Genomic DNA, 57671 nt, shown 5'->3' with positions numbered 1-57671 from the left:
GCGAAGCTGATCAAGAACATCGAGGTCGCGGCGCGGACCGGTGGCGCCGACCCGGACGGCAACCCGACCCTGTTCGACGCCATCCAGAAGGCGAAGAAGAGCTCGGTTCCGAACAAGAACATCGACAGCGCGGTCAAGCGCGGCGCCGGTCTTGAGGCCGGTGGCGCCGACTACCAGACGATCATGTACGAGGGCTACGGCCCCAACGGCGTCGCGGTCCTCATCGAGTGCCTGACCGACAACCGCAACCGCGCCGCGTCCGACGTGCGGGTGGCCATGACCCGCAACGGCGGCTCGATGGCCGATCCGGGCTCGGTGTCGTACCTGTTCAACCGCAAGGGCGTGGTGATCGTCCCCAAGGCTGAGCTGGGCGAGGACGACGTGCTGGACGCGGTGCTCGACGCGGGCGCCGAGGAGGTCAACGACCTCGGTGAGTCCTTCGAGGTGATCAGCGAGGCCACCGACCTGGTGCCGGTCCGCAAGGCGCTCCAGGAGGCCGGGATCGACTACGACTCGGCCGACGCCAACTTCCTGCCCACCATGCAGGTGGAGCTGGACGAGGACGGCGCGCGCAAGATCTTCAAGCTCATCGACGCGCTGGAGGACAGCGACGACGTGCAGAACGTCTTCGCCAACTTCGACGTCTCCGACGAGGTCATGGAGAAGGTCGACGCCTGAGCCGCGCTCAGGCGGTGACACGGGGGCCGCGCGAGCGGGCCCTGACGGACGGTCAGCACGTGGGGGCCGACGGGACACACCCCGTCGGCCCCTCCGCTGTTTGTCGGCCCCAACCGATAACCTGCACGAACAGGTTGGCGAAGACGGCGGCTGACGGGCGCGGAAGGGGGCGGCATGCGAGTGCTCGGCGTGGACCCGGGTCTGACCCGGTGCGGCATCGGAGTGGTGGACGGCGTCCCCGGACGCCCGCTGACGATGGTCGGCGTCGGCGTCGTACGCACCCCGGCCGACGCGGAGATCGGCGACCGGCTGGTCCTGATCGAGCGCGGCATCGAGGAGTGGCTCGACGAACACCGCCCGGAGGCGGTCGCCGTGGAACGGGTCTTCAGCCAGCACAATGTGCGCACCGTGATGGGCACCGCCCAGGCGAGCGCGGTCGCCATGCTGTGCGCGGCCCGACGCGGTCTGCCCGTCCATCTGCACACTCCCAGCGAGGTCAAGGCCGCCGTCACCGGCAGCGGCCGGGCCGACAAGGCGCAGGTCGGCGCGATGGTGACCCGGCTGCTGCGGCTCGACGCCCCGCCGAAACCGGCAGACGCCGCCGACGCGCTGGCGCTGGCCATCTGTCACATCTGGCGCGGCGCCGCCACCAACCGCCTCCAGCAGGCCATCGCCGCCCACCGCCCCGTACGACCCCAGGAGTCCGCCAAGTGATCGCCTTCGTCAGCGGCCAGGTCGCCGCGCTCGCCCCCGACACCGCGGTCATCGAGGTCGGCGGCGTGGGCATGGCCGTCCAGTGCGCCCCGAACACCCTGGCCGCGCTGCGGATCGGCCAGCCCGCCAAGCTCGCCACCTCCCTGGTGGTCCGCGAGGACTCGCTCACCCTCTACGGCTTCGCGGACGAGGACGAGCGGCAGGTCTTCGAACTGCTCCAGACCGTCAGCGGAGTCGGCCCCAGGCTCGCCCAGACCATGCTCGCCGTGCACACCCCGGACGCGCTGCGCTCCGCGGTCGCGGTCGGCGACGAGAAGGCGCTGACCGCGGTGCCCGGCATCGGCAAGAAGGGCGCGCAGCGGCTGCTCCTCGAACTGAAGGACCGGCTCGGCGAACCGGTCGGCTCCGGCGCGGACCGGGGGATCGGCAGCCCGGTCGGCACCTCCTGGCGCGAGCAGCTGCACGCCGCGCTGCTCGGCCTCGGCTACGCCACCCGCGAGGCCGACGAGGCGGTCGCCGCCGTCACCCCGCGGGCCGAGGCCGAGCAGGAGCCGAACGTCGGCGCGCTGCTGCGCGCGGCCCTCCAGACCCTCAACCGCACCCGCTGACCGCCCTGTTGACGCCGTCGGCCGCACCCGTAACCGTGACGCAGGCCCGTACCGCCGACCCCACACCGACCCGAGAGACCAACCATGAACTGGGACGACGCCACCGACGAGCGGCCGGAGCGACTGGTCGGCACCGCCGCCGACCATGAGGACCAGGCGGTCGAGGCGGCGCTGCGTCCCAAGGACCTGGGGGAGTTCATCGGGCAGGAGCGCGTACGGCAGCAGCTCGACCTCGTGCTCAGGGCCGCCCGGCAGCGCCAGGGCACCGCGGACCACGTCCTGCTCTCCGGCGCCCCCGGCCTCGGCAAGACGACGCTGTCGATGATCATCGCGGCCGAGATGGGCGCGCCCATCCGGATCACCTCGGGACCGGCCATCCAGCACGCGGGCGACCTCGCCGCGATCCTGTCCTCGCTCCAGGAGGGCGAGGTGCTCTTCCTCGACGAGATCCACCGGATGTCACGGCCCGCCGAGGAAATGCTCTACATGGCGATGGAGGACTACCGGGTCGACGTGATCGTCGGCAAGGGCCCCGGCGCGACCGCGATCCCGCTGGAGCTGCCGCCCTTCACCCTGGTCGGCGCCACCACCAGGGCCGGACTGCTTCCGCCCCCGCTGCGGGACCGCTTCGGCTTCACCGGCCACATGGAGTTCTACGCCCCCGCCGAGCTGGAGAAGGTCATCCGCCGCTCGTCGGGGCTGCTGGACGTCGAGGTCGCCGACGACGGCGCCGCCGAGATCGCCGGACGCTCCCGCGGCACCCCCCGGATCGCCAACCGGCTGCTGCGCCGGGTCCGCGACTACGCCCAGGTCAGGGCGGACGGGGTGATCACCCGGGAGATCGCCGCCAAGGCGCTGGAGGTCTACGAGGTGGACGAGCGCGGTCTCGACCGGCTGGACCGGGCCGTGCTCCAGGCGCTGCTCAAGCTCTTCGGCGGCGGCCCCGTCGGCCTGTCCACGCTCGCCGTGGCGGTCGGCGAGGAGCGCGAGACCGTCGAGGAGGTCGCCGAGCCGTTCCTCGTCAGGGAGGGGCTGCTGGCCCGGACGCCGCGCGGCCGGGTGGCCACTCCCGCGGCCTGGACGCACCTCGGTCTGGTGCCGCCGCAGAATCATGCCGGACCCGGACAGAGCGGGTTGTTCGGACCGTGACCGTCGGTAGACTCGCCCCTTCAGGAACCCCAGTGCCATGCTTGGCGTTGTTCAGGCGGCGAGCCAGCGCTTAGACTCCGCCGACGCCCTTCCTCCGGATCGGCATCCACATCCCGAAACCCAGGCCAGCCCCACGTTGGCCGTGCGAAGGAACGTCCAGACCGTGAGTATCGTCACTCTCCTCCCCTTGGTCCTGATCGTTGGCGTCATGTTCATGATGACGCGCTCGGCCAAGAACAAGCAGCGCCAGGCCGCGTCCATGCGGAACCAGATGGAGCCCGGCTCGGGCGTCCGCACGATCGGTGGCATGTACGCCGTGGTCAAGGAAGTGAACGAGGAGACGGTCCTCCTTGAGCTGACGGACGGGGTGCACGCACACTTCGCGAAGAACGCCATCGGCTCGGTACTGGCCGAAGAGGAGTTCAACCGGATCGTGCACGGCATCGAGCCGGAGGAGATCGAGGACGACGACACCGAGGACACCGACGGTGACGTCACCGCCGACGCGGCTTCCGGGGATGCCGCTGCGACGGTCGACATCAAGAAGGACGCCAAGGACTCGGGCGAGCACAGCATCGATCTGAGCAAGACCGAGGACGCGCCGGGGCAGGACGGCCCCGACTCCACGTCCAAGTAAGGGTCCGGCTCTCACAACTTCGTGGCCACCCCATGAGCGTGCAGGCTCAGGGGCCGGTAGGACAGGGAGAATCAAGAAGGTGGCAGCAGCCAACAAGGGCCGCAGGCCGTCCCCGGGGAGTCAGGGATACCCCGGGCGCGCTCTGGCCGTGATCGTGATCGCCCTGGTGGCGCTGACCGGAGGAATGTTCCTCTCCGGCAACACCACTCCCCGACTGGGCATCGACCTGGCCGGCGGTGTCAGCATCACGCTGTCCGCCAAGGCGGACCAGGGGAACGCGGTCACCAAGTCCAACATGAACACGGCGGTCGGCATCATCAACCGCCGTGTCAACGGACTCGGTGTCTCCGAGGCGGAGGTGCAGACCCAGGGATCGAACAACATCATCGTCAACATCCCCAAGGGCACCAACGCCGCCCAGGCCGAGCAGCAGGTGGGCACCACCGCCCAGCTCGCCTTCCGCCAGGTGCTGACCGCCGCGGACGGCAACCCGGCGACGGCCGCGCCCAATCCCTCGGCCAGCCCCTCGGCCTCCGGCGGTACGACGCCGAAGCCGAGCGGCACGCCCAGCGCGACGGGCACGCCGAAGGCCACCGGGAGCACCACGTCCAGCCCGCAGGGCCGCGCCGTCACCGACGCGCTGAAGTCGAATGTGAACAAGGCGCCGACACCGACGCCCACCGCGACACCCAGCAACCCGGCGACCACCCCCGGCGCCGGCGCCGCCGACCTGTCGATCCCCGCCGACCTCCAGGCGAAGCTCGACAAGCTCGACTGCACCGACCCCACGCAGCGCACTGCGGCCAGCAAGGGCACCAAGCCCGGTGACAAGGTCGTCGCCTGCGGTCAGCAGGGCGACCAGTGGATCAAGTACGCGCTCGGCCCGACGCTGATCGACGGCAAGCGCGTCTCCGGCGCCAGCGCGAACTTCGACTCGCAGCAGGGCAACGGCTGGGTCGTCAACCTGACGTTCGACTCCAAGGGCGCCAGCCAGTTCACCAAGGTCACCGGCGACCTCGCCTCCCAGGCCCAGCCGAACAACCAGTTCGCGATCGACCTGGACGGCAACGTCGTCTCGGCCCCGTCGGTCTCCCAGGCCCTGCCCGGCGGCAGCGCCCAGATCTCCGGCAGCTTCACCCAGAAGTCCGCCGAGGACCTGGCGAACGTGCTGAAGTACGGCTCGCTGCCCCTGGCGTTCTCCATCCAGGACACGACCACGGTCTCTCCCGCGCTCGGTGGCGAGCAGCTCCGCGGCGGTCTGATCGCCGGCGCCGTCGGCCTCGTCCTGGTCGTGCTCTACATGTTCGCCTACTACCGCGGACTGAGCCTCGTGGCGCTCGCGAGCCTCGTGGTCTCGGGCGCGCTCACCTACACGATCATGTGTCTGCTCGGTGAGGCGATCGGCTTCGCACTGAACCTGCCCGCGGTCTGTGGCGCCATCGTCGCCATCGGTATCACCGCCGACTCGTTCATCGTCTTCTTCGAACGGATCAGGGACGAGCTCCGCGAGGGCCGCTCGCTGCAACCCGCGGTCGCCCGCGGCTGGCCGCGCGCCCGGCGCACCATCCTGGTGTCGGACTTCGTGTCCTTCCTCGCCGCCGCCGTGCTGTTCACCGTGACGGTCGGCAAGGTCCAGGGCTTCGCGTTCACGCTCGGTCTCACCACCGTGCTCGACGTCGTCGTGGTGTTCCTGTTCACCAAGCCGCTGATGACGATCCTCGCCCGCCGCCCGTTCTTCGCTCAGGGCCACAAGTGGTCCGGTCTCGACCCCAAGGCGCTCGGCGTGCAGGCGCCGCTGCGCCGGAGCGTCCGCCACAACCGGCCCACCGAGACGAAGGAAGCCTGATGTCCAAGCTCAGCAATCTCGGTCACCGGCTGCACCGCGGCGAGATCGCGTACGACTTCGTCGGCCACCGCAAGATCTGGTACGGCGTATCGATCCTGATCACGGTCGTCGCCGCGGTCGGCCTGCTGGTGAACGGCCTCAAGCTCGGCATCGAGTTCTCCGGCGGCGCGGACTTCACCACGGCCAAGACCTCCATCTCGGTCGCGGACGCGCAGAGCAAGATCGAGGGCCACACCGCCGGTCACGACGCGACGATCCAGAAGCTGGGCAGCGGAAAGCTCCGCATCCAGGTCAGCGACATCTCCACCGAGGCGTCCAAGACCGTCCAGCAGAACATCTCCAAGGAACTGGGCATCCCGCTCAAGGACATCGACGCGCAGATCGTCGGTCCGAGCTGGGGCAAGGAGATCTCCCACAAGGCCCTTCAGGGTCTGATCATCTTCCTGGTGCTGGTGGTCGCCTATCTGGCCATCGCCTTCGAGTGGCGCAAGGCCGTCGCGGCACTGATCGCCCTGCTCCACGACCTCACGATCACGATCGGTGTCTACGCCATCGTGGGCTTCGAGGTCACACCCGGCACGGTGATCGGTCTGCTCACCATCCTCGGTTACTCCCTCTACGACACCGTCGTCGTCTTCGACGGTCTGAAGGAGTCCACCAAGGACATCACCAAGCAGAACAGGTACACCTACAGCGAGATCGCCAACCGCAGCCTCAACGGCACCCTGGTGCGGTCGATCAACACCACGGTCGTCGCCCTGCTGCCGGTCGGCGCGCTGCTCTTCATCGGCGGCGGCATCCTCGGCGCGGGCATGCTCAACGACATCGCGCTCGCGCTGTTCGTCGGCCTCACCGCCGGTGCGTACTCCTCGATCTTCATCGCGACCCCGATCGTCGCGGACCTCAAGGAGCGCGACCCGGCGATGAAGCAGGTCCGCAAGCGGGTGCTCGCCCGCCGGGCCTCCGACGCCACGAAGGCCGCCGAGGCGGCCGCCCGTGGCGAGGAGCCCGCCGACCCCGAGGACGGGGACGGCGACGACCAGGCGGAAGCCGCGGCGGCCGGTGCCGGTGTGGTGGGCCCGCGGGCCCAGGGCTCCGCCCCGGGCAGCCGTTCCGGCGGCACCCGCGGCGCGTCCGCCAACCGCGGCACCCGCGGTGGCCGCAACCGCCCCTCGGGCAAGCGGCGCTGACCGTGAATCGCCGCCGCCCGGTCGACACCGACCGGGCGGCGGCGATTTTCCGTTTCCCGACCCTCATCGACCGACCCTCATCGACCGACGCGACATGAACCGACGCGACATGAACCGACGAAAGTAGCGCGATGACCACCACGGACGCAGTCTCCGCCGAGCTCAGGGAACTGCTGCTCGGCCGCATCCGCGATGTACCGGACTACCCGCGGCCCGGCGTGATCTTCAAGGACATCACCCCGCTGCTGGCCGACCCCGTCGCCTTCAGCGCCCTGGTGGACGCGCTCGCCGCCCTGTGCGCGCGGCACGGCGCCACCAAGGTCGTCGGCCTCGAAGCCCGCGGCTTCATCCTGGCCGCCCCGGCCGCCGCCCGCGCGGGCCTCGGCTTCGTCCCGGTCCGCAAGGCGGGCAAACTGCCCGGAAAGACCCTGGCGCAGTCGTACGACCTGGAGTACGGCACCGCCGAGATCGAGGTGCAGGTCGACGCCTTCGCCGAGGGCGACCGGGTCCTGGTGATCGACGACGTCCTGGCCACCGGCGGCACCGCGGAAGCCTCGCTGGAGCTGATCCGGCGGACCGGCGCGACCGTCGCGGGCGTGGCCGTCCTGCTGGAGCTGGGCTTCCTCGGCGGCCGGGCGCGGCTCGCCCCGGTCCTGGGAGACGCCCCGCTGGACACCCTCGTCGCGATCTGACGCGCTGCGGACGGCGTAACGGCGTACGGCGCCCGCGTACGCCATTCGGGTCCGCGGGGCCCGGCGCGGGCCTCCTGCCAGCGTCGTGCGGCCCCGTACGACCCCGCGCACGGCCCCGAGGCGGGCGCCCGGCAGGCTCGGGCGCCCGCCTCTCGCCGCAGGTCGATACCATGGAACCTCTATCCCGCGTGAGGAGTGCTCTTGCCAGACCAGGCCCAGCCACTCGACGCCGCGGGCGGGAAGGAACCGGCCACGGGTGGCACGGGGACGTCCGCCGACAGCCGGACCGCCGCGGCCACGCCCGCTCCCGAGCCCGCCAAGCCCGACGCGCCCGAAGAGACCGCGCCCGCCGTACGCCCGGTGCGTACGCCCGGCAGCGTCGCGCCGACGCGTCCAGGGGCCTCCTCCAGCCGCGTCCGCGCCCGCCTCGCCCGGCTCGGTGTGCAGCGCTCCAGCCCGTACAACCCGGTGCTCGAACCGCTGCTGCGCGTGGTGCGGGGCAACGACCCCAAGGGCGACAGCGCGCAGCTCCGGCAGATCGAGGCGGCCTACCAGGTCGCTGAGCGCTGGCACCGCGGCCAGAAGCGCAAGAGCGGCGACCCGTACATCACCCACCCGCTGGCGGTCACCACGATCCTCGCCGAGCTGGGCATGGACCCCGCCACGTTGATGGCCGGGCTGCTGCACGACACCGTCGAGGACACCGAGTACGGCCTGGACGCGCTGCGCCGCGACTTCGGCGACCAGGTGGCGCTGCTGGTCGACGGCGTCACCAAGCTCGACAAGGTCAAATTCGGCGAGGCCGCGCAGGCCGAGACCGTGCGCAAGATGGTCGTCGCGATGGCCAAGGACCCCCGCGTCCTGGTGATCAAGCTCGCCGACCGGCTGCACAATATGCGCACGATGCGCTATCTCAAGCGCGAGAAGCAGGAGAAGAAGGCCCGCGAGACGCTGGAGATCTACGCCCCGCTGGCGCACCGGCTGGGCATGAACACCATCAAGTGGGAGCTGGAGGACCTCGCCTTCGCGATCCTCTACCCCAAGATGTACGACGAGATCGTCCGGCTGGTCGCCGAGCGCGCCCCCAAGCGCGACGAGTACCTCGCCGTGGTCACCGACCAGGTGCAGCAGGACCTGCGCGCCGCCCGGATCAAGGCCACCGTCACCGGCCGCCCGAAGCACTACTACAGCGTCTACCAGAAGATGATCGTCCGCGGCCGGGACTTCGCGGAGATCTACGACCTGGTGGGCATCCGCGTCCTGGTCGACACCGTCCGCGACTGCTACGCGGCGCTCGGCACCATCCACGCGCGATGGAATCCGGTCCCCGGCCGGTTCAAGGACTACATCGCGATGCCCAAGTTCAACATGTACCAGTCGCTGCACACGACGGTCATCGGGCCCAGCGGCAAGCCCGTCGAGCTCCAGATCCGTACCTTCGACATGCACCGCCGCGCCGAGTACGGCATCGCCGCGCACTGGAAGTACAAGCAGGAGGCGGTGGCGGGCGCCTCCAAGGTGCGCACCGACAGCCCGCGGTCCGACAAGAAGGACGACGCGGTCAACGACATGGCGTGGCTGCGCCAGCTCCTGGACTGGCAGAAGGAGACCGAGGACCCCGGCGAGTTCCTGGAGTCGCTGCGCTTCGACCTCTCGCAGAGCGAGGTCTTCGTCTTCACGCCCAAGGGCGACGTGATAGCGCTGCCCGCGGGCGCCACCCCGGTGGACTTCGCGTACGCCGTGCACACCGAGGTCGGCCACCGGACCATAGGCGCCCGCGTCAACGGCCGCCTCGTACCGCTGGAGTCGACGCTCGACAACGGCGACACCGTCGAGGTCTTCACCTCCAAGGCCGCGGGAGCCGGGCCGTCCCGCGACTGGCTGGGCTTCGTCAAGTCGCCGCGGGCGCGCAACAAGATCCGCGCCTGGTTCTCCAAGGAGCGCCGCGAGGAAGCGGTCGAGCAGGGCAAGGAAGCCATCGCCCGCGCGATGCGCAAGCAGAATCTGCCGATCCAGCGGGTGCTCACCGGCGACTCGCTGGTCACCCTCGCGCACGAGATGCGCTATCCCGACATCTCCGCGCTCTACGCGGCGATCGGCGAGGGGCACATCACCGCGCAGTCCGTCGTGCAGAAGCTGGTCGACGCGCTCGGCGGCGAAGAGGGCGCCACCGAGGACATCGCGGAGATCACCACCCCCACGCAGGGGCGTACCAAGCGGCGGGCCAACGCCGACCCCGGTGTCATCGTCAAGGGCGCCAGCGACGTCTGGGTCAAGCTCTCCCGCTGCTGCACCCCGGTGCCGGGCGATCCGATCATCGGCTTCGTCACCCGCGGCAACGGCGTTTCGGTGCACCGCGCCGACTGCGTCAACGTGGACTCGCTCTCGCAGCAGCCCGAGCGGATGATCGAGGTGGAGTGGGCGCCCACCCAGTCGTCGGTCTTCCTGGTCGCCATCCAGGTCGAGGCCCTCGACCGGTCCCGGCTGCTCTCGGACGTCACCCGGGTGCTGTCCGACCAGCACGTCAACATCCTGTCCGCGGCCGTCCAGACCTCCCGCGACCGCGTCGCCACCTCCCGCTTCACCTTCGAGATGGGCGACCCGAAGCACCTGGGTCACGTCCTGAAGGCCGTACGCGGCGTGGAGGGCGTCTACGACGTCTACCGGGTGACCTCGGGCCGCCAGCGCTGAAAAAGGGTTCCCCGCGCCCTTTCACAGGACGCGGGGAACCGTTCCGCTGTCGATCAGCCACCCACCGGCTCAGCCGCCGAACTCGCCCATGCCCTTCAGGGCCGCGTCCAGCAGGGCCTGACGCCCGTCGAGCTCCGACTGGAGCTTGTCCGCCTTCGCGGTGTTCCCCGCGGAGCGCGCCGCGTCGATCTGCTTCTGGAGCTTCTCGACCGCCGCCTGGAGCTGACCGGTCAGACCGGCCGCCCGCGCCCGGACCTCGGGGTTGGTGCGCCGCCACTCGGCTTCCTCGGACTCGGCCAGCGCCCGCTCCACCGCGTGCATACGGGCCTCGATCCGCGGACGCGCGTCCCGCGGCACGTGCCCGATGGCCTCCCAGCGCTCGTTGAGCGAGCGGAAGGCGGCACGCGCCGACTTCAGCTCGGTCACCGGGAGCAGCTTCTCGGCCTCGACGACCAGCTCCTCCTTGAGCGCGAGGTTGTCGCGCTGCTCGGTGTCCCGCTCGGCGAACACCTCGGAGCGAGCCGCGAAGAAGACGTCCTGGGCGCCGCGGAAGCGGTTCCACAGATCGTCCTCGGCCTCGCGCTGCGCACGCCCGGCGGCCTTCCACTCCGTCATCAGCTCGCGGTAGCGGGCCGCGGTGGGCCCCCAGTCCGTCGAATTCGACAGCGACTGCGCCTCGGTGACCAGCTTCTCCTTCGTCCGCCTGGCCTCCTCGCGCTGCGCGTCGAGCGACGCGAAGTGCGCCTTGCGGCGCTTGGAGAACACCGAACGGGCGTGGCTGAAGCGGTGCCACAGCTCGTCGTCCGCCTTGCGGTCAAGACGCGGCAGGCCCTTCCAGGTGTCGACCAGGGCGCGCAGCCGCTCGCCCGCGGTCCGCCACTGCTCGCTCTCGGCGAGCTGCTCGGCCTCCGCGACAAGCTGCTCCTTGGCGACCTTCGCCTCTTCGCTCTGCTTCGCCCTGGCCGCCTTGCGCTCCTCGCGCCGGGAGTCCACCAGCGCGACCAGCGCGTCCAGCCGTTCGCCCAGCGCCGCCAGATCGCCCACCGCGTGCGCCTCGGTCACCGAGACGCGCAGGTGCTCGATCGCGGCCAGCGCGTCCTTGGGCGCGAGATCGGTGGTCCGCACCCGTCGTTCGAGGAGGCCGATCTCCACGACGAGTCCTTCGTACTTGCGCTCGAAGTAGGCGAGTGCCTCCTCAGGAGAACCCGCCTGCCACGAACCGACCTCCTTCTCCCCGTCGGCCGTACGCACGTACACGGTCCCCGTCTCATCGACGCGGCCCCACGGGTCGCTGCTCACAGCGCCTCCTCCACGTGATGCCCGGCCGGCTCACGGCCGGACATCTTCCACAGAATTTCACCGGTTGGGCCGCACGCCCTGACCGGTCCAACGCCAACATAGGCGACCAGCACCCCGGCTGTCCGCATCCGATGCGGGCCCAATCAGGATTTGCTGACGGTCGCCTTGTTGATCACCACGGTCGCGTTCGGGGCGGTGTTGCCCGTCGTCTGGTCGGCGGGCTGGGCGCCCGCGGCGGCGATTTTGTCGAGCACCTTCATACCGGCGGCGTCGATCGTGCCGAACGGCGTGTAGCTCGGCGCCAGCGGGCTGTCCTTGTAGACCAGGAAGAACTGGCTGCCGCCGGTGTGCGCCTGGCCGGTGTTGGCCATGGCCACGGTGCCCGCCGGGTACGTCACGGTCTTCTGCGCGTCGGCCTTGCCGAACGCCGTCAGATTCTCGTCCGGGATCGTGTAGCCGGGGCCGCCGTTGCCCTGCCCGGTCGGGTCGCCGCACTGGAGGACGAAGATGCCCTCGGCGGTCAGCCGGTGGCACTTGGTGTGGTCGAAGAAGCCCTTGTCCGCGAGGAATTTGAAGGAGTTCGCGGTGTCGGGGGCCTTCGCCGCGTCCAGCGCGATCGGGATCGAGCCGCAGGTCGTCTGGAGCGTGAAGGTGTACTTCGCGCTCTTGTCGATCGCCATCTTCGGCTCGGTCTTCCACTGCTCCGTGCCCGGCGCGCCCGCGTCCGCCTTGCCGCACGGGTCCGGCGCCTTCGAGGGGGTCGCCGACGGCGACGTGCTGGCGTTGGCCGCCGCGTCGTCCGTGGTCTTCTTCTTGCCTCCGCTGTCGAAGGCGCCCAGGCCCCAGGCGGAGCCGCCGCCGATGACGACCACGGCGAGCACGGCGGCGATCACCGAGGTGCGCGTCCGCGACTTGCGGCGCATCTGCACCCGCCGCTGCTGCTGCCGCTCGAACTTCTCCCGGGCGAGCTGCCGCCGCCGCTGATCCTTGGTGACCACTTCGCCGTCTCCCGGTCGTGTCTCGTGAGTGCTGTGCGATGACTGTGTTTCCGCTGTCCACGACCTGTCCGTAGGCCGTGTGCCGCGGTGTGCTCGAACGCGAATACGCGTGCCGCAGATCTTCGCGGCATGCGCGTCCCCCGTCCAGTCCGCACGCGGTCCGATGAGGGCACAATACGAGTTCGCTGCGGCGGTACGGCGGCCGGTAGGCTCGTGAACGGCCGATATCACCCGCGGCCGACACCGCGGACGACAGAAGGACGAACGTGCTCATTGCCGGGTTCCCCGCCGGGGCCTGGGGCACCAATTGTTATGTGGTCGCCCCCGCCGCGGGTGAGGAGTGCGTGATCGTCGACCCGGGCCACCTCGCGGCCCAGGGTGTCGAGGACATGCTCGCCAAGCACCGACTGAAGCCCGTCGCCGTCATCCTCAGCCACGGCCACATCGACCATGTCGCCTCCGTCGTACCGGTCTGCGGCGCGCACGACGTGCCCGCCTGGATCCACCCCGAGGACCGGTACATGCTCAGCGACCCCGAGAAGGCGCTCGGCCGCGCCATCGGGCAGCCGCTGATGGGGGAGCTGACCATCGGCGAGCCCGACGACGTCAAGGAACTGGCCGACGGCGCCGCGCTGACGCTGGCGGGCCTGGAGTTCTCCGTCGCGCACGCGCCCGGCCATACCAGGGGGTCGGTGACGTTCAGGCTGCCCGAGACCACGGACATCCCGTCGGTGCTGTTCTCCGGTGACCTGCTCTTCGCCGGCTCCGTCGGACGCACCGACCTGCCCGGCGGCTCCATGGCCGAGCTGTACGAGTCGCTGGCCCGTGTGTGCCTGCCGCTCGACGACTCGACCGTGGTGCTCTCAGGACACGGCCCCCAGACGACCATCGGCCGCGAGCGCGCCGCCAACCCCTACCTGGGCGAGGCGGCCCGCGGCCCAGGAGCCGCAGACCCGGCTCCGCGACGAGGATTGTGACGGATTCAGTGAGTTCCGCCGTACGCGCGTTCCAGGCCCCCAAGGGCACCTACGACCTGCTGCCGCCCGACTCCGCGGTGTTCCTCGCGGTGCGCGAGGCCATCGCCGCGCCCGCCCGCCGGGCCGGTTACGGCTATGTCGAGACCCCCGGTTTCGAGAACGTCGAGCTGTTCTCCCGCGGTGTCGGCGAGTCCACCGACATCGTGACCAAGGAGATGTTCACCCTCACCACCAAGGGCGGCAGCGAACTGGCGCTGCGCCCCGAGGGCACCGCCTCCGTCCTGCGCGCGGCCCTCCAGGCCAATCTGCACAAGACGGGGAATCTGCCGGTCAAGCTCTGGTACTCCGGCTCGTACTACCGCTACGAGCGCCCGCAGGCGGGCCGCTACCGGCACTTCTCGCAGGTCGGCGCCGAGGCGATCGGCGCCGAGGACCCGCTGCTCGACGCGGAGCTGATCATCCTGGCGGTGGACGCGTACACCGACCTCGGGCTGCGGAATTTCCGGCTGCTGCTCAACTCACTCGGCGACCGCGAGTGCCGTCCGGTCTACCGGGCCGCCCTCCAGGACTTCCTGCGCGGCCTGGACCTGGACGAGGAGACCCGCGCCCGGATCGAGATCAATCCGCTGCGGGTGCTCGACGACAAGCGCGACTCCGTACAGAAGCAGCTCGCCGACGCGCCGCTGATCCGCGACCACCTGTGCGAGGCGTGCAAGGCGTACCACGAGGAGGTGCGCGCGCTGCTGACCGAGGCGGGCGTGGCCTTCGAGGACGACCCCCGGCTGGTGCGCGGCCTGGACTACTACACCCGCACCACCTTCGAATTCGTCCACGACGGGCTCGGCTCGCAGTCCGCGGTCGGCGGCGGCGGGCGCTACGACGGGCTGTCCGAGATGATCGGCGGCCCGGCGCTGCCGTCGGTCGGCTGGGCGCTGGGCGTGGACCGTACGGTGCTCGCGCTGCGCTCCGAGGGCGTGGAACTGGCCCTTCCCGCGGTCACCGACGTCTACGCCGTACCGCTCGGCGACGAGGCGCGCCGGGCGCTGTTCGGCACGGTCACCGCGCTGCGCAGGGCCGGGGTCGCCGCGGACTTCGCCTTCGGCGGCAAGGGCATGAAGAACGCGATGAAGTCCGCGAACCGCTCCGGCGCCAGATTCGCGCTGGTCGCGGGGGAGCGGGACCTCGCCGAGGGCGTCGTCCAGCTCAAGGACCTGGGCAGCGGCGAGCAGACGGCGGTTCCGCTCGCCGAGGTGGTCGCGAGCGTCAAGGCGCGGCTCGTTTGACCCTCTTCCGTGTACCAGGGCGTGCAGGTCTTATCCAGTCCTGACCGCCCTGGTGCACAATGTTGGGTGCCCGCTCCCCACGACCTAAGAGATCGGCGATCATGACGACTTCCGCGTTGGACGAGACGCGTACGGACGGCGGCAGCGACGACCGGCAGCCCGTCGAAGGCATCGGAGCGGGGCGCGGTTTCACCTGGCTGCTGCTGATCTGCGGAATCCTCGGCACCGTCGCGTCGTTCGTGATCACCGATGACAAGTTCAAGCTGCTGGAAGACCCGAACTACACGCCCGCGTGCAGCCTGAACCCGATCATCTCCTGCGGCAACATCATGAAGAGCGACCAGGCCCACGCGTTCGGCTTCCCGAACCCGATGATCGGCATGATCGCCTACCCCGTGATGATCTGCGTCGCGATGGGCATCCTGGCCGGTGCCCGCTACCGCCCCTGGTTCTGGCTCGGCCTCCAGGCGGGCACCCTGTTCGGTGTCGGCTTCGTCACCTGGCTCCAGTACCAGTCGCTGTACAGCATCGGCTCGCTCTGCCTGTGGTGCAGCCTCGCCTGGGTCGCGACCATCGCCGCGTTCTGGTACACGGCGGTGCACAACGTCAAGCACCGGATCATCAAGGTGCCGGAAGGCGCGCGCACCGCCGTGCTGGAGTTCCACTGGGTCGTGCCGGTGCTCTGGTACGGGGTGCTCATCCTGCTGATCCTGACCCGCTGGTGGTCGTACTGGAAGACGCTGGTCTGAGCGGACCCGCCGAGCGGCCCGCCCGCTACAGCGGCGTGACGTAGGCGCCGGAGATGCCGCCGTCCACCAGGAACTCGGCGGCGGTGATGAATCCGGCGTCGTCGCTGGCCAGGAACGCCACGGCGGCGGCGATCTCCTCGGCCGCCGCGAACCGCCCCAGCGGAATGTGCACCAGCCGCCGCGCCGCCCGCTCCGGGTCCTTCGCGAACAGCTCGCGCAGCAGCGGGGTGTCGACGGGTCCGGGGCACAGCGCGTTCACCCGGATTCCCTCGCGGGCGAACTGCACGCCCAGCTCCCGCGTCATCGCCAGCACCCCGCCCTTGGACGCGGTGTACGAGATCTGCGAGGTCGCCGCGCCCATCACCGCCACGAACGACGCGGTGTTGATGATCGCCCCCTTGCCCTGCCGCCGCATGTACGGCAGCGCGGCCTTGCAGCACAGGTAGACCGACGTCAGATTGACCTCCTGCACCCGGCGCCACGCGTCCAGGCCGGTGGTGAGGATCGAGTCGTCGTCGGGCGGTGAGATCCCCGCGTTGTTGAAGGCGATGTCGACCGAGCCGTAGGTGTCGTGGGCGGCCGTGAACAGCGCCTCGACCTGCTCCGGGTCGGTCACGTCGGTGGCGACGAAGAGCCCGCCGGTCTCCTCGGCCGCCGCCCGCCCGCTGTCCCGGTCGATGTCGGCGACCACGACCCTGGCCCCCTCCGCGGCGAACCGCCGCGCCGTGGCCAGGCCGATGCCGCTGCCGCCGCCGGTGATGACGGCGGTACGGCCGACGAGGCGGCGGCAGACCGGCGCGCCCTCCTCGGGGACCGTGGTGGTGCCTGTGGTGTCGGACATGGGCTGCTACTCCTCGGTGCCGATGAAGACGTTCTTGGTCTCGGTGAACGCGGCGAGCGCGTCGGGTCCCAGCTCGCGGCCGAGCCCCGACTGCTTGAAGCCGCCGAAGGGCGTCCAATAGCGCACACTGCTGTGCGAGTTGACGGACAGATTCCCCGCCGCGACACCGCGCGCGAGCCGCAGCGCGCGGCCGAGGTCGCGGGTCCACAGCGAGCCGGACAGGCCGTACGGCGTCGCGTTCGCCAGCCGCAGCGCGTGCGCCTCGTCGTCGAAGGGCAGCACGACCGCCACCGGGCCGAAGATCTCCTCGGTGGCCGCCGGCACGCCGGGGCCGTCCGGGGCGAGCACCGTCGGCGGGTACCAGAAGCCGGGGCCCTCGGGCGCGGAACCCCGTGCCACGACCGGGAGTTCGGGCGTGACATAGCCGCGGACCCGCTCGCGCTGGACCGCCGAGATCAGCGGGCCCATCGCGGTCGCCGGGTCCGCCGGGTCGCCGACCCGCACCGCCCGCACGCCGGAGGCCAGCAGGTCGAGGAAGCGGTCGTAGACCTCGCGCTGCACCAGCAGCCGGGTGCGGGCGCAGCAGTCCTGGCCCGCGTTGTCCAGGAACGCCATCGGGTCCGCGGCGCGTTCCAGATCGGCGTCCGCGAAGACGATGTTGGGGCTCTTGCCGCCCAACTCCAGCGTGAGCCGCTTCACTTGGGCCGCGCACCGCTCCATGATCCGCTTGCCGACCGCGGTGGAACCGGTGAAGACGATCTTCCGTACGTCGGGGTGGTCGACCAGCCGCGCCCCGGCGACGGGACCCGCGCCGGGCACCACCTGGAACAGGCCCTCGGGCAGCCCGGCGGCCAGGCCGAGTTCGGCCAGCCGCAGGGCGGTCAGCGGGGTGGTCTCCGCGGGCTTGAGCACGACGGCGTTGCCCGCGGCCAGCGCGGGGGCGAAGCCCCAGGCGGCGATCGGCATCGGGAAGTTCCACGGCACGATGACGCCGACCACGCCGAGCGGTTCGTGGAAGGTCAGGTCGAGGCCGCCCGCCACCGGGATCTGACGGCCAGTCAGGCGCTCGACACCGCCCGCCGCGTACTCCAGCAGGTCCCGGACGTTGCCCGCCTCCCAGCGGGCGTTGCCCACGGTGTGGCCCGCCTCCCGCACCTCCAGCGCGGCCAGTTCCTCCAGGTGCGCGTCGACCTCGGCGGCGAATCGCCGCAGCAGCCGGGCGCGTTCACCCGGCGCGAGCGCGGCCCAGCCCCGCTGGGCCCGCACCGCGGCGGCGACCGCCGCGTCCACGCCCTCCGGGGAGGTCGCCGCGACCGTCGCGACGACCTCCTCGGTGGCGGGGTTGAGTACGTCGTGGCTCTCCCGCATCCCGTCCGCCCCTACATCCGCTCGAAGGAGCGGAACCGCTCCCAGTCCGTGACCGCGGTGTCGAACTGCCGCTGCTCGATCCGCGCCATGTTCGCGTAGTGCGCGACGACCTCGGGGCCGAACACCTCGCGGGCCAGGTCGCTGCCCGACCACAGCTCGGCGGCCTCCCGCAGCGATCCGGGCACCTGCTCGTACGACTCCGTGTAGGCGTTGCCCGTACACGGCTCCGGCAGTTCCAACTCCCGCTCGACGCCGTGCAGTCCGGCGGCGACCATCGCGGCGACCGCCAGATACGGGTTCACGTCGCCGCCGGGCACCCGGTTCTCCAGCCGCAGCGAGGGGCCGTGGCCGACCACGCGCAGCGCGCAGGTGCGGTTGTCCCGGCCCCAGGCGACCGCGGTGGGCGCGAAGGAGCCGGGGCGGAAGCGCTTGTAGGAGTTGATGTTCGGCGCGAAGAACAGCGAGAACTCCCGCAGGGCGGCGAGCTGTCCGGCCAGGAAGTGCCGCATCAGCGGGGACATCGCGGTGGGGGAGTGGTCCTCGGGGTCGGCCATCGCAGGGGCGCCGTCCGCGTCCCGCAGCGACAGGTGGATATGGCAGGAGTTGCCCTCGCGCTCGTTGAACTTCGCCATGAAGGTGACCGCCATGCCCTCCTGCGAGGCGATCTCCTTGGCGCCGGTCTTGTAGACGCTGTGCTGGTCGCAGGTGGTCAGCGCCTCGTCGTAGCGGAACACCACCTCGTGCTGGCCGAGGTTGCACTCGCCCTTCGCGGACTCCGGGACCAGCCCGGCGCCCGCCATCTCATTGCGGATGCGGCGCAGCAGCGGTTCGACCCGGGCGGTGGCCAGCACCGAGTAGTCGGCGTTGTACTGGTTGGCCGGGGTCAGCCCGCGGTAGCCGCTGTCCCACGCCCGTTCGTAGGTGTCGCGGAAGACCAGGAACTCCAGCTCGGTGCCCGCGTGCGCGGTCAGGCCGTGTCCTGCGAGCCGGTCGAGCTGCTGCCGCAGGATCTGCCGCGGCGAGGCGCTGACCGGGCTGCCGTCCTCCCACGTCAGATCGGCCAGCAGCAGCGCGGTGCCGTCCTGCCAGGGAATGCGGCGCAGCGTCGTGGGGTCGGGGCGCATCGCGAAGTCGCCGTAGCCCCGCTCCCAGGACGACATCGCGTAGCCGTCCACCGTATTGAGGTCGACGTCGACGGCGAGCAGGTAATTGCAGCCCTCCGAGCCGTGCGGCAGCACCTCCTCCAGGAAGAACGGAGCCGCGAACCGCTTGCCCTGGAGCCGCCCCTGCATGTCGGTGAAAGCCAGGACGACGGTGTGGATCTCGCCCGCCGCCACCAGCGAGCGGAGCGCGCCGACGGACAGGGCTGGAGTGTGTTCTGCCACAGCGGAACCTCTCGGATCGGTCGGAAGACTTAAGGTATGGGTGTGAACCATTGAAGGGAAGGGGGCCTCGCCATGACGGAGCGGATGACGGACCCGATGGCCGAGGCGATGGCAGATCCGATGGGCGAGCCGACGGCCCAGGCGACGGCCGGGCGGCCGGCGGAGCCTCCGGCGCGGGCCGCCGACCCACTCGACACGGTGCTTCGGCCGGTGCGCGGCGGCAACGGCTTCGAGGAAGCCGTGGAGCGGCTGCTCCAAGTGGTCCGCCTCGGCCTGGTCCCCGCGGGCGGCCGGCTGCCCCCGGAGCGGGAACTCGCCGGGCGGCTGGCGATCAGCCGGGTCACCCTGCGCGAGGCGCTGCGCGTGCTGCACGAGGAGGGCCTGGTCGAGAGCCGCCGCGGTCGCCAGGGCGGCACCTTCGTCCGGCCGAGGCCGCCCGGCGCGGACGCCCTGCCCCTGGACGCGGCGGGCCTGGGCGCGGCGGGTCTGGACGCGGCGGGTCTGGACGACGTGCTCCGCTTCCGCGAGGTCCTGGAGGTGGGCGCCGCCGGGCTCTGCGCCCGCGCGCGCCTCACCGGTGCGGACGCCGACCTGCTGCGGGCCCGGCTGCGCGCCACCGGGGACGCCCCCATCGAGGACTACCGGCGCGCCGACACGCTCCTCCACCTCGCGATAGCCGAGCTGTCCGGCTCCCCCTCGCTGGCCCGCCAGTACGCCGCCGTCCGGGCCCGGGTCAACCAACTCCTGGACGGCATCCCCATGCTGGTCCGCAACATCGAGCACTCCCAGGGTCAGCACGCCGCCCTGGTCGCCGCCGTCCTGGCCGCCGACGAAGCGCGGGCGCGGCAGACGATGCGGCAGCACCTCGCGGGCACGGCCTCGCTGTTGCGGGGCTTTCTGTGCTGAGCGCGGGGCGGACGAATCGCGCCGGTTAAGGTACGGGTCCGGACCATTGGCCGACGCGGGAGGACGGGGACGGTGCCGAGGACGCTGCTGGTGGGGGTCACCACCTATCTGGAGCGGGCGCGCTGGGGGCTGTGGGACACCTCCGCCGTCCTGCTGCCCGCCACCTATCCGCGCCTGGTGCAGGCCGCGGGCGCCGTCGCCGTCCTGCTGCCGCCCGACGCGGCCGGGCGCGCACCGGCGGCCGTCGCGCGGATGGACGCGGTGATCGTGGCGGGCGGCCCGGACATCGCACCCGAGCGCTACGGCGAACCGCGCCACCCGCGCACCGGGCCGCCCGCACCGGAGCGCGACGGCTGGGAGTCGGCCGTCCTGCGCGCCGCCCTGGACGCGGCCACCCCCGTCCTCGGGATCTGCCGCGGCATGCAGCTCATGAACGCGCTGTACGGCGGCACGCTCGTCCAGCACCTGCCGGACCGCGTCGGCCACGACGCCCACGCCCCCGAGCCCGGCGTCTTCGGCGAGCACCGCGTCACGCCCGTGCCCGGCACCCTGCTGGCCCGCGTACTGCCGGGCCCCCAGGACGTGCCCACCTACCACCACCAGGCCGTCGACCGTCTCGGCGACGGCCTCACCGCCGCCGCGCACGCCGACGACGGCACCGTGGAGGCCGTCGAGGCACCAGGCGAGCGCTTCGTCCTCGGCGTCCAGTGGCACCCCGAGAACGGCACCGACCCGCGCCTGGTCCACGCCCTGCTCGCCGCCGCCGCGGACCGGGCTGTCACACCCAGCACATAGGCTGCCGGAGTGGAGCCAGATCTGTTCACCGCAGCCGCAGAGGACCGTCACGAGCGGGATCCGGGCAGCAGCCCGCTCGCCGTACGGATGCGGCCCCGTACCCTCGACGAGGTCGTCGGCCAGCAGCACCTGCTGCGCCCCGGCTCCCCGCTGCGCCGCCTGGTGGCCGACGGCGGGGGACCGGCGGGCGCGTCCTCGGTGATCCTGTGGGGTCCGCCGGGGACCGGGAAGACCACGCTGGCGTACGTGGTCAGCAAGGCCACAGACAAGCGCTTCGTCGAACTCTCGGCGATCACCGCGGGCGTCAAGGAGGTCCGCGCGGTCATCGAGAGCGCCAAGCGCCAGGCGGGCGGCTACCAGCGCGAGACCGTGCTGTTCCTGGACGAGATCCACCGCTTCAGCAAGGCCCAGCAGGACTCGCTGCTGCCCGCCGTCGAGAACCGCTGGGTCACCCTGATCGCGGCCACCACGGAGAACCCGTACTTCTCGATCATCTCGCCGCTGCTGTCCCGCTCCCTGCTGCTCACCCTCGAACCGCTCACCGACGACGACCTGCGCGGTGTGCTGCGCCGCGCGGTGACCGACGAGCGCGGTCTCGGCGGCGCCGTGACCCTGCCGCAGGACGCGGAGGAGCACCTGCTGCGGATCGCCGGCGGCGACGCGCGGCGCGCCCTGACAGCCCTGGAGGCGGGCGCGGGCTCCGCCCTGGACAAGGGCGAGGACGCGCTCACCCTGGCCACCCTCGAAGAGTCCGTCGACCGGGCCGCCGTGCGCTACGACCGCGACGGCGACCAGCACTACGACGTGGCCAGCGCCCTCATCAAGTCCATTCGCGGCTCCGACGTGGACGCCGCCCTGCACTACCTCGCCCGCATGATCGACGCGGGCGAGGACCCGCGCTTCATCGCGCGGCGCCTGATGATCTCCGCCAGCGAGGACATCGGCCTCGCCGACCCCACCGCCCTGCCCACCGCCGTCGCCGCCGCCCAGGCCGTCGCCATGATCGGCTTCCCCGAGGCCGCGCTGACCCTCAGCCACGCCACCATCGCGCTGGCGCTCGCGCCAAAGTCCAACGCGGCCACCACCGCGATCGGCGCGGCGCTGGCGGACGTACGCGCGGGCAAGGCGGGACCCGTGCCCGCGCACCTGCGCGACGGCCACTACAAGGGCGCCGCCAAGCTCGGCCACGCCCAGGGGTACGTCTACCCGCACGACGTGCCCGGCGGCATCGCCGCGCAGCAGTACGCGCCGGACGAGCTGCGCGACCGCCGCTACTACGAGCCGACCCGGCACGGCACGGAGGCCCGTTACGCGGACGTCCTGGACCGGGTCCGCGCCCGGCTCGCGGGCGAGGCCCCGGCCTCGGACTGACACACCCCCGGGGTCAGGAGTCGCGGGCCGCGTCGAAGAGCGCGTGCATCGAGCGGCGCAGTCCGTCGCGGTCGCAGACGGGCTCGGGGAAGTCGAAGCGGGCGTCGAAGACGCTGTTGTCGCCGGTGAAGCGCACCCGCAGCCCGAAGCGGTCGAGCGCCAGCGGCACGGCGCTCAGCGGCGGGCGCGAGCCCGCGGAGACGCCGTCGCAGGACGCCTCGTGGCGGCCGACGAGGGCGCACAGGAGACCCACCTGGGCGCTGTGCGCCGCGGCGAGGTGCTGGAGCAGTTCGCTCTCGTACTCGGCGAGCGGGTCGGCGGCGGCGTCGGCGAACTCGTCGGGCTCGACCAGGGCGGCGCCCCACAGGTCGTCGAGCGAGATCTCGCCGGTCTCCAGGCGGAGCAGCGTCGTACCGGACTCCATCGCGCCGCCCGGGACGGGTGTCAGCCAGCCCGCGACCCAGGCCCTGCCGCGAATCCGGTGCGGCACCGCGACCGGTGCCACATCCGTGATCTCCAGCACAGCCTCGATCTCCTCGCCGCCCGCGGCCCGCACCACGCGCACGGCGGGGGATTCGTCGGGGAGCAGCAGGAACACGTCGCCTGTGGGCCCCACGGAGCGGCGCACCGGGGCCATGACGTCGGATCCGGCCGTGGCCAGGCCGGGAATCGTCACGACGGCGGACGAGTTATTCTCGACGAGAGTTCGCGCGCGTTCGGCTGCCGAGGGCAGCCGGGGCGCTTCTTCCACTTCGGGACGCGGCTGACCATGTGCTGGTACGCCAGGCATGGGGTTCCCGGGTCGAAACATGCGTTCTCCTCAGCTAAGGTAAGCCTTACCTAATTTACACGGAGGTTCAACGCACGTGAATCAGTCGCGTCCCAAGGTCAAGAAGTCCCGGGCGCTGGGCATCGCGCTCACCCCCAAGGCGGTCAAGTACTTCGAGGCCCGCCCCTACCCGCCCGGTGAGCACGGTCGCGGTCGCAAGCAGAACAGCGACTACAAGACCCGGCTGCTGGAGAAGCAGCGGCTGCGCGCGCAGTACGACATCAGCGAGCGGCAGATGCAGCGCGCGTACGACCGCGCCAAGAAGGTCTCCGGCAAGCGGACCGGCGAGGCCCTGATCATCGAGCTGGAGCGGCGCCTGGACGCCCTCGTGCTCCGCGCCGGTCTGGCCCGGACGATCTACCAGTCCCGCCAGATGGTCGTGCACGGCCACATCGAGGTCAACGGCCGCAAGGTCGACAAGCCGTCCTTCCGGGTCAGCCCGGACGACGTCGTGACCGTCCGCGAGCGCTCCCGCGAGAAGACGCCGTTCATCGTCGCCCGCGAAGGCGGCTGGGCCGGTGAGGGCGAAGCTCCCCGCTACCTCCAGACCAACCTCCAGGCCCTCGCCTTCCGCCTGGACCGGGACCCCAACCGCAACGAGATCCCCGTCATCTGCGACGAGCAGCTCGTCGTCGAGTACTACGCCCGCTGACCCCCTCCGGGGAGGTCGCTGGGCGGGGCGCCGCGCCCCGCCCCGGGAGGCGGTCGCCCCCAGGGGCGCGGTCAGCCGGCCGGTGGCCGGGGAACGACGGGAAATGGCCCCCGGGGCCGGCTGTGACGCCGCCGTCGTGGTCGGTCGCGTCGTGCGTTCCCCGGCCACCGTTGGGAAGTGCCCCGATACCCCTTACTCGGGGGCGGCCACCTCCGCGGGGGCCGCGCTCCTGGCGGGCGCCTTCCGGGCGGGGCGCTCGCAGGCGGCGGCGGCCGACGGGCGGTGCAGGGCGCGGTGGACCGCCGCGTCCAGACCGAACCGCTCACCTTCGCGCAGGGCGGCGGCGTAGGCGTCGTCACCCAGCGCCGCGCGCACGCGCCCCTCGCACAGCACGTGCGGGGCGTTGAAGAAACGGGAGCCGAACAGGCGCAGGCCGACCGAGGCCCACAGGCGCCCCGCGGCGCCCTGGAGGACCGCGGCCTCGTGCGGGGCGCCCTCGTCCTCGGTGATGAGGGCCAGCAGTTCGAGGGCGAGCACCGCGCCGACCAGGTCGCGGAAGGCGTGGTCGATCGCCAGCGCCTCCTCGGCCAGCCGCCGCGCCCGCGCCCGGTCGCCGCCGAGCCAGGCGGCGTAAGCGAGGACGTAGAGCGCGTAGGCCAGCGTCCAGCGCTCGCCGTGGTCGTGGCAGATGTCGCGGGCCTCCTCGGCGAGGGTCACCGCTTGGTCGACGTCGCCCTGGAAGGCCACCGCCATCGCCAACTCGACCTGTGCCATGAGGACGTTGCTGTTGAGTTCGCCGATCCTGCGGTAGCGCAGCAGCGCGTCACCGATGAACCGCTCGGCCCGCGGCATGTCGTCGGAGACCAGGGCGAGGCAGCCCAGCCGGTGGACCGCGTACGCCATCGCCGTACCGTTGTCGGTCGCCTCGGCCTCACTGCGGCACTGCTGGAGCACGTCGAGCGCGGTGACCGAGTCGCCCTGGAGCAGCGTCACATAGCCGTACACCCACATCGCCTTGGCGCGCGCCTCCGAGCGCCCCGCGGCGAGGTCGAGGGCCCGCTCCAGCCAGTGCCTGCCCTCCGCGAGCCGCCCGCAGCCGACCCAGCAGAACCACATGGTGCCCGCCAGATACTGGCCCACGGCCGGGTCCTCCGGCGGCCGGTCCGCGGCGCCGTCCAGACTGAACTCCAACGCCAGCCGGAGATTGGGCAGTTCGGCCTCGACCCGCGCGGCCACCTCCGACTGCCGGGGGCTGAACCAGTCCAGCTCGCACCAGGTGGCCAGGCCCAGGTACCAGTCGCGGTGCCGCCGCCGCATCCGTACGTCGTCGCCGAGCGCGGCCAGCCAGCCCGCGCCGTACTCGCGGACCGTGTCCAGCATCCGGTAGCGCACCAGGCCGTCGGCGCCCTCCTCGCGGCTGAGCACCGACTGGTCGACCAGCGCGGACACCGTCTCCACGATGTCCTCCTCGGCCAGATCGGGACCCGTGCACACGTACTCCACCGCGTCCAGGTCGAACCGTCCGGCGAAGACCGACAGCCGCGCCCACAGCAGCCGCTGGCCCGGCGTGCACAATTCGTGGCTCCAGCCGATTGCCGTACGCAGCGCGCGGTGCCGGGCGGGCGCGGTGGGGTCGCCGCCGGTCAGCAGCCGGAAGCGGTCGTCGAGCCGTTCGAGCACCTGCTCCACCGACAGCGCCCGCAGCCGGACCGCAGCGAGTTCGAGGGCGAGCGGAAGCCCGTCGAGACGGGCGCACAGCTCCAGGACGGGACCGCTGTTGGCCGCCGTCACGGTGAAGCCCGGCAGCACGGCCGCGGCGCGCTCGGCGAACAGCCGTACGGCGTCGCTGTGGGCGTCCGGCGCGGGCAGCGGCGCCAGCGGCAGCAGCCGCTCCCCGGTGATGCCCAGCGGCCTGCGGCCCGCCGCCAGCACCCGCAGCCCCGGCGCGCGGCGCAGCAACTCCGCCGCGAGGGAGGCCACTTCGGCGTGCACCCGGTCATAGCCGTCGAAGACCAGCAGCAGCTCGCGGTCGGCCAGCCGCTCGGTGAGCACCGAACGCGTCGGGCGGGTGGTGTGGTCCGCCAGCCGCAGCGCCTCCGCGACCGCGTGGTCCAGCAGCGACGCGTCGCCGAGCCCGGACAGGTCGACCAGCCAGACACCGCCGAGGAAACGGTCCTGCGCGCGCCTGGCGGCCCGCAGCGCCAGCCGCGTCTTGCCCACCCCGCCGACTCCGGTCACGGTGCTCAGCCGGGACTCCGCCACTGGCGACAACAGTGCGTCGAGCGCCGCGAGTTCGGACGTCCTGCCGACGAAGCCGGTCAGCTCGGCGGGGAGGTTACCCACAGTCTCCATGGTGCACGGAGCGTACTTGAATGTGTGCGGACCGTACAATCCCGACGCCGAGTAGTGGTATAACGCCCGCGCTTGCCCGGTTGTGGGACAGGCCCGGCGCGCGCGTAATGCGGTACGGACGCGCAGGCCCGGCGCGATAGGGTCGGAGGCCGATGTCGTGGTGAAGAACAGCCGCGGGAAGCGGCCGTGAGAAGCGGCCGAGACAGCGCGGCGACGTGTCCGTGAGAAGCCGACGGTGAGGGAGCGGAGCAACGTGTCCGGTGCAGAGGTAGCTGGCCTCATCGTGGCGGTCTTCTGGGCGATCCTGGTCTCGTTCCTGGCCGTCGCGCTGGTCAGACTCGCCCAGACGCTCAAGCGGACCAGCGAACTCGTGGCAGGCATCACCGAGCAGGCCGTACCGCTGCTCGGCGACGCCTCCGACGCGCTGCGCACCGCCCACAGCCAGCTCGACCGGGTCGACACCATCACCGCGGAGGTCGCCGAGGTGACGGCCAACGCCTCCGCGCTCTCCTCCACCGTCGCGTCGGCCTTCGGCGGACCCCTGGTGAAGGTCGCCGCCTTCAGCTACGGCGTACGGCGCGCGGTCGGCCTGCGGACCTCCGGCGCGGCGGGCGCGGGCGCGGCGGCCAACGGCGCGTCGGCCAAAGGCGCGTCGGCCAAAGGCGCGGCGGGCAAAGGCGCGGCGGGCACCGACCGCTCCCGTGCCAGGACCGTCAAGGCAGGCAAGGTGCTTCCCGCCGCCCGGCGCGGCGGCCGTCGCAACCGCTCGAAGGACTGAGGCCACATGTTCCGCCGTATGTTCTGGTTCGTCACCGGCGCCGCCACCGGCGTCTGGGCCACCACCAAGGTCAACCGGGCGCTGCGCCGCCTCACGCCGGAGAGCCTCGCGGCGACCGCGGCCGACCGGGCGCTGGAGACCGGCGCGCGGCTGCGGGTGTTCGCCCAGGACGTACGGGCGGGCATGACGCAGCGCGAGAGCGAACTCCAGGACGCGCTCGGCCTCACCGGCAGCGCCCCGCAATCCGAAATCCCGTCCGAACTCCCGGCACCGCGCCGGAGCATCGCGTACAACCGGAAGGACGAACACTGATGGAGTCGGCAGAAATCCGTCGCCGCTGGCTGCGCTTCTTCGAGGAGCGCGGGCACACCGTTGTCCCTTCGGCGTCGCTCATCGCGGACGACCCGACTCTGCTGCTGGTCCCGGCGGGCATGGTCCCGTTCAAGCCGTACTTCCTCGGTGAGGTCAAGCCGCCCTTCGACCGCGCCACCAGCGTGCAGAAGTGCGTCCGCACCCCGGACATCGAAGAGGTCGGCAAGACCACCAGGCACGGCACGTTCTTCCAGATGTGCGGCAACTTCTCCTTCGGCGACTACTTCAAGGAAGGCGCCATCACGTACGCCTGGGAGCTGCTCACCGGCTCCCTGGCCGACGGCGGCTTCGGCCTGGAGGCCGACCGGCTCTGGATCACCGTCTACCAGGAGGACGACGAGGCCGAGCAGATCTGGCGTGACGTCATCGGCGTCCCCGCCGAGCGCATCCAGCGCCTCGGCATGGGCCCCAACTTCTGGTCCATGGGCGTCCCCGGCCCCTGCGGCCCCTGCTCCGAGATCAACTACGACCGAGGCCCCGAGTTCGGCGTCGAGGGCGGCCCCGCCGTCAACGACGAGCGGTACGTGGAGATCTGGAACCTGGTCTTCATGCAGTACGTGCGCGGCGCCGGTGAGGGCAAGGAGAGCTTCCCGATCCTCGGCGACCTGCCCAGCAAGAACATCGACACCGGCCTCGGCCTCGAACGCCTCGCGATGATCCTTCAGGGCGTACAGAACATGTACGAGACCGACACCCTGCGCGTCGTCATGGACCGCGCCACCGAACTGACCGGTGTCCGCTACGGCCGGGCCCACGACACCGACGTCTCGCTGCGCGTGGTCGCCGACCACATCCGCACCTCCGTGATGCTGATCGGCGACGGCGTCACCCCCGGCAACGAGGGCCGCGGTTACGTCCTGCGCCGCATCATGCGCCGCGCCATCCGCAATATGCGGCTGATGGGCGCCACCGCACCGGTCGTCGCCGAACTGGCCGACGTCGTCATCAAGACGATGGGCGAGCAGTACCCGGAGCTGATCTCGGACCGCAAGCGGATCGAGACGGTCGCCATCGCCGAGGAGACCGCCTTCCTCAAGGCCCTCAGCGGCGGCACCAACATCCTCGACACCGCCATCACCGAGACCAAGTCGGCCGGCGGCGCCGTGCTCCCCGGCGACAAGGCGTTCCTGCTCCACGACACCTGGGGCTTCCCGATCGACCTCACCCTCGAAATGGCCTCGGAACAGGGCCTGTCGGTGGACGAGGAGGGCTTCCGCCGCCTGATGAAGGAGCAGCGGGACCGCGCCAAGGCCGACGCCCGTGCCAAGAAGACCGGTCACGCCGACCTGTCCGCCTACCGCGAGGTCGCCGACCGCTCCGGCAGCACCGAGTTCACCGGCTACACCCAGAACCACAACGAGGCCACGGTCGTCGGCCTGCTGGTCGACGGCGTCCCCTCGCCCGCAGCCACCGAGGGCGACGAGGTCGAAGTGGTGCTCGACCGCACCCCGTTCTACGCCGAGGGCGGCGGCCAGCTCGCCGACACCGGCCGGATCCGCGCCGACAACGGCGCCGTGATCGAGATCCGCGACGTCCAGCAGCCGGTGCCCGGCGTCAGCGTCCACAAGGGCGTCGTCCAGGTCGGCGAGGTCACCCTCGGCGCCGGTGTGCTGGCCCGGATCGACCTCGTACGCCGCCGCGCCATCGCCCGCGCCCACAGCGCCACCCACCTGACCCACCAGGCGCTGCGCGACGCCCTCGGCCCGACGGCCGCCCAGGCCGGTTCCGAGAACGCCCCCGGCCGCTTCCGCTTCGACTTCGGCTCCCCGGCCGCGGTCCCCGGCGCCGTCCTCACCGACGTCGAGCAGAAGATCAACGAGGTGCTGGCCCGCGAACTGGACGTCACCGCCGAGGTCCTGCCGATCGCCGAGGCCAAGAAGCAGGGCGCTATCGCCGAATTCGGCGAGAAGTACGGCGAGCGGGTCCGGGTCGTCACCATCGGCGACTTCTCCAAGGAGCTGTGCGGCGGCACCCATGTGCACAACACCGCGCAGCTCGGCCTGGTGAAGCTGCTCGGCGAGTCCTCGATCGGCTCCGGCGTGCGCCGCGTCGAAGCCCTCGTCGGCGTGGACGCCTACCACTTCCTCGCCCGCGAGCACACGGTCGTCGCCCAGCTCACCGAGCTGGTCAAGGGCCGCCCCGAGGAGCTGCCCGACAAGATCTCCGGGATGCTCGCCAAGCTCAAGGACGCCGAGAAGGAGATCGAGCGCTTCCGTGCGGAGAAGGTCCTCCGGGCCGCCGCCGGGCTCGCCGAGAGCGCCGCCGACATCAAGGGCGTCGCCCTGGTCGCCGGTACGGTCCCCGAGGGCACCGGTGCCGACGACCTGCGCAAGCTCGTCCTCGACGTGCGCCAGCGGATCGGCGGCGGGCGCCCCGGCGTCGTCGCCCTCTTCACCGTCGCCAACGGCCGCCCGCTGACCGTCATCGCCACCAACGAGGCCGCCCGCGAGCGCGGCATCAAGGCCGGCGAGCTGGTCCGCACCGCTGCCAAGACGCTCGGCGGCGGAGGCGGCGGCAAGGACGACGTCGCCCAAGGCGGCGGCCAGAATCCGGCCGCGGTCCAGGACGCCGTCGAGGCCGTCCAGCGCCTGGTGGGCGAGAAGGCGTGACACCGGACGTGTCCGAGGAAGCGCCGGGACAGGACGAGGGTCCTCGGATGCGGCGCGGCCGGAGAATCGCGGTGGATGTCGGGGACGCCCGCATCGGGGTCGCCTCGTGCGACCCCGACGGGATCCTCGCCACGCCGGTCGAGACGGTGCCCGGCCGGGACGTGCCCGCGGCGCTGCGGCGGCTCGCCGCGATCGTGGCGGAGTACGAGCCGATCGAGGTCGTCATCGGGCTGCCGCGCTCCCTCAACGGGGGCGAGGGCCCGGCGGCGGCCAAGGTCCGCGGCTTCGCCCAGCATGTGGCGAAAGTCATCTCGCCGCTTCCGGTGCGCCTGGTGGACGAGCGCATGAGCACGGTCACGGCCACGCAAGGGCTCCGCGCCTCCGGAGTGAAGGCGAAAAAGGGACGCTCCGTAGTGGATCAGGCTGCCGCGGTCATTATTCTGCAAAGTGCGCTGGAGACCGAACGGGTGTCGGGTAAAGCTCCGGGCGAGAGCGTCGAAGTGGTCATCTGATCGCGATACGGTAACGTCTCGCGCGACACGGCGGCGCCCTTCGGGCGCCGCCCGTTTCGCAGGGTCGGCAAGCCGGTTGCAGACCGCGTACCAAGGGGACCGATGACTGACTATGGCCGGGGCTCCGGCTCCGAACCGTGGCATCCCGAGGACCCGCTCTTCGGTGACGGCTACGACCAGGCGCAGCAGCCCTACCCGCCGCAGCAGCAGGTGCAGTACCCGCAGGCGGAGTACGACCCCTACGCCACCGGTCAGCACCAGCAGCAGTACCCGCAGCAGCAGGGCGGCCAGCAGTACCCCCAGACCCCGCAGCAGCAGGGCGGCCAGCAGTACCCCCAGACCCCGCAGCAGTACCAGCAGCAGGGGTACCCGCAGCAGCAGCCGCAGCACCCACAGGGGCAGTACCAGCCCCAGCAGAACCCGCAGCAGAACCCCCAGCACCACTCCCAGCAGAACCCTCAACAACAGCAGTACCCGCAGGCGCAGTACGACGGCTACGACACCGGCTCCCACTCGGTCGGCGGATACGGCCACCAGGACCCGTATGGCGGTCACCAGCCGCAGGACCCGTACGCGGGCGGCCCGCAGCCCGACTTCTACGGGCAGAACGGCTACCCGCCGCCGCAGCAGCCCCAGTACCGGCAGCAGCCGCAGGCGCCGTTCCAGGGCCAGCCACAAGGCCAGGGCCAGCCGCAGGCGCCGCTGCACGGCCAGGGTCAGCCGCAGGGCCAAGGCCAGGGCCAGGGCCAGCCGCAGGGCCAGGGTCCGGCGCAGGGCGCGCAAGGGGTCCAGGGCGCGCAGGGCGTGCAGGGCGGTCACCCGCAGGAGCCGGGCGCGCGCCCGCTGCGGACCGCACCGGGCAACACCGGCGACTGGGACGCGGGGGAGGACGACGACCCGCGCGAGCACGCCTTCTTCTCCGGCCGCGATGACGAGGACGATGACGACGCCCCCGCGACCACCACCACCAGCGGCGGCGGTCGGCGCGCGGGCAGGTCGGCCCCCGCCAAGGGCGGCAAGAAGCGCCGCAGCGGCTGCGCCTGCCTGCTCGTCCTGGTCGTCCTGGGGGGTGGCCTCGGCGGCGTCGGCTACTTCGGCTACAACTTCTACCAGGACCGCTTCGGCCCGGCCCCCGACTACGCGGGCGACGGCGCGGGCGAGGTCCAGGTCGAGATCCCCAAGGGCTCGACGATCACCACCATGGGCAACATCCTCAAGTCCGACGGTGTGGTCAAGAGCGTCGACGCCTTCACCGCCGCGGCCCGCAAGAACCCCAAGGGCCAGTTCATCCAGGCCGGCGTCTACGTCCTCAACAAGCAGATGTCGGCGTCCTCGGCCGTCACGATGATGCTCGACCCCAAGTCGCAGAACGCGATGATCATCGCCGAGGGCATGCGCGACGCGCAGATCTACGACGCCATCGACAAGCGTCTCGGCCTGTCCGCGGGCAGCACGAAGAAGGTCGCGCACGACCAGGCCAAGAATCTCGGACTGCCGGACTGGGCGGACACCGGCTCCAAGGTCAAGGACCCGCTGGAAGGTTTCCTCTTCCCGTCCCGCTACGGCGTTGCCAAGGGCATGAAACCCGAAGTGCTGCTGCGCGAGATGATCGGCGAGGCGAAGAAGCAGTACGCCCAGTTCGACATGGTCGCCGAGGCGAAGAAGCAGAATCTCCGCTCGCCGCTGCAACTGCTCACCGTCGCCAGCCTGGTGCAGGCCGAGGGCAAGACCGACGACGACTTCCGCAAGATGGCCAAGGTCGTCTACAACCGGATGGTCACCACCAACAAGGAGACCTTCGGACTGCTCCAGTTCGACTCGACGTACAACTACATCAAGAACACCAGCGCCACGAACATCAGCCTCGCCAAGATCAAGTCCCTGGACGACCCGTACAACACTTACAAGTACAGGGGCCTGCCGCCGGGGCCGATCGGAAACCCGGGCGTCGACGCGCTGAAGGCGGCGATGAACCCCGACAGCGGGAACTGGTACTACTTCATCTCGCTGGACGGCAAGACGACCAAGTTCACCTCGACGCACGCCGAGTTCCAGAAGCTCTACGACCAGTACAACAGCCAGTAGGACCGGGGCACTTCTTCCGTGGACACGACCGGACACCCGGGCATCCGCCGTGCGGCGGTGCTCGGGTCACCCATCGCGCACTCGCTCTCCCCGGTGCTGCACCGGGCCGCGTTCGAGGCGATGGGTCTCGCCGACGAGTGGCGCTACGACCGCTTCGAGGTCGACGAGGCCGCGCTGCCCGGCTTCATCGGCGGCCTCGACCCCGCCGTCTGGCGCGGTCTGTCGCTGACGATGCCGCTCAAGCGGGCCGTGATCCCGCTGCTGGACGAGATCACCGACACGGCCGCGTCCGTGGAGGCCGTCAACACCGTCGTGCTCGGCCCCGACGGCCGCCTCAGGGGCGACAACACCGATATCCCCGGCATGCTCGCCGCCCTGCGGGAGCGCGGCATCACCTCCGCGCCGTCAGCGGCGATCCTCGGCGCCGGGGCCACCGCCTCCTCCGCGCTGGCCGCACTCGCGCGGCTCGGCACGGCCGAGGTCACCGCGTATGTGCGCGGCCCGGCGCGCGCCGCCGAGATGCGGCAGTGGGGCGAACGCCTCGGCGTCGCCGTGCGCGTCGCCGACTGGGCCGACGCCGCCAAGGCCCTCGACGAGCCGCTGGTCATCGCCACCACCCCGGCCGGCGCCGCCGACCACCTCGCCGCCGCCGTCCCGCCCACCCCCGGCGCCCTCTTCGACGTCCTCTACGACCCCTGGCCCACCCCGCTGGCCGCCGCCTGGTCCACGCGCGACGCCCCGGTCATCGGCGGCCTCGACCTCCTGGTCCACCAGGCCGTCCTCCAGATCGAGCGGTACACCGGCCGCGCCCCCGCCCCCCTCGCGGCCATGCGCGCGGCGGGCGAGGCCGCGCTGCCGCGGGGATGACGGGTCCGACCGGTCGCTGTCCGCACGGTGGACCGTGTCGGGGCACGGCACCTCGGCGTGGGAGGATCGGGGGACAGGACGGCACGCCGTTGCTCGGGGGCGGCCGGACCGGGACGCGCACATCGAGGGAGCACCGTTGAGCAGGTTGCGCTGGCTGACCGCGGGGGAGTCGCACGGACCCGCACTCGTCGCGACGTTGGAGGGGCTGCCGTCCGGGGTGCCGGTCACCACGGAGTTGGTGGCGGACGCGCTGGCGCGGCGGCGGCTCGGATACGGGCGCGGGGCGCGGATGAAGTTCGAGCGCGACGAGGTGACCTTCCTGGGCGGCGTACGGCACGGCCTCACCATGGGCAGCCCGGTGGCCGTGATGGTCGGCAACACCGAGTGGCCCAAGTGGGAACAGGTCATGGCGGCCGACCCGGTGGACCCGGAGATCCTGGCGGGCCTGGCGCGCAACGCGCCGCTGACCCGGCCGCGACCCGGCCACGCCGACCTGGCGGGGATGCAGAAGTACGACCTGGACGAGGCGCGGCCGGTGCTGGAGCGGGCCAGCGCGCGGGAGACCGCGGCGCGGGTGGCGCTGGGCGCGGTCGCGCGGTCGTACCTGAAGGAGACCGCGGGCATCGAGATCGTCTCGCACGTGGTGGAACTGGCCGGGGCGAAGGCGCCCTACGGGGTGGTGCCCGTGCCCGGCGACGAGGAGCGGCTGGACGCGGACCCGGTCCGCTGCCTGGACGCGGACGCGAGCAAGGCGATGGTCGCGGAGATCGACCAGGCCCACAAGGACGGCGACACGCTCGGCGGCGTCGTGGAGGTGCTGGCGTACGGAGTGCCGGTCGGCCTCGGTTCGCACGTCCACTGGGACCGCAGGCTCGACGCACGGCTGGCCGCCGCGCTGATGGGCATCCAGGCGATCAAGGGCGTCGAGGTCGGCGACGGCTTCGACCTGGCCCGGGTGCCCGGCTCCCAGGCGCACGACGAGATCGTGCCGGGCCCGGACGGCATCCGGCGCGCTTCCGGCAGGTCCGGCGGCACCGAGGGCGGCATGAGCACGGGAGAGGTGCTGCGGGTCCGCGCCGCGATGAAGCCGATCGCCACCGTGCCGCGCGCGCTCGCCACCGTCGACGTCACCACCGGCGAGGTCGCCCAGGCCCACCACCAGCGCTCCGACGTGTGCGCGGTGCCCGCGGCGGGCATCGTCGCCGAGGCGATGGTCGCCCTGGTGCTGGCCGACGCGGTCGCGGAGAAGTTCGGCGGCGACTCGGTCGTACAGACCCGGCGCAGCGTGCGCGGCTTCCTCGACAACCTGGCGATCAAGTGACCGGCCCGGCGATCGTCCTCGTCGGCCCGCCCGGAGCGGGCAAGACCACCGTCGGCAGCGCGCTCGCCGACCGGCTGGGCACCACGTACCGCGACACCGACGCCGATGTGGAGGCCGTCGCGGGCAAGCCGATCCCCGAGATCTTCATCGACGACGGCGAGCCGCGCTTCCGCGAGCTGGAACGCGCCGCGGTCCGCACCGCCGTCGCCGAGCACGAGGGAGTGCTGTCGCTGGGCGGCGGCGCCGTCATGGACGGCCCCACCCGCGACCTGCTGGCCGGTCTGCCGGTGGTCTTCCTTGACGTCGGCCTGCACCAGGCCGTCCGCCGCGTCGGCCTGGACGCGCCGCGCCCGCTGCTCGCGGTCAACCCGCGCCAGCAGTGGCGCGAGCTGATGGACGTACGCCGCCCGCTGTACACGGAGATCGCCCGCGCCGTGGTCAGCACCGACGACCGCACCCCCGAGGACGTGGCCGAGGCCGTTCTCGACGCACTCCAACTGAAGGACGCATGAGCGAGAACGACGCGGTGGCGCCCCCCACCCGTATCCAGGTCGGTGCCACGGCGGGCACCGAGGCGTACGAGGTGCTGGTCGGTCACCAGCTCCTCGGCGAACTGCCGGGACTCATCGGCCCCGAGGCGCGCCGCGTGGCCGTCCTGCACCCCGAGGCGCTGGCCGGGACCGGCGAGGCGATCCGCGAGGACCTCGCGGAACAGGGCTTCGAGGCCATCGCCATCCAGCTCCCGAACGCCGAGGAGGCCAAGACCGCCGAGGTCGCCGCCTACTGCTGGAAGGCGCTCGGCCAGACCGGCTTCACCCGCACCGACGTGATCGTGGGCGTCGGCGGCGGCGCCACCACCGACCTGGCCGGTTTCGTCGCCGCGACCTGGCTGCGCGGAGTGCGCTGGATCGCCGTGCCCACCACCGTGCTCGGCATGGTCGACGCGGCCGTGGGCGGCAAGACCGGCATCAACACCGCCGAGGGCAAGAACCTGGTCGGCGCCTTCCACCCGCCCGCCGGAGTCCTCTGCGACCTCGCCGCGCTCGCCTCGCTGCCGGTCAACGACTACGTCAGCGGCCTCGCCGAGATCATCAAGGCCGGATTCATCGCCGACCCCGGCATCCTCGACCTGATCGAGTCCGACCCCGCCGCGGCCCGCGGCCCCGAGGGCCCGCACACCGGCGAGCTGATCGAGCGCGCCATCCGGGTCAAGGCCGAGGTCGTCTCCGCCGACCTCAAGGAGTCCGGGCTCCGCGAGATCCTCAACTACGGCCACACGCTGGCGCACGCGATCGAGAAGAACGAGCGCTACAACTGGCGGCACGGCGCCGCCGTCTCCGTCGGCATGGTCTTCGCCGCCGAACTCGGCCGCCTGGCCGGGCGGTTGGACGACGCGACCGCCGACCGGCACCGCGCCGTACTGGAGTCCGTCGGACTGCCGCTGACCTACCGCGGCGACCAGTGGCCGAAGCTGGTGGAGACCATGAAGGTCGACAAGAAGTCCCGCGGCGACATGCTGCGCTTCATCGTCCTCGACGGGCTCGCCAAGCCGACCGTGCTGGAGGGCCCCGACCCGGCCGTCCTGCTCGCCGCCTACGGGGAGGTCTCCGCGTGACCACCCGCGTCCTGGTGCTCAACGGCCCCAACCTCGGGCGCCTCGGCTCCCGCGAGCCCGACGTCTACGGGGCGACCTCGTACGCCGGTCTGGTCCAGGAGTGCACCGAGCTCGGCGCCGAACTGGGCTTCGACGTCGAGGTCCGCGAGACCAACGACGAGGCGGAGCTGATCGGCTGGCTGCACGAGGCGGCCGACGGGCGGATTCCCGTCGTCCTCAACCCCGGCGCCTTCACGCACTACTCCTACGCGATGCGCGACGCCGCCGCGCAGCGGACCGCGCCGCTGATCGAGGTGCACATCTCCAACCCGTACGCGCGCGAGGCGTTCCGGCACAACTCCGTCGTGGCCGCCGTCGCCTCCGGTACGGTCGCCGGATTCGGCATCGGCTCCTACCGGCTGGCGCTGCGCGCCCTCGCGGAGGACGGCGCCTCGTAGAAGGGCACCCCGCAGGAGCGCGGCTCGTTCACACAACGGCGGTCAGGGGCTGTACCGTTCCGTGTCGAACGGGTTCGTTACCGGCCGGTTGAAGAAGCTGATCCTCCGTACGGGATGGAGTGGGGCGAGATGCAGCACGCTGTGGGGGCGCCGCAGCCCGGTGGCCCCACCCCGCCCCAGGGGACGGGCGTCAGTACGGGGCACTTCCCGCTGTCGTCGCCCGCGCCCGTGCAGGTCCCGGCGCCGCACGGCAACGGCTCGCTGTCCGGCGCCTCGCACGGCCCGATAGCCGTGCTGCTGATCGGCGCCGCGGGGGCGGGCAAGACGACGATCGCGCGGCACTGGGCCGACCACCGCGGCGCGCCGACCGCGCACATCAGCCTGGACGACGTACGCGAATGGGTGCGGGCCGGTTTCGCCGACCCGCAGGCGGGGTGGAACGAGCACTCCGAGGCGCAGTACCGGCTGGCCCGCCGCACCTGCGGCTTCGCCGCCCGTAACTTCCTGGCCAACGGCGTCTCCTGCATCATCGACGACGCCGTCTTCCCCGACCGACCCGCCGTCGGCCTCGGCGGCTGGAAGCGGCACGTCGGGCCCGGCCTGCTCCCCGTCGTCCTGCTCCCGGGACTCGACGTCGTCCTGACCCGCAACGCGGAGCGCACCGGCAACCGCCGGCTGTCGGACGAGGAAGTCGCCCGGATCCACGGCCGTATGGCGGGCTGGTACGGCTCGGGCCTGCCCATCATCGACAATTCCCAGCTCGACGTGGTCTCCGCTGCCGCCGCACTCGACCGCGTCGTGGCCCGCAGCGCCCAGGGGCCGCCGATCTGGTAGCCCGCCGAGGTCCGGTAGCCCGCCGGTCCGGTAGCCCGCCCGCAAGGGTCGGCGGTGCGGCCTCACGGTGGGGAGAGCGCCCGCCGCCACGGGTGGACGCGCTCAGGAAGCCGGGCCGCGGCGGCGCACTTACGCTCGCCACATGTCCGAGGTGCACGCAGCACGCAGAGCACGGCTGCGCGACCGGTGCGCGGCGAACGGCGCGTCCGCCGCGCTGGTGACCCGTCCCGCGAACATCCGCTATCTGACCGGCTGCGCGCCGCAGGGCGCGGCGCTGCTGATCGGCCCGGACGACGACGCGCTGGTGCACCTCACCCCGCCGCAGGACGACCGCGACGAACCCCTGCCCGGCGACCTGCGCGCGGTGGTGCTGGCGACGCCGGACGGCGACGCGGCGGTGGCCGCCGCCGACCTGGCCCGCGAACAGCACGCCGACTCCCTCGCCGTCGAGGAGCACCACCTGACGGTGACCCGGCACCGCGCGATCGGCTCGGTCGTCGGCGGGCTCCCGCTGTCCGACCTCGGCGGCGCCGTCGAACAGCTCCGGCTGGTCAAGGACGAGCACGAGATCGCCAACCTCAGGATCGCCGCGGAGATCGCCGACCAGGCCCTGGGCGAACTGCTGGAGTCGATCCTGGTCGGCCGCACCGAACGGCACCTCGCCCTGGAGCTGGAGCGCCGCCTGGTCGACCACGGCGCCGAGGGACCCGCCTTCCGTACGTCCGTCGGCACCGGGCCGAACTCCGGCGCGCCCCGGCACGTGCCGACCGACCGACGCGTCGAGGAGGGCGACTTCCTGACCGTCCGGCTCGGCGCCCGCTACCGCGGCTACCGCTGCGAAGTCGGCCGTACGTTCGTCATCGGCACCGCTCCCGCCGCCTGGCAGATCGACCTCTACGACCTGGTATTCGCCGCCCAGCGGGCCGGCCGCGAGGCGCTCGCACCCGGTGTGGCCTGCCGAGACGTCGACCACGCGACCCGCGGCCCGCTGACCGCCGCCGGCCACGCGGAGGGTCTGGCACAGTGGTCGGGACACGGCGTGGGTCTGGAAATCGACGAGGACCCTCGGCTGTCACCTGCGGCCATGGGTAAACTGGACGCTTGCGTGCCGGTCACCGTCGAACCGGGGGTCCACCTTCCGGGCCGCGGCGGTGTCCGCATCGACGACACACTCGTCGTACGTCCACTGGCGGACGGCGGGCCCGAGCTACTCACCATCACGACCAAGGAACTGCTCGCCCTGTGACGGGCGCGTGCCCTCCTCGGTCCCCGAAGCAGCACTTTCAGGAGATTCCGCAACCGTGGCCACCACGAACGACCTCAAGAACGGCCTCGTGCTCAAGCTCGACAGCGGCCAGCTCTGGACCGTAGTCGAGTTCCAGCACGTCAAGCCCGGCAAGGGCCCCGCCTTCGTGCGCACCAAGCTGAAGCACGTGCTCTCCGGGAAGGTCGTCGACAAGACCTTCAACGCGGGCGTGAAGGTCGAGACCGCCAACGTCGACAAGCGCGGCATGCAGTTCTCCTACAAGGACGGCACCGACTTCGTCTTCATGGACACCGAGACCTACGACCAGATCATCATCGCGCCCGAGACGGTCGGCGACGCCGCCAACTACCTGCTCGAGGGCTTCGAGGCGGTCGTGGCGATGTACGAGGGCTCCGCGCTCTACGTCGAGCTGCCCGCCTCCGTCGAGCTGGTCATCGAGTACACCGAGCCCGGCGTCCAGGGCGACCGCTCCACCGGCGGCTCCAAGCCCGCCCGCCTGGAGACCGGTTACGAGATCGGCGTCCCGCTCTTCATCACCACGGGTGAGAAGGTCAAGGTCGACACCCGTACGGGCGACTACCTCGGCCGGGTGAACAGCTAACCGTGGCTGCCCGGAACAAGGCCCGCAAGCGGGCCTTCCAGATCCTCTTCGAGGCGGAACAGCGGGGCGTCGACCCCAAGACCGCCATGGCGGACTGGATCCGGCTCGCCAGGACCGACGACCGGCAGCCGCCGGTCACCGAGTACACGATGCGGCTCGTCGAGGGCTGTGAGGCGCACGCCGAGCGGATCGACGAACTGCTGTCCAGCTACTCCGTCGGCTGGTCGCTCGACCGGATGCCGGTCGTGGACCGCAATGTGCTGCGGCTCGGCACGTACGAGCTGCTCTGGGAGGACGACGTCCCGGACGCGGTCGTGCTGGACGAGGCGGTGCAGCTCGCCAAGGAGTTCTCCACCGACGAGTCGCCGGCCTTCGTCAACGGGCTGCTGGCCCGGCTGATGGAACTGAAGCCGACGCTCAAGCGGTAGGACCCGCGCCCGAGCGCCCGGCCGGCAGGCCCGTGTTCCCGGGCCCGAAGCAGAAGTTGAACAATATTCTGCTTCGGGCCTGGTGTGTGTCCTGACCCTGGCCTAGATTCCCGCGCATGGACGAAACGGACGACCGGACCGACGACGCGATCCTGAAGCACCTCGCCGGACTGCGCGCCGCCGACCTGCCCGTGCACGGCGGACGCACGATGGCGTACGTCTACGACGCGGGACTCGACGGGCTCGACGATCTCGCGGCGAGCGCCCAGGCCGCCTTCGCGGGCGTCAACGGCCTCGACATGACCGCCTTCCCCAGCGTGGTCGCGCTGGAGAACGACGTCGTGGGGCGGGCGGCGGCCGTGCTCGGCGGCGGCCCGCGGACGGCGGGCACCTTCACCAGCGGCGGCACCGAGAGCTGCCTGCTGGCCGTCCTCACCGCCCGCGAGCACGCCCGCAGGACGCGCGGCGTCACCGCGCCCGAGATCGTGCTCCCCGTCACCGCGCACGCCGCCTTCCACAAGGCCGCCGCGCTCTTCGGGCTCACCGTCGTGAGCGTCCCCGTGGACCCGGAGACCTTCCGGGTGCGGGCCGAGGACATGACAGCCGTCATCGGCCCCCGTACCGCCCTCGTCGTCGTCTCCGCGCCCTCCTACGCGCACGGCGTGCTCGACCCGGTCGCCGAGGTGGCGCGGGCCGCCGCGGAACGCGGCACGCTGTGCCACGTGGACGCCTGCATCGGCGGCTGGTACCTGGCGCACCGGCGGCTGGCCGACGACACCCCGCCGCCGCCCGCCTTCGACCTCGCGGTGCCCGGCGTCACCTCGCTCTCGGTCGACCTGCACAAGTACGGCTACACGCCCAAGGGAGCCTCCGTGCTGCTCTTCCGGGACGCGGAACTGCGCAGGCACGGCTGGTTCGCGCACGCCTCCTGGCCGGGCTACCCGGTCGTCAACGCGACCTTGCAGGGCACCAAGTCCGCCGGGCCGCTGGCCGCCGCCTGGGCGGTGCTGCGCAGGGTCGGCGCCGACGGGTACACCGACCTGTCCCGGCGCGTGCACGCGGCGACCGTACGGCTGGTCGAGGGGATCGGCCGGATCGACGGGCTGCGGGTGCTCGGCGCCCCCGAGGCGTCGCTGGTGGCCGTCGCCTCCGCGGACCCGGCGCTCGACCCGTTCGTGGTCGCGGACGAGATGCGGCTGCTCGGCTGGTACCTCCAGCCGCAGCCGGCCTTCGGCGGCTCGCCGTCCAATGTGCACCTCACGGTCACCGCCGCCGTCGCGGACCCGGACCGGATCGACGAACTCCTCGCCCACCTGGCCGACGCCGTGACCAGGGCCCGCGCGTACGGCCCGACCGTCGTCGACCCCGGACTCGTGGAACTGGCCGCCGCGCTCGACCCGGACGCCCTCGGCCCCGACGAGGTGGCGCTCGCCCTCCAGCTCGCGGGCGTCGGCCCCGGCGGCGCGCTGCCCGACCGCATGGCCCCCGTCCTCGCCGTCCTCCAAGCCCTGCCCCCGCGCCTCACAGAACGCCTGCTGCCCGAGGTCATCTCCCGGATGTACGTGAGCGCCCCGGCCTGACGGCATACGTCACCGGGGTGACCGCCCGGGAACGCGGCGCCGCCCGGGGCGGACCCGGGAAGGGGTCCGCACCGGGCGGCGGGACGTTTCTGCACTATTCGGGCGAGCCGGGCGCCTAGCCCTCTTCGTGCTGGACCGCGCGCCGCGCGTCGGCGTCGAGGACGCCCCAGCCGATGAGCTGCTCGGTGAGCACGGACGGCGACTGGTCGTAGATCACGGCCAGGGTGCGGAGGTCGTCCTGGCGGATCGACAGCACCTTGCCGTTGTAGTCGCCGCGCTGGCTCTGGATCGTGGCGGCGTACCGCTGGAGAGGCCCGGCCTTCTCCGGCGGGACCTGGGACAGGCGCTCCAGGTCGAGGACGAGCTTCGGGGGCGGCTCTGCCGCCCCGCCGGGGGTCGTACCCGGCAGCAACTCCTGGACCGGAACTCCGTAGAAGTCCGCAAGCTCGGCGAGGCGCTGCACGGTCACGGCACGGTCGCCGCGCTCGTACGAGCCCACGACCACTGCCTTCCAGCGGCCCTGGGACTTCTCCTCGACGCCGTGCAGAGACAGACCCTGCTGCGTGCGGATGGCCCGGAGCTTTGCTCCGAGCTGCTTGGCGTAATCGCTGGACATATGGCTCCCCGGACGGAAACTCGGTGACTCACTGTGAGGTTACGCAGCGTAATCCGTGCTCGTCAAGCGGGAAGGGGCCGATCGGTCGCTGACCTGGGCGGTCTGCGCCACCTGATACCGTTGCCGCGTACCCCTGACGTCCTTTAACGCCCGTCCTGTGAGGCGGGGAAGGAGGTCCCCGACCCATGGTCGAAGACCGCAGCACCCCTGAAGACCGCGATACCGCCGAGTGGAACCCGGCGCCCGCCCGTCCGGTGCTCGAAGCACCCGACATCGCGCGCGTCCTCACCCGTATCGCCCACGAGATCGTGGAACGCGCCAAGGGCGCGGACGACGTCGTGCTCCTCGGCATCCCGACCCGCGGCGTCCATCTGGCGCAGCGCCTGGCGGCCAAGCTCGCCGAGATCACCGGCCGCACGACGGCCGTCGGCTCCCTCGACATCACCATGTACCGCGACGACCTGCGGCTGCACCCGGCGCGCGCGCTGGCCCGTACCGAGATCCCGGCCACCGGGATCGACGGCAGGCTCGTCGTCCTCGTCGACGACGTGCTCTTCTCCGGCCGCACCATCCGCGCGGCCCTCGACGCGCTCAACGACATCGGCCGCCCCCGCGCCGTACAGCTCGCGGTCCTGGTCGACCGCGGCCACCGCGAACTGCCGATCAGGGCCGACTACGTCGGCAAGAACCTGCCCACCTCGCTGCGCGAGACCGTCAAGGTCCAGCTCACCGAGGAGGACGGCCGCGACACCGTCCTGCTCGGCCAGAAGGACGACAAGGACGCCCGCGACCGGCGCGACCGCCGTGACCGGCAGGACCGACACGACACAGCGCCGCGCGAGGGCCTTCCGGCGGACGACTAGCGCACCCGGGACAGGACCCCCGCCGGGGTCCTGTGCTTCCGCGCGCCCTGACCCGCCCCAGCACCCCCGGAGTGACCCGCATGAAGCGCCACCTGATCTCGGCCGCCGACCTCAGCCGCGACGACGCCCTCCTCGTACTCGACACCGCCGAGGAGATGGCCCGCGTCGCCGACCGGCCCATCAAGAAACTGCCCACCCTGCGCGGCCGTACCGTCGTCAACCTCTTCTTCGAGGACTCGACGCGGACCCGCATCTCCTTCGAGGCCGCCGCCAAGCGGCTGTCCGCCGACGTCATCAACTTCTCCGCCAAGGGCTCCTCGGTCTCCAAGGGCGAATCCCTCAAGGACACCGCGCTGACCCTGGAGGCGATGGGCGCCGACGCCGTCGTCATCCGGCACGGCTCGTCCGGCGCGCCGCACCGCCTGGCCACCTCCGGCTGGATCAACGGCTCGGTGGTCAACGCGGGCGACGGCACCCACGAACACCCCACGCAGGCACTGCTGGACGCCTTCACCATGCGCCGCCATCTGTCCGGCGTCGGCCGCGACCTGGAGGGCCGCCGCGTCACCATCGTCGGCGACATCCTGCACAGCCGGGTCGCCCGCTCCAATGTGCTGCTGCTGGGCACGCTGGGCGCGCGCGTCACCCTGGTCGCCCCGCCGACCCTGCTGCCGATCGGCGTCGAGCAGTGGCCGTGCGAGGTCAGCTACGACCTCGACGCGGTGCTCGCCAAGACCGACGCGCTGATGATGCTGCGGGTGCAGAGCGAGCGGATGAACGCCGCCTTCTTCCCCACCGAGCGCGAGTACACCCGGCGTTACGGCGTGGACGGGCCGCGGATGGCGGTACTGCCCGAGCACGCCATCGTCATGCACCCGGGACCGATGAACCGCGGTATGGAGATCACCGCCGAGGTCGCCGACTCGCCGCGCTGCACCGTCGTGGAGCAGGTCGCCAACGGCGTCAGCACCCGGATGGCCGTGCTGTACCTGCTGCTCGGCGGCTCGGAACCGGCCATCGCCACCACCGCGCCCGTACCCGAGACCGCCCCCGCGACGACCGCAGCCGCCCGCACCGAGGAGAGCAAGTAACCATGAGCAAGATCCTGATCCGTGGCGCGAAGGTGCTCGGCGGCGAGCCGCAGGACGTCCTGATCGACGGCGAGACCATCGCCGGGATCGGCACCGGCTTTTCGGGCGGCGAGGGTGACGGCGTCACCGTCGTCGAGGGCGAGGGCCGGATGGTCCTGCTGCCCGGCCTGGTCGACCTCCACACCCACCTGCGCGAGCCGGGCCGCGAGGACTCAGAGACCGTGCTGACCGGCACCAGGGCCGCCGCGATCGGCGGCTACACCGCCGTGCACGCCATGGCCAACACCTTCCCCGTCGCCGACACCGCGGGCGTCGTCGAGCAGGTCTGGCGGCTCGGCAAGGAGTCCGGCTACTGCGACGTGCAGCCGGTCGGCGCCGTCACCGTCGGCCTCGAAGGCAAGCAGCTCGCCGAACTGGGCGCCATGGCCGACTCGGCCGCCCGGGTACGGGTCTTCTCCGACGACGGCAAGTGCGTGGACGACGCGGTGATCATGCGCCGCGCGCTGGAGTACGTGAAGGCGTTCGACGGCGTCGTCGCCCAGCACGCGCAGGAGCCCCGGCTCACCGAGGGCGCCCAGATGAACGAGGGCACCGTCTCCGGCGAACTGGGCCTGACCGGCTGGCCCGCCGTCGCCGAGGAGTCGATCATCGCCCGCGACATCCTGCTCGCCGCGCACGTCGGCTCCCGCGTGCACATCTGCCATCTGTCCACCGCGGGCTCCGTCGAACTCGTCCGCTGGGCCAAGTCCAAGGGCTGGGACGTCACCGCCGAGGTCACCCCCCACCACCTGCTGCTCACCGACGAGCTGGTGCGTACGTACAACCCGGTCTACAAGGTCAACCCGCCGCTGCGCACCGAGGCGGACGTGCTCGCGCTGCGCGAGGCCCTGGCCGACGGCACCATCGACTGTGTGGCCACCGACCACGCACCGCACCCGCACGAGGACAAGGACTGCGAGTGGGCCGCCGCCGCCATGGGCATGGTGGGCCTGGAGACCGCGCTGTCCGTCGTGCAGCACACCATGGTCGACACCGGACTGCTGGACTGGGCGGGCGTCGCCGACCGCATGTCGGCCAGGCCCGCCGTCATCGGACGGCTCGCGGGCCACGGACGGCCGCTCGCCGAGGGCGAGCCCGCCAACCTCGTCCTGGTCGATCCCGCATACCGTGGGGTGGTCAATCCCGCGGGCTTCGCCTCCCGCAGCCGCAACACCCCGTACGAGGGACGCGAACTGCCGGGCCGGGTGCACGCCACCTTCCTGCGGGGCCAGGCGACGGTCATGGACGGGAAGCTCACGTGACACCTCTGACACTGCTGGCGGCCGGTACGGCGCGGGCCGCGGACAAGCACTCGGCGAAGGTCACCGACTGGACCGACCGGATCGGCTGGATCGTCGGCCTCGCCCTGTTCGTCGGCCTGCTGTACTGGCTGATGCGCCAGGGCTGGCAGTGGCGCCGCACCCTCCAGGGCGGCCTGCCCGCACTCCCGCAGGCCCCCGAGGAGACCGGCGAACCGCTGCTGGAATTCCACGGCCGCTACCACGGCAGCACCACCGCGGGGCAGTGGCTCGACCGGATCGTCGCCCACGGCCTGGGCGTACGCAGCAAGGTGACGCTCACCCTCACCCAGCGGGGCCTGGACGCCGACCGCGTCGGCGCCCCCGGCTTCTTCGTGCCCGCCGACGCCCTGCGCGGCGCCCGCCTCGACAAGGGCATCGCGGGCAAGGTCCTCACCGAAGGCGGCCTGCTGGTCGTCACCTGGGAGCACGGCGGCACCCTCATCGACTCCGGCTTCCGCGCCGACCAGGCCGCGCAGCACCCGGCCTGGGTCGCGGAGATCAACCGCATCAGCGGCGACAGCGCTGTCGCTTTCACGGACACCAAGGAACAGGCAAAGGAAGGCGCACAATGACGACCTCCGTCCGGGCGGCCACCGCACCCGCCGTACTCGTCCTGGAGGACGGCCGCACCTTCCGCGGCCGTGCCTACGGGGCGGTGGGGGAGACCTTCGGCGAGGCCGTCTTCTCCACCGGTATGACCGGCTACCAGGAAACGCTCACCGACCCCTCGTACCACCGCCAGGTCGTCGTCATGACCGCCCCGCACGTCGGCAACACCGGCGTCAACGACGAGGACGCCGAGTCGTCCCGCATCTGGGTGTCCGGCTACGTCGTACGCGACCCCGCCCGCACCCCGTCCAACTGGCGCTCGCGGCGCTCGCTCGACGAGGAGCTGACCGCCCAGGGCGTCGTCGGCATCAGCGGCATCGACACCCGCGCTCTCACCCGCCACCTGCGCGAACGCGGCGCGATGCGGGTCGGCATCTTCTCCGGCGAGGCACTGGCCGACGACGGCACGCTGCTCGCCAGGGTCCGGCAGGCCCCCGAGATGACCGGCGCCGACCTGTCCGCCGAGGTCGCCACCCGGCAGGCGTACGTCGTCCCGGCGATCGGGGAGAAGCGCTTCACCGTCGCCGCCCTCGACCTCGGTATCAAGGGCATGACCCCGCACCGGATGGCCGAGCGCGGCATCGAGGTGCACGTCCTGCCCGCGAACGCGAGCGTCGAGGACGTGTACGCGGTCGCGCCCGACGGCGTCTTCCTGTCCAACGGCCCCGGCGACCCGGCCACCGCCGACCTCACCGTCATCCAGGCCGTCCTGGAGCGCGGGACCCCGCTGTTCGGCATCTGCTTCGGCAACCAGCTCCTCGGCCGCGCGCTCGGCTTCGGCACGTACAAGCTCAAGTACGGCCACCGCGGCATCAACCAGCCGGTGCAGGACCGCAGCACCGGGAAGGTCGAGGTCACCGCGCACAACCACGGCTTCGCCGTGGACGCGCCGCGCGACCGGGTCAGCGACACCCCGTACGGCCGCGCCGAGGTCAGCCACGTCTGCCTCAACGACGACGTGGTGGAGGGTCTGCGGCTGCTCGACAAGCCCGCCTTCAGCGTCCAGTACCACCCGGAGGCGGCGGCAGGACCGCACGACGCCGCCTACCTGTTCGACCGCTTCGTCGAGCTCATGCGAGACGAACAAGACAAGCACAGCGTGCAGCTCATGAACGATCAAGGAGCCCAGCGTGCCTAAGCGCACCGATATCCAGTCCGTCCTGGTCATCGGCTCAGGCCCGATCGTCATCGGCCAGGCCGCCGAGTTCGACTACTCGGGCACCCAGGCGTGCCGGGTGCTGAAGTCCGAGGGCCTGCGGGTCATCCTGGTCAACTCCAACCCGGCCACGATCATGACCGACCCGGAGATCGCCGACGCCACGTACGTCGAGCCGATCACCCCGGAATTCGTCGAGAAGATCATCGCCAAGGAGCGCCCCGACGCGCTGCTGCCCACCCTCGGCGGCCAGACCGCGCTCAACACCGCGATCTCGCTGCACGACAACGGCGTCCTCACCAAGTACGGCGTCGAGCTGATCGGCGCCAACGTCGAGGCGATCAACAAGGGCGAGGACCGCCAGCTGTTCAAGGGCGTGGTCGAGGCCGTCAAGGCGAAGATCGGCCACGGCGAGTCCGCCCGCTCGGTGATCTGCCACACCATGGACGACGTGCTCGCGGGCGTCGACACCCTCGGCGGCTACCCCGTCGTCGTCCGCCCCTCCTTCACCATGGGCGGCGCGGGCTCCGGCTTCGCGCACGACGAGGACGAACTGCGCCGCATCGCCGGCCAGGGCCTGACCCTCTCGCCGACCACCGAGGTGCTCCTGGAGGAGTCCATCCTCGGCTGGAAGGAGTACGAGCTGGAGCTGATGCGCGACAAGCACGACAACGTCGTGGTCGTCTGCTCCATCGAGAACTTCGACCCGATGGGCGTGCACACCGGCGACTCGATCACCGTCGCGCCCGCGATGACCCTCACCGACCGCGAGTACCAGATCCTGCGGGACATCGGCATCGCCGTCATCCGCGAGGTCGGCGTCGACACCGGCGGCTGCAACATCCAGTTCGCGGTCAACCCCGAGGACGGCCGGGTCATCGTCATCGAGATGAACCCGCGCGTCTCCCGCTCCTCCGCGCTCGCCTCCAAGGCCACCGGCTTCCCGATCGCGAAGATCGCCGCCCGCCTGGCCGTCGGCTACACGCTCGACGAGATCCCCAACGACATCACCGAGAAGACCCCCGCGTCCTTCGAACCGACGCTGGACTACGTCGTCGTCAAGGTGCCGCGCTTCGCCTTCGAGAAGTTCCCGGCCGCCGACGCCACCCTCACCACCACCATGAAGTCGGTCGGCGAGGCCATGGCCATCGGCCGCAACTTCACCGAGGCGCTCAACAAGGCGCTGCGCTCGCTGGAGAAGAAGGGCTCGCAGTTCGACTTCGTGACCCCGGTCTCCGCCTCCGACAAGGAGACACTGCTGGCCTCCGCCGCCGTCCCGACCGACGGCCGGATCAACACGGTCATGACCGCGATCCGCGCCGGGGCCACCCCGGAAGAGGTCTTCGACGCCACGAAGATCGACCCCTGGTTCGTGGACCAGCTCTTCCTGATCCACGAGTACGCCGTCGAACTGGCCGCGGCCGACCGCCTCGACCCCGAACTGCTCGCCGACGCCAAGCGGCACGGCTTCTCCGACGCCCAGATCGCCGGCATCCGCTCGCTGCGCGAGGAGGTCGTCCGCGAGGTCAGGCACGCGCTGGGCATCCGCCCGGTCTACAAGACCGTCGACACCTGCGCCGCCGAATTCGCCGCCGACACCCCGTACTTCTACTCGTCTTACGACGAGGAGAGCGAGGTCGCGCCGCGCGAGAAGGCCGCCGTGATCATCCTCGGCTCCGGGCCCAACCGGATCGGCCAGGGCATCGAGTTCGACTACTCCTGCGTGCACGCCTCCTTCGCGCTGCACGACGCCGGGTACGAGACCGTGATGGTCAACTGCAATCCGGAGACCGTCTCCACCGACTACGACACCTCCGACCGGCTCTACTTCGAGCCGCTCACCCTGGAGGACGTCCTGGAGATCGTGCACGCCGAGACGCTCGCGGGCCCGGTCGCCGGTGTCATCGTGCAGCTCGGCGGCCAGACCCCGCTCGGCCTGGCGCAGGCGCTCAAGGACAACGGAGTGCCGGTCGTCGGCACCTCACCCGAGGCGATCCACCTCGCCGAGGACCGCGGCGCCTTCGGCCGCGTACTGGCCGCCGCAGGACTGCCCGCGCCCAAGCACGGCACCGCCGTCACCTTCGACGGCGCCAAGGCCATCGCCGACGAGATCGGCTACCCGGTGCTCGTCCGCCCCTCGTACGTGCTCGGCGGACGCGGCATGGAGATCGTCTACGACGAGACCCGGCTCGCCTCCTACATCGCCGAGTCCACCGAGATCAGCCCCGACCGCCCGGTGCTCGTCGACCGCTTCCTCGACGACGCCATCGAGATCGACGTGGACGCGCTCTACGACGGCCAGGAGCTGTACCTCGGCGGCGTCATGGAGCACATCGAGGAAGCCGGCATCCACTCAGGCGACTCCGCGTGCGCGCTGCCGCCGATCACGCTCGGCGGCCACGACATCAAGCGGCTGCGCGCCTCCACCGAGGCCATCGCCGCCGGGGTCGGCGTACGCGGCCTGATCAACATCCAGTTCGCGCTCGCCGGTGACATCCTCTACGTGCTGGAGGCCAACCCGCGCGCCTCCCGTACCGTCCCCTTCACCTCCAAGGCGACCGCGGTGCCGCTGGCCAAGGCCGCCGCGCGGATCTCGCTCGGCGCCACCGTCGCGGAACTGCGCGCCGAGGGCCTCCTGCCGACGGCGGGCGACGGCGGCACCCTGCCGCTGGACGCGCCGATCTCCGTCAAGGAGGCGGTGCTGCCCTGGTCGCGGTTCCGCGACATGCAGGGCCGGGGGGTCGACACCATCCTCGGCCCGGAGATGCGCTCCACCGGCGAGGTCATGGGCATCGACGCGGTCTTCGGCACCGCGTACGCCAAGTCGCAGGCCGGGGCGTACGGCGCGCTGCCCACCAAGGGCCGCGCCTTCGTCTCGGTCGCCAACCGCGACAAGCGCGCGCTGATCTTCCCGGCCCGCGCGCTGATCGAGCACGGCTTCGAGCTGCTGGCCACCTCCGGCACCGCGGAAGTCCTGCGGCGCAACGGCATCGAGGCGCGGGTCGTGCGCAAGCAGAGCGAGGGCGTGGGACCCGAGGGCGAGCCGACCGTCGTCACCCTCATCCACGAGGGCGAGGTCGACCTCATCGTCAACACCCCCTTCGGTACCGGCGGACGCCTCGACGGCTACGACATCCGCACCGCCGCCGTCGCCCGCGGTATCCCCTGCCTGACCACGGTCCAGGCGCTCGCCGCGGCCGTCCAGGGCATCGACGCCCTGACGCGCGGCGACATCGGGGTGCGGTCCTTGCAGGAGCACGCCCAGCACCTGACCGCGGCGCGCGAGAGCTGAGGGGCCGGACCGTGTACGCGCTCTTCTTCCGCCTGTTCTTCCGCCGCATGGACGCCGAGCGGGCCCACCACCTCGCCTTCCGGTGGATCCGGCTGGTGGCGCGGATTCCCGTCCTGCGCACCTTCGTCGCGGCGGCCCTCGCGCCGCGCTACGCGTCGCTGCGTACCGAGGCCCTGGGCCTGCGGATGCACGGGCCGTTCGGGCTGGCGGCCGGGTTCGACAAGAACGCGGTCGCCATCGACGCGATGGCCATGCTCGGCTTCGACCACGTCGAGATCGGCACGGTCACCGCGCGGGGCCAGTCCGGCAATCCGCGGCCCCGGCTGTTCCGGCTGGTCGCCGACCGCGCGCTGATCAACCGGATGGGCTTCAACAACGAGGGGTCCGCCGCCGTCGCGGACCGGCTCGCCACCCGGCGGCCGGTCTTCCGTACCACCGTCGGCGTCAACATCGGCAAGACCAAGACGGTTCCGGAGGAGGAGGCGGCGGGCGACTACGTGACGTCCACCGAGCGGCTGGCCGCGCACGCCGACTACCTGGTGGTCAACGTGTCGTCGCCGAACACGCCGGGACTGCGCAATCTCCAGGCGACCGCCGCCCTGCGCCCGCTGCTGACGGCGGTACGCGAGGCCGCCGACCGTACGGTGACCGACCGCCGCGTGCCGCTGCTGGTCAAGATCGCGCCCGACCTGGCGGACGAGGACGTGGACGCCGTCGCCGACCTCGCCGTGGAACTGGGCCTCGACGGCATCATCGCCACCAACACCACCATCGCCAGGGACGGCCTCGGCCTGGCGTCCGACCCCCGGCTGACCGCGGAGACCGGCGGCCTGTCCGGCGCTCCGCTGGGCGACCGCTCCCTGGAAGTGCTGCGCAGGCTCTACGCGCGGGTCGGGACCCGGATCACGCTGGTCGGTGTCGGCGGCATCCGCGACGCGGAGGACGCCTGGCAGCGGATTCTCGCGGGCGCCACCCTGGTACAGGGCTACAGCGCCTTCATCTACCAGGGACCCTTCTGGATGCGCGCGGTCCACAAGGGCCTGGCCGCCCGCCTGGCCACCAGCCCGTACGCCACGCTCGCCGACGCCGTCGGCGCCGACACACGGAAGGTGCCGGTATGACCTCGACCCCGCACCAGGTGGAATTCGAACCCTTCGGCGCGCGACTGCGCCGGGCCATGGACACCCGCGGACAGCTCTGCGTCGGCATCGACCCGCACTCCGCGCTGCTCACCGGGTGGGGCCTCAACGACGACGTGGCCGGTCTCGAACGCTTCACGATGACCGTCGTCGAGGCGCTGGCCGACCGTACGGCGGTCTTCAAACCGCAGTCGGCGTTCTTCGAGCGCTTCGGCTCGCGCGGCATCGCCGTGCTGGAGCGGGCGGTCGCCGAGGCACGGGCCGCGGGCGTCCTGGTGCTGATGGACGCCAAGCGCGGCGACATCGGCTCGACGATGGCCGCGTACGCCGCCACGTATCTGGAAAAGGACTCGCCGCTGTTCTCCGACGCGGTCACCGTCAGCCCTTATCTCGGCTTCGAGTCGCTGCGGCCCGCGCTGGACGCGGCGCGGATCTCGGGTTCCGGGGTCTTCGTCCTCGCCCTGACCTCCAATCCGGAGGGCGCGCAGGTGCAGCGGGCGACGGCGGCGGGCGGCGCGTCCGTCGCGCAGGTGATGCTCGACCACATGGCGGCCGAGAACGCCGGTGCGAGGCCGCTGGGTTCGGTCGGCGCGGTGGTCGGCGCGACGCTGTCGGAGGCGGGCGCGGATCTCGACATCAACGGGCCGCTGCTGGCGCCCGGCATCGGGGCGCAGGGCGCCACGCCCGCGGGACTGCCGGCGCTGTTCGGCTCCGCGGTGGCCAATGTGGTGCCCAGCGTCAGCCGCGACGTGCTGCGGCACGGGCCCGACGCGGCGGGGCTGCGCGAGGCGGCGGCGCGCTTCACCGACGAGGTGCGCGCGGCGGTCTCGGGCGGGTAGCCGAGCCGGTCGCGGGCAGGCGGCCCAACGACGGTGCGCGGCAGGGGAGTCCGGGTTCTCCGGGGCCCGGACGGACCCCGAAACATTGCCCCTGTCGCGTCCCTGATGGGGCCGGTCGCGCGCTGTTTAAACGTCAAAAAGAAGGTTCAGATTCAACCATCGAACGAATTGACGCAGAAACCTGTTCCGCTTTGCCCCAAATATCCCGCTGGATCGAGTCTGACCAGGACTTTTCGTCTGTTCTCGCTGACTTGAGCCGTTCGGACCGCTAGTCTCCGACAGGAGCGGCGGCGTTCACTCGTGTCGCTTCTCCCCCGTAAACGCGGGGGGAGTGTGCTCCACCACACGGTCCATATCCGATTGCTCTACATCCGAGGTGACGTAGGCGTGGCTCTTCCGCCCCTTACCCCTGAACAGCGCGCTGCCGCGCTCGAAAAGGCCGCCGCGGCTCGCCGGGAGCGCGCCGAGGTCAAGAACCGGCTCAAGCACTCCGGCGCCTCTCTGCACGAGGTCATCAAGCAGGGCCAGGAGAACGACGTCATCGGCAAGATGAAGGTCTCCGCTCTCCTGGAGTCCCTGCCCGGCGTCGGCAAGGTGCGCGCCAAGCAGATCATGGAGCGGCTCGGGATCTCCGAGAGCCGCCGCGTCCGTGGTCTGGGCTCGAACCAGATCGCGTCCCTGGAGCGCGAGTTCGGCGGCGCCTCCGCCTGACGGTCCTCGTGCCCCCGGCAAGCTTTGCCCCGCCGCGGCACAAGCACCTCCGGGAACCAGGGATAATCGCTCCATGAGTTCTACAGTCTCCCGGGGGGCGGCCCGCCCCCTCGCTTCACAGGGGGCCACTCCGGCCCCCCCGGACAGACACCCGCGACTGACCGTGCTCTCCGGCCCCTCAGGGGTCGGCAAGAGCACGGTCGTCGCCCACCTGCGCACGGTGCACCCCGACGTCTGGCTGTCGGTCTCCGCCACCACGCGCAAGCCGCGCCCCGGCGAGCAGCACGGTGTCCAGTACTACTTCGTGGACGACGACGAGTTCGACAAGCTCGTCGCCAACGGCGAACTGCTGGAGTGGGCCGAATTCGCCGGGAACCGCTACGGCACGCCGCGCGGCGCCGTGCTCGACAAGCTCGGCGCGGGCGAGCCCGTGCTGCTGGAGATCGATCTCCAGGGCGCCCGACTGGTCCGCGGGTCGATGCCCGAGGCGCGCCTGGTCTTCCTCGCGCCGCCGAGCTGGGAGGAACTGGTCCGCCGCCTCACCGGGCGCGGCACCGAATCGCCCGAGGTGATCGAGGAGCGGCTGACCGCGGCCAAGGTCGAACTGGCCGCCGAGGCCGAGTTCGACGTGACCCTTGTCAACACCTCGGTCGAGGCTGTAGCGCGTGAGCTGCTAGCCTTGATGCAGATTGACTGAGCTGACTCGGTCTTCTCTTTTTTCCATCAGTAGTATTTCCACCAGTAGTAGGGGTAGGTAGAGCGTGTCCTCTTCCATCACCACGCCCGAGGGCATCATCAATCCTCCGATTGACGAGCTGCTCGAAGCCACCGATTCGAAGTACAGCCTGGTGATCTACGCCGCCAAGCGCGCGCGCCAGATCAACGCGTACTACTCCCAGCTCGGTGAGGGCCTGCTGGAGTACGTCGGCCCGCTCGTGGACACCCACGTGCACGAGAAGCCGCTCTCCATCGCGCTGCGCGAGATCAACGCGGGTCTGCTGACCTCCGAAGCGGTCGAGGCGCCCGCGCACTGACGCCGACGCGCGTCCAGCACGTACAGCACCTTCATCACGTACAGCACCTTGACCACGGGCCCGGCGGAGCGACCGCCGGGCCCGTGGTGTGTCATGGGAGCAGCGCAAGACGGATCTCGGGTCGGGAGACACGATGGCGAAACCACAGGTCGTGCTGGGCGTGAGCGGTGGCATCGCCGCCTACAAGGCGTGCGAGCTGCTGCGGCGGCTCACCGAGTCGGGGCACGGCGTCCGGGTGGTGCCCACCGAGTCCGCGCTGCACTTCGTCGGCGAGGCCACCTGGTCGGCGCTGTCCGGCAACCCGGTCTCCACCCGCGTCTGGGACGACGTCCACGAGGTCCCGCACGTACGGATCGGCCAGCACGCCGACCTCGTCGTCGTCGCCCCCGCCACCGCCGACCTGCTCGCCAAGGCCGCCCACGGCCTCGCCGACGACCTGCTCACCAACACCCTGCTGACCGCCCGCTGCCCCGTGGTCTTCGCCCCCGCGATGCACACCGAGATGTGGGAGCACCCGGCCACCCGGGAGAACGTCGCCACCCTGCGCCGCCGTGGCTGCGTCGTCATCGAACCCGCCGTCGGCAGGCTGACCGGCGTCGACACCGGCAAGGGACGGCTGCCCGACCCCGCCGAGATCTACCAGGTCTGCCGCCGCGTGCTGCGCCGGGGACCCGCCGAGCGCGACCTGGCCGGACGCCACGTGGTGATCAGCGCGGGCGGCACCCGCGAACCCCTCGACCCGGTCCGCTACCTCGGCAACCGCTCCTCCGGCAAGCAGGGCTACGCGCTGGCCAGGACCGCCGTGGCGCGCGGCGCCCGGGTCACCCTTCTCGCGGCCAACACCGGGCTCCCCGACCCGGCAGGCGCCGACGTCGTCACCGTCGGCACCGCGGAACAGCTCAGGGAAGCGGTGCTCAAGGCCGCGGCCGACGCCGACGTGGTGGTGATGGCCGCGGCCGTCGCGGACTTCCGCCCCGCGCGGTACGCGGCGGGCAAGATCAAGAAGAAGGACGACCAGGAGCCCGCGCCGATCACCCTGGTGCGCAACGCCGACATCCTCGCCGAGGTCTCCGCGCACCGCGCGCGGCCAGGACAGCTCGTCGTCGGCTTCGCCGCCGAGACCGACGACGTGCTCGTCAACGGACGCGCCAAGCTCACCCGAAAGGGTTGTGATCTGCTCGTCGTCAACGAAGTGGGTGACGGCAAGGCGTTCGGCACCGAGGAGAACGAGGCTGTGGTATTGGGCTCCGACGGCAGCGAGACCCCCGTACCGTACGGGCCCAAGGAGGATCTGGCGGACCGGGTATGGGATCTTGTCGGCGCGAGATTGCCGGAAAGCGACACTCGGGTGGACACGTGATGACGCGTTCCGCCACGAATCCAAAGGTCGAGATGCCGTGTCACGTCCGCGGCGGCGGACTATAAGCTTGCAGTGGAGTGCCGGGCGCAGCCCTGCGCACTCCGCCCAGATTCAGCCAGCAGCCGCTGCAACCCCAGGGAGCGATGTGTCCCGCCGCCTGTTCACCTCGGAGTCCGTCACCGAGGGACACCCAGACAAGATCGCTGACCAGATCAGCGACACCATCCTCGACGCCCTCCTCAAGGCCGACCCGCACTCCCGGGTCGCCGTCGAGACGCTGATCACCACCGGTCAGGTGCATATCGCGGGCGAGGTCACGACCACCGCCTACGCCGATATCGCCACCCTGGTGCGCAACAAGATCCTGGAGATCGGCTACGACTCCTCCAAGAAGGGCTTCGACGGCGCCTCCTGCGGCGTCTCGGTGTCCATCGGCGCGCAGTCCCCTGACATCGCACAGGGTGTCGACACCGCGTACGAGAAGCGCGTCGCCGGTTCCGCCGCGACCGACGACGACCTGAACAAGCAGGGCGCGGGCGACCAGGGCCTGATGTTCGGCTACGCGTCCGACGAGACGCCCGAGCTGATGCCGCTGCCGATCACGCTCGCCCACCGCCTGTCCAGGCGGCTGACCGAGGTCCGCAAGAACGGCCAGATCCCGTACCTGCGGCCGGACGGCAAGACCCAGGTCACCATCGAGTACGACGGTGACAAGGCCGTCCGCCTCGACACCGTCGTGGTCTCCTCGCAGCACGCCTCCGACATCGACCTGGAGTCGCTGCTCGCGCCCGACATCCGGGAATTCGTCGTCGAGGTCGAGCTGAAGGCCCTGCTCGACGACGGCATCAAGCTCGACACCGACGGCTACAAGCTGCTGGTCAACCCCACCGGCCGCTTCGAGATCGGCGGCCCGATGGGTGACGCCGGGCTCACCGGCCGCAAGATCATCATCGACACCTACGGCGGCATGGCCCGCCACGGCGGCGGCGCCTTCTCGGGCAAGGACCCGTCCAAGGTCGACCGCTCCGCCGCCTACGCCATGCGCTGGGTCGCCAAGAACGTCGTCGCCGCCGGGCTCGCCGCGCGCTGCGAGGTCCAGGTCGCCTACGCCATCGGCAAGGCCGAGCCCGTCGGTCTCTTCGTCGAGACCTTCGGCACCGCGAGCGTCGACGTCGAGAAGATCGAGCAGGCCATCAGCCAGGTCTTCGACCTGCGGCCCGCCGCGATCATCCGCGATCTCGACCTGCTCCGCCCGATCTACGCCCAGACCGCCGCCTACGGCCACTTCGGCCGTGAGCTGGACGACTTCACCTGGGAGCGGACGGACCGCGTCGACGCCCTGCGCTCGGCCGCCGGACTCTAGGTCCGTACGGCTCCCCGCCGTGAGGGGGTCCGCCCCGTAGGGGCGTGGGGTACCTCCCGCGCCCCCGGTGGGGCGGCGTCTTGCGGCAGCGCGAGTGTGTCCGAGGGGTCTGTAAGAATCGCAAGATGAGCAGCGAGAACGGTCAGGACGCCGAGCCCCCCGCAGGGGAGCAGCTCGCGCTCATTCGGGAGACCGTCAAGAAGGCGAAGGAGCCCAGGGCGAAGCCGCGCACCTGGCGCGGGGCGGCCCTCGCCGAAGGGCTGCCGGTAGCGCGGGTGCTGGTCGACAAGGGGCTGCTGCACCTGGACCAGTTCTTCGACTACGCGGTGCCGGCGGCCATGGACGAGGAGGCCAGTCCCGGCGTACGGGTGAGGGTCCGCTTCGGGGCCCGGGTGGTGAAGGGCAGGAGAGAAGGCGGCTCGCTGCACGACGGCTTCATCGTGGAACGGCGGGCCGAGAGCGACTTCCGCGGCCCTCTCGCCCCGCTCGCGCAGGTGCTGTCGACCGAGCAGGTGCTGACCCCGCCGCTGCTGAAGCTGTGCCGCCAGGTCGCGGACCGGTACGCCGGAGCGCTCGCCGACGTCGTCCAGCTCGCCGTGCCGCCCAGAATGGCCCGCGCCGAGCGCGACCCGTCACCGGGACCGCTGCCGGACCCGGCGGCGCCGGAGCAGGGAAGCTGGCAGCGGTACGCGACCGGGCCCGCGTATCTCCAGGCGCTGGCCCGCGGCGACAGCCCCCGCGCGGTCTGGCTCGCGCTGCCAGGACCGCACTGGCCGCGCGAACTGGCGGTGGCCGTCGCCACCACCCTCGCCTCGGGGCGCGGCGCCCTCGCCGTACTGCCCGACGGGCGGTCCGCCGCCCGGGTCGACGCGGCGCTGACCGAACTGCTCGGCGAGGGCCGCCACGTCCTGCTCACGGCCGACGCCGGCCCCGAGGAGCGGT

Annotated in this window: 52 protein-coding genes and 1 pseudogene (1 of these 53 running past the window's edge); 45 read left to right on the top strand and 8 right to left on the bottom strand. The window is 71.6% G+C overall.

Translation table 11 applies throughout. The features are described from left to right. The 9 genes from BGM09_RS31885 to BGM09_RS31845 form a co-directional block, all read left to right on the top strand. Positions 1 to 678, top strand: partial view of a YebC/PmpR family DNA-binding transcriptional regulator gene (locus BGM09_RS31885; protein ID WP_188285213.1) — the 3' portion only. Its footprint begins 75 nt before the window's first position; the window shows 678 of its 753 coding nt (coding positions 76-753); its start codon lies off the left edge, out of view; the stop codon is at positions 676 to 678. Between the two features lie 174 nt (positions 679 to 852). Continuing rightward, complete coding sequence (ruvC, locus tag BGM09_RS31880; RefSeq protein ID WP_188285212.1) at positions 853 to 1392, top strand: crossover junction endodeoxyribonuclease RuvC; 540 nt, start codon at positions 853 to 855, stop codon at positions 1390 to 1392. Further along, positions 1389 to 2000 (top strand): Holliday junction branch migration protein RuvA, encoded by a 612-nt coding sequence (ruvA, locus tag BGM09_RS31875; RefSeq protein ID WP_188285211.1) that lies wholly within the window; start codon positions 1389 to 1391, stop codon positions 1998 to 2000. The genes ruvC and ruvA overlap by 4 nt, the downstream gene beginning before the upstream one ends. Before the next feature lie 84 nt (positions 2001 to 2084). Then, entirely contained in the window at positions 2085 to 3149 is a 1065-nt protein-coding gene (ruvB, locus tag BGM09_RS31870) for a Holliday junction branch migration DNA helicase RuvB (protein WP_188285210.1), read from the top strand. 163 nt (positions 3150 to 3312) lie between these two features. Continuing rightward, a complete protein-coding gene (gene yajC, locus BGM09_RS31865) occupies positions 3313 to 3786 on the top strand; it encodes a preprotein translocase subunit YajC (protein ID WP_188285209.1) in 474 nt (157 codons plus the stop codon). Between the two features lie 79 nt (positions 3787 to 3865). After that, on the top strand, positions 3866 to 5632 hold the full coding sequence (secD, locus tag BGM09_RS31860) for a protein translocase subunit SecD (RefSeq protein ID WP_188285208.1): 1767 nt from the start codon (positions 3866 to 3868) through the stop codon (positions 5630 to 5632). Further along, positions 5632 to 6822: a protein translocase subunit SecF gene (gene secF / locus BGM09_RS31855; RefSeq protein ID WP_188285207.1), complete on the top strand. Its 1191-nt coding sequence runs from the start codon at positions 5632 to 5634 to the stop codon at positions 6820 to 6822. The genes secD and secF overlap by 1 nt, the downstream gene beginning before the upstream one ends. Before the next feature lie 131 nt (positions 6823 to 6953). Then, a complete protein-coding gene (locus BGM09_RS31850; protein WP_188285206.1) occupies positions 6954 to 7514 on the top strand; it encodes an adenine phosphoribosyltransferase in 561 nt (186 codons plus the stop codon). 360 nt (positions 7515 to 7874) lie between these two features. After that, a complete protein-coding gene (locus tag BGM09_RS31845; protein ID WP_188285236.1) occupies positions 7875 to 10205 on the top strand; it encodes a RelA/SpoT family protein in 2331 nt (776 codons plus the stop codon). Between the two features lie 69 nt (positions 10206 to 10274). Here the strand turns inward: BGM09_RS31845 and BGM09_RS31840 are convergent, their stop codons facing one another. Beyond that, entirely contained in the window at positions 10275 to 11504 is a 1230-nt protein-coding gene (locus tag BGM09_RS31840; protein ID WP_188285205.1) for a DUF349 domain-containing protein, read from the bottom strand. 143 nt (positions 11505 to 11647) lie between these two features. After that, on the bottom strand, positions 11648 to 12502 hold the full coding sequence (locus BGM09_RS31835; protein ID WP_188285204.1) for a peptidylprolyl isomerase: 855 nt from the start codon (positions 12500 to 12502) through the stop codon (positions 11648 to 11650). Between the two features lie 266 nt (positions 12503 to 12768). Between BGM09_RS31835 and BGM09_RS31830 the strand changes: the two genes are divergently transcribed. The 3 genes from BGM09_RS31830 (at position 12769) to BGM09_RS31820 (ending at position 15511) form a co-directional block, all read left to right on the top strand. After that, the gene (locus tag BGM09_RS31830) at positions 12769 to 13479 is read left to right on the top strand and encodes an MBL fold metallo-hydrolase (RefSeq protein ID WP_188285203.1); all 711 of its coding nucleotides are present in this window, start codon (positions 12769 to 12771) and stop codon (positions 13477 to 13479) included. Then, the gene (hisS, locus tag BGM09_RS31825) at positions 13473 to 14762 is read left to right on the top strand and encodes a histidine--tRNA ligase (RefSeq protein WP_188285235.1); all 1290 of its coding nucleotides are present in this window, start codon (positions 13473 to 13475) and stop codon (positions 14760 to 14762) included. The genes BGM09_RS31830 and hisS overlap by 7 nt, the downstream gene beginning before the upstream one ends. A gap of 101 nt (positions 14763 to 14863) precedes the next feature. After that, positions 14864 to 15511, top strand: coding sequence for a vitamin K epoxide reductase family protein (locus tag BGM09_RS31820; protein WP_188285202.1), 648 nt, complete (start codon positions 14864 to 14866; stop codon positions 15509 to 15511). Positions 15512 to 15536: 25 nt separating this feature from the next. On the opposite strand, the gene BGM09_RS31815 is transcribed toward BGM09_RS31820, so the two are convergent. The 3 genes from BGM09_RS31815 to BGM09_RS31805 are packed head-to-tail and all read right to left on the bottom strand — an operon-like array spanning position 15537 to position 19105. Next, a complete protein-coding gene (locus BGM09_RS31815) occupies positions 15537 to 16352 on the bottom strand; it encodes a 3-oxoacyl-ACP reductase (protein WP_188285201.1) in 816 nt (271 codons plus the stop codon). A 6-nt stretch (positions 16353 to 16358) separates the two neighbouring features. Next, on the bottom strand, positions 16359 to 17720 hold the full coding sequence (locus tag BGM09_RS31810; protein WP_188285200.1) for an aldehyde dehydrogenase family protein: 1362 nt from the start codon (positions 17718 to 17720) through the stop codon (positions 16359 to 16361). Positions 17721 to 17731: 11 nt separating this feature from the next. Then, positions 17732 to 19105 carry a glutamine synthetase family protein gene (locus tag BGM09_RS31805; protein WP_188285199.1) on the bottom strand — a complete coding sequence of 458 codons (1374 nt, stop codon included), beginning with the start codon at positions 19103 to 19105 and terminating at the stop codon, positions 17732 to 17734. A 120-nt stretch (positions 19106 to 19225) separates the two neighbouring features. Here BGM09_RS31805 and BGM09_RS31800 point away from each other — a divergent pair, with 120 nt between their 5' ends. The 3 genes from BGM09_RS31800 to BGM09_RS31790 all read left to right on the top strand — a co-directional run bounded on the left by BGM09_RS31800 (position 19226) and on the right by BGM09_RS31790 (position 22177). Continuing rightward, positions 19226 to 20011 carry a FadR/GntR family transcriptional regulator gene (locus BGM09_RS31800; protein WP_188285234.1) on the top strand — a complete coding sequence of 262 codons (786 nt, stop codon included), beginning with the start codon at positions 19226 to 19228 and terminating at the stop codon, positions 20009 to 20011. A 72-nt stretch (positions 20012 to 20083) separates the two neighbouring features. After that, a complete protein-coding gene (locus tag BGM09_RS31795; protein ID WP_317452972.1) occupies positions 20084 to 20806 on the top strand; it encodes a gamma-glutamyl-gamma-aminobutyrate hydrolase family protein in 723 nt (240 codons plus the stop codon). 9 nt (positions 20807 to 20815) lie between these two features. Beyond that, positions 20816 to 22177 carry a replication-associated recombination protein A gene (locus BGM09_RS31790; RefSeq protein WP_188285198.1) on the top strand — a complete coding sequence of 454 codons (1362 nt, stop codon included), beginning with the start codon at positions 20816 to 20818 and terminating at the stop codon, positions 22175 to 22177. 13 nt (positions 22178 to 22190) lie between these two features. Here the strand turns inward: BGM09_RS31790 and BGM09_RS31785 are convergent, their stop codons facing one another. Beyond that, on the bottom strand, positions 22191 to 22910 hold the full coding sequence (locus BGM09_RS31785) for a DUF2470 domain-containing protein (protein ID WP_188285232.1): 720 nt from the start codon (positions 22908 to 22910) through the stop codon (positions 22191 to 22193). 133 nt (positions 22911 to 23043) lie between these two features. On the opposite strand from BGM09_RS31785, the gene rpsD reads away from it, so the two are divergent. Further along, positions 23044 to 23658: a 30S ribosomal protein S4 gene (gene rpsD, locus BGM09_RS31780; RefSeq protein ID WP_188285197.1), complete on the top strand. Its 615-nt coding sequence runs from the start codon at positions 23044 to 23046 to the stop codon at positions 23656 to 23658. Between the two features lie 192 nt (positions 23659 to 23850). On the opposite strand, the gene BGM09_RS31775 is transcribed toward rpsD, so the two are convergent. Next, positions 23851 to 26010 carry an ATP-binding protein gene (locus BGM09_RS31775; protein ID WP_188285196.1) on the bottom strand — a complete coding sequence of 720 codons (2160 nt, stop codon included), beginning with the start codon at positions 26008 to 26010 and terminating at the stop codon, positions 23851 to 23853. A 253-nt stretch (positions 26011 to 26263) separates the two neighbouring features. On the opposite strand from BGM09_RS31775, the gene BGM09_RS31770 reads away from it, so the two are divergent. The 15 genes from BGM09_RS31770 to BGM09_RS31700 all read left to right on the top strand — a co-directional run bounded on the left by BGM09_RS31770 (position 26264) and on the right by BGM09_RS31700 (position 41316). Further along, positions 26264 to 26788: a DUF948 domain-containing protein gene (locus BGM09_RS31770; protein WP_188285195.1), complete on the top strand. Its 525-nt coding sequence runs from the start codon at positions 26264 to 26266 to the stop codon at positions 26786 to 26788. A gap of 6 nt (positions 26789 to 26794) precedes the next feature. Beyond that, the gene (locus BGM09_RS31765; protein WP_188285194.1) at positions 26795 to 27100 is read left to right on the top strand and encodes a DUF6167 family protein; all 306 of its coding nucleotides are present in this window, start codon (positions 26795 to 26797) and stop codon (positions 27098 to 27100) included. Beyond that, positions 27100 to 29769 carry an alanine--tRNA ligase gene (gene alaS, locus BGM09_RS31760; protein WP_188285193.1) on the top strand — a complete coding sequence of 890 codons (2670 nt, stop codon included), beginning with the start codon at positions 27100 to 27102 and terminating at the stop codon, positions 29767 to 29769. Before BGM09_RS31765 ends, alaS begins: the two co-directional genes overlap by 1 nt. 47 nt (positions 29770 to 29816) lie before the next feature. Then, positions 29817 to 30281: a Holliday junction resolvase RuvX gene (gene ruvX, locus BGM09_RS31755; RefSeq protein ID WP_188285231.1), complete on the top strand. Its 465-nt coding sequence runs from the start codon at positions 29817 to 29819 to the stop codon at positions 30279 to 30281. Positions 30282 to 30383: 102 nt separating this feature from the next. Then, entirely contained in the window at positions 30384 to 32366 is a 1983-nt protein-coding gene (gene mltG / locus BGM09_RS31750) for an endolytic transglycosylase MltG (protein WP_188285192.1), read from the top strand. 18 nt (positions 32367 to 32384) lie between these two features. Then, positions 32385 to 33233, top strand: coding sequence for a shikimate dehydrogenase (locus BGM09_RS31745; RefSeq protein ID WP_188285191.1), 849 nt, complete (start codon positions 32385 to 32387; stop codon positions 33231 to 33233). 136 nt (positions 33234 to 33369) lie between these two features. Then, a complete protein-coding gene (gene aroC, locus BGM09_RS31740) occupies positions 33370 to 34554 on the top strand; it encodes a chorismate synthase (RefSeq protein ID WP_188285190.1) in 1185 nt (394 codons plus the stop codon). Then, the gene (locus BGM09_RS31735) at positions 34551 to 35066 is read left to right on the top strand and encodes a shikimate kinase (protein WP_188285189.1); all 516 of its coding nucleotides are present in this window, start codon (positions 34551 to 34553) and stop codon (positions 35064 to 35066) included. The genes aroC and BGM09_RS31735 overlap by 4 nt, the downstream gene beginning before the upstream one ends. Then, positions 35063 to 36169 carry a 3-dehydroquinate synthase gene (gene aroB / locus BGM09_RS31730; RefSeq protein WP_188285188.1) on the top strand — a complete coding sequence of 369 codons (1107 nt, stop codon included), beginning with the start codon at positions 35063 to 35065 and terminating at the stop codon, positions 36167 to 36169. Before BGM09_RS31735 ends, aroB begins: the two co-directional genes overlap by 4 nt. Beyond that, positions 36166 to 36606 carry a type II 3-dehydroquinate dehydratase gene (aroQ, locus tag BGM09_RS31725; protein WP_188285187.1) on the top strand — a complete coding sequence of 147 codons (441 nt, stop codon included), beginning with the start codon at positions 36166 to 36168 and terminating at the stop codon, positions 36604 to 36606. The genes aroB and aroQ overlap by 4 nt, the downstream gene beginning before the upstream one ends. A 129-nt stretch (positions 36607 to 36735) precedes the next feature. Continuing rightward, positions 36736 to 37440: an AAA family ATPase gene (locus BGM09_RS31720; protein WP_188285186.1), complete on the top strand. Its 705-nt coding sequence runs from the start codon at positions 36736 to 36738 to the stop codon at positions 37438 to 37440. A gap of 142 nt (positions 37441 to 37582) precedes the next feature. Further along, positions 37583 to 38686, top strand: coding sequence for a M24 family metallopeptidase (locus tag BGM09_RS31715; RefSeq protein ID WP_188285185.1), 1104 nt, complete (start codon positions 37583 to 37585; stop codon positions 38684 to 38686). Between the two features lie 55 nt (positions 38687 to 38741). Further along, positions 38742 to 39308 (top strand): elongation factor P, encoded by a 567-nt coding sequence (gene efp / locus BGM09_RS31710; RefSeq protein WP_188285184.1) that lies wholly within the window; start codon positions 38742 to 38744, stop codon positions 39306 to 39308. A gap of 2 nt (positions 39309 to 39310) precedes the next feature. Then, complete coding sequence (gene nusB, locus BGM09_RS31705; protein ID WP_188285183.1) at positions 39311 to 39736, top strand: transcription antitermination factor NusB; 426 nt, start codon at positions 39311 to 39313, stop codon at positions 39734 to 39736. 116 nt (positions 39737 to 39852) lie between these two features. Beyond that, positions 39853 to 41316 (top strand): pyridoxal phosphate-dependent decarboxylase family protein, encoded by a 1464-nt coding sequence (locus BGM09_RS31700; RefSeq protein ID WP_188285182.1) that lies wholly within the window; start codon positions 39853 to 39855, stop codon positions 41314 to 41316. A 115-nt stretch (positions 41317 to 41431) separates the two neighbouring features. On the opposite strand, the gene bldD is transcribed toward BGM09_RS31700, so the two are convergent. After that, positions 41432 to 41932: a transcriptional regulator BldD gene (bldD, locus tag BGM09_RS31695; protein WP_033174517.1), complete on the bottom strand. Its 501-nt coding sequence runs from the start codon at positions 41930 to 41932 to the stop codon at positions 41432 to 41434. A gap of 185 nt (positions 41933 to 42117) precedes the next feature. Between bldD and pyrR the strand changes: the two genes are divergently transcribed. From pyrR to BGM09_RS31625, 14 genes and pseudogenes are all read left to right on the top strand, one after another. Next, positions 42118 to 42795: a bifunctional pyr operon transcriptional regulator/uracil phosphoribosyltransferase PyrR gene (gene pyrR, locus BGM09_RS31690; RefSeq protein ID WP_223187875.1), complete on the top strand. Its 678-nt coding sequence runs from the start codon at positions 42118 to 42120 to the stop codon at positions 42793 to 42795. 80 nt (positions 42796 to 42875) lie between these two features. Further along, positions 42876 to 43886, top strand: coding sequence for an aspartate carbamoyltransferase catalytic subunit (locus BGM09_RS31685; protein ID WP_188285181.1), 1011 nt, complete (start codon positions 42876 to 42878; stop codon positions 43884 to 43886). 2 nt (positions 43887 to 43888) lie between these two features. After that, positions 43889 to 45187 (top strand): dihydroorotase, encoded by a 1299-nt coding sequence (locus BGM09_RS31680; protein ID WP_188285180.1) that lies wholly within the window; start codon positions 43889 to 43891, stop codon positions 45185 to 45187. Continuing rightward, positions 45184 to 45798, top strand: a complete 615-nt coding sequence (locus BGM09_RS31675) for a hypothetical protein (protein WP_188285179.1) — start codon at positions 45184 to 45186, stop codon at positions 45796 to 45798. Before BGM09_RS31680 ends, BGM09_RS31675 begins: the two co-directional genes overlap by 4 nt. Beyond that, the gene (gene carA / locus BGM09_RS31670; RefSeq protein WP_188285178.1) at positions 45795 to 46973 is read left to right on the top strand and encodes a glutamine-hydrolyzing carbamoyl-phosphate synthase small subunit; all 1179 of its coding nucleotides are present in this window, start codon (positions 45795 to 45797) and stop codon (positions 46971 to 46973) included. Before BGM09_RS31675 ends, carA begins: the two co-directional genes overlap by 4 nt. Then, positions 46966 to 50283, top strand: coding sequence for a carbamoyl-phosphate synthase large subunit (gene carB / locus BGM09_RS31665; protein ID WP_188285177.1), 3318 nt, complete (start codon positions 46966 to 46968; stop codon positions 50281 to 50283). Before carA ends, carB begins: the two co-directional genes overlap by 8 nt. A gap of 11 nt (positions 50284 to 50294) precedes the next feature. After that, positions 50295 to 51404: a quinone-dependent dihydroorotate dehydrogenase gene (locus BGM09_RS31660; RefSeq protein ID WP_188285176.1), complete on the top strand. Its 1110-nt coding sequence runs from the start codon at positions 50295 to 50297 to the stop codon at positions 51402 to 51404. Further along, entirely contained in the window at positions 51401 to 52261 is an 861-nt protein-coding gene (gene pyrF / locus BGM09_RS31655; protein ID WP_223187874.1) for an orotidine-5'-phosphate decarboxylase, read from the top strand. Before BGM09_RS31660 ends, pyrF begins: the two co-directional genes overlap by 4 nt. Positions 52262 to 52648: 387 nt before the next feature. Then, positions 52649 to 52972, top strand: coding sequence for an integration host factor (locus BGM09_RS31650; RefSeq protein WP_093712873.1), 324 nt, complete (start codon positions 52649 to 52651; stop codon positions 52970 to 52972). 73 nt (positions 52973 to 53045) lie between these two features. After that, positions 53046 to 53669 carry a guanylate kinase gene (gene gmk, locus BGM09_RS31645; RefSeq protein ID WP_188285175.1) on the top strand — a complete coding sequence of 208 codons (624 nt, stop codon included), beginning with the start codon at positions 53046 to 53048 and terminating at the stop codon, positions 53667 to 53669. 64 nt (positions 53670 to 53733) lie between these two features. Continuing rightward, positions 53734 to 54006 (top strand): DNA-directed RNA polymerase subunit omega, encoded by a 273-nt coding sequence (gene rpoZ, locus BGM09_RS31640; RefSeq protein ID WP_033174507.1) that lies wholly within the window; start codon positions 53734 to 53736, stop codon positions 54004 to 54006. A gap of 133 nt (positions 54007 to 54139) precedes the next feature. Continuing rightward, positions 54140 to 55366, top strand: a complete 1227-nt coding sequence (coaBC, locus tag BGM09_RS31635) for a bifunctional phosphopantothenoylcysteine decarboxylase/phosphopantothenate--cysteine ligase CoaBC (protein WP_188285174.1) — start codon at positions 54140 to 54142, stop codon at positions 55364 to 55366. Between the two features lie 145 nt (positions 55367 to 55511). Continuing rightward, a complete protein-coding gene (metK, locus tag BGM09_RS31630; protein WP_188285173.1) occupies positions 55512 to 56729 on the top strand; it encodes a methionine adenosyltransferase in 1218 nt (405 codons plus the stop codon). Between the two features lie 125 nt (positions 56730 to 56854). Continuing rightward, positions 56855 to 57671, top strand: a pseudogene (locus BGM09_RS31625) (primosome assembly protein PriA); the annotation flags it as partial.

It is taken from the genome of Streptomyces sp. CBMA29 (assembly GCF_014596445.1).
In the GTDB taxonomy this organism is placed as follows: domain Bacteria; phylum Actinomycetota; class Actinomycetes; order Streptomycetales; family Streptomycetaceae; genus Actinacidiphila.
This window is presented reverse-complemented; position numbering and strand designations above follow the sequence as displayed.

What these genes read in the sequence shown, in the direction of transcription:
- BGM09_RS31715 (WP_188285185.1), top strand. Translation starts at nt 37,583, where the DNA reads ATGTCCGAGGTGCACGCAGCACGCAGAGCACGGCTGCGCGACCGGTGC.
- BGM09_RS31720 (WP_188285186.1), top strand. Translation starts at nt 36,736, where the DNA reads ATGCAGCACGCTGTGGGGGCGCCGCAGCCCGGTGGCCCCACCCCGCCC.
- BGM09_RS31815 (WP_188285201.1), bottom strand. Translation starts at nt 16,352, where the DNA reads ATGTCCGACACCACAGGCACCACCACGGTCCCCGAGGAGGGCGCGCCG.
- mltG (WP_188285192.1), top strand. Translation starts at nt 30,384, where the DNA reads ATGACTGACTATGGCCGGGGCTCCGGCTCCGAACCGTGGCATCCCGAG.
- BGM09_RS31685 (WP_188285181.1), top strand. Translation starts at nt 42,876, where the DNA reads ATGAAGCGCCACCTGATCTCGGCCGCCGACCTCAGCCGCGACGACGCC.
- BGM09_RS31800 (WP_188285234.1), top strand. Translation starts at nt 19,226, where the DNA reads ATGGGCGAGCCGACGGCCCAGGCGACGGCCGGGCGGCCGGCGGAGCCT.
- aroB (WP_188285188.1), top strand. Translation starts at nt 35,063, where the DNA reads ATGAGCGAGAACGACGCGGTGGCGCCCCCCACCCGTATCCAGGTCGGT.
- BGM09_RS31680 (WP_188285180.1), top strand. Translation starts at nt 43,889, where the DNA reads ATGAGCAAGATCCTGATCCGTGGCGCGAAGGTGCTCGGCGGCGAGCCG.
- BGM09_RS31775 (WP_188285196.1), bottom strand. Translation starts at nt 26,010, where the DNA reads ATGGAGACTGTGGGTAACCTCCCCGCCGAGCTGACCGGCTTCGTCGGC.
- BGM09_RS31765 (WP_188285194.1), top strand. Translation starts at nt 26,795, where the DNA reads ATGTTCCGCCGTATGTTCTGGTTCGTCACCGGCGCCGCCACCGGCGTC.
- pyrR (WP_223187875.1), top strand. Translation starts at nt 42,118, where the DNA reads ATGGTCGAAGACCGCAGCACCCCTGAAGACCGCGATACCGCCGAGTGG.
- gmk (WP_188285175.1), top strand. Translation starts at nt 53,046, where the DNA reads ATGAGTTCTACAGTCTCCCGGGGGGCGGCCCGCCCCCTCGCTTCACAG.
- pyrF (WP_223187874.1), top strand. Translation starts at nt 51,401, where the DNA reads ATGACCTCGACCCCGCACCAGGTGGAATTCGAACCCTTCGGCGCGCGA.
- alaS (WP_188285193.1), top strand. Translation starts at nt 27,100, where the DNA reads ATGGAGTCGGCAGAAATCCGTCGCCGCTGGCTGCGCTTCTTCGAGGAG.
- BGM09_RS31810 (WP_188285200.1), bottom strand. Translation starts at nt 17,720, where the DNA reads ATGCGGGAGAGCCACGACGTACTCAACCCCGCCACCGAGGAGGTCGTC.
- BGM09_RS31850 (WP_188285206.1), top strand. Translation starts at nt 6,954, where the DNA reads ATGACCACCACGGACGCAGTCTCCGCCGAGCTCAGGGAACTGCTGCTC.
- bldD (WP_033174517.1), bottom strand. Translation starts at nt 41,932, where the DNA reads ATGTCCAGCGATTACGCCAAGCAGCTCGGAGCAAAGCTCCGGGCCATC.
- secF (WP_188285207.1), top strand. Translation starts at nt 5,632, where the DNA reads ATGTCCAAGCTCAGCAATCTCGGTCACCGGCTGCACCGCGGCGAGATC.
- ruvB (WP_188285210.1), top strand. Translation starts at nt 2,085, where the DNA reads ATGAACTGGGACGACGCCACCGACGAGCGGCCGGAGCGACTGGTCGGC.
- BGM09_RS31820 (WP_188285202.1), top strand. Translation starts at nt 14,864, where the DNA reads ATGACGACTTCCGCGTTGGACGAGACGCGTACGGACGGCGGCAGCGAC.
- ruvC (WP_188285212.1), top strand. Translation starts at nt 853, where the DNA reads ATGCGAGTGCTCGGCGTGGACCCGGGTCTGACCCGGTGCGGCATCGGA.
- carA (WP_188285178.1), top strand. Translation starts at nt 45,795, where the DNA reads ATGACGACCTCCGTCCGGGCGGCCACCGCACCCGCCGTACTCGTCCTG.
- BGM09_RS31700 (WP_188285182.1), top strand. Translation starts at nt 39,853, where the DNA reads ATGGACGAAACGGACGACCGGACCGACGACGCGATCCTGAAGCACCTC.
- coaBC (WP_188285174.1), top strand. Translation starts at nt 54,140, where the DNA reads ATGGCGAAACCACAGGTCGTGCTGGGCGTGAGCGGTGGCATCGCCGCC.
- ruvX (WP_188285231.1), top strand. Translation starts at nt 29,817, where the DNA reads ATGCGGCGCGGCCGGAGAATCGCGGTGGATGTCGGGGACGCCCGCATC.